Source organism: Pseudomonas sp. ADAK7 (assembly GCF_012935675.1).
Lineage (GTDB): Bacteria > Pseudomonadota > Gammaproteobacteria > Pseudomonadales > Pseudomonadaceae > Aquipseudomonas.
The window spans coordinates 6,637,127-6,694,797 of the sequence record NZ_CP052861.1 but is presented as its reverse complement, the minus strand read 5'-3'; the positions used below and the strand labels follow the sequence as shown (position 1 = coordinate 6,694,797).

30 protein-coding genes (2 of these 30 running past the window's edge) are annotated in these 57,671 nt (G+C 62.0%); 14 read left to right on the top strand and 16 right to left on the bottom strand.

Features of this window, described 5'->3' with window-relative positions; all coding sequences use genetic code 11:
* The 4 genes from pvdN to HKK53_RS30635 form a co-directional block, all read left to right on the top strand.
* A protein-coding gene (pvdN, locus tag HKK53_RS30650) for a pyoverdine-tailoring periplasmic protein PvdN (RefSeq protein ID WP_169373844.1) crosses the window boundary here: on the top strand, positions 1-1,162 show its 3' portion. It extends 119 nt beyond the left edge of the window; only the last 1,162 of its 1,281 coding nucleotides appear in the window; its start codon lies off the left edge, out of view; its stop codon occupies positions 1,160-1,162.
* 32 nt (positions 1,163-1,194) lie between these two features.
* Positions 1,195-2,082: a dihydropyoverdine dehydrogenase gene (gene pvdO / locus HKK53_RS30645; protein WP_169373843.1), complete on the top strand. Its 888-nt coding sequence runs from the start codon at positions 1,195-1,197 to the stop codon at positions 2,080-2,082.
* Between the two features lie 125 nt (positions 2,083-2,207).
* Complete coding sequence (locus HKK53_RS30640) at positions 2,208-3,857, top strand: cyclic peptide export ABC transporter (protein ID WP_169373842.1); 1,650 nt, start codon at positions 2,208-2,210, stop codon at positions 3,855-3,857.
* Between the two features lie 116 nt (positions 3,858-3,973).
* Positions 3,974-6,436, top strand: coding sequence for a TonB-dependent siderophore receptor (locus HKK53_RS30635; RefSeq protein ID WP_169373841.1), 2,463 nt, complete (start codon positions 3,974-3,976; stop codon positions 6,434-6,436).
* A gap of 63 nt (positions 6,437-6,499) precedes the next feature.
* On the opposite strand, the gene HKK53_RS30630 is transcribed toward HKK53_RS30635, so the two are convergent.
* The 5 genes from HKK53_RS30630 to HKK53_RS30610 form a co-directional block, all read right to left on the bottom strand.
* Entirely contained in the window at positions 6,500-7,450 is a 951-nt protein-coding gene (locus HKK53_RS30630) for an alpha/beta hydrolase (RefSeq protein WP_169373840.1), read from the bottom strand.
* Positions 7,451-7,502: 52 nt separating this feature from the next.
* Positions 7,503-22,535, bottom strand: coding sequence for a non-ribosomal peptide synthase/polyketide synthase (locus HKK53_RS30625; protein WP_169373839.1), 15,033 nt, complete (start codon positions 22,533-22,535; stop codon positions 7,503-7,505).
* Positions 22,535-34,903, bottom strand: coding sequence for a non-ribosomal peptide synthetase (locus HKK53_RS30620; RefSeq protein ID WP_169373838.1), 12,369 nt, complete (start codon positions 34,901-34,903; stop codon positions 22,535-22,537). The genes HKK53_RS30625 and HKK53_RS30620 overlap by 1 nt, the downstream gene beginning before the upstream one ends.
* Positions 34,904-35,131: 228 nt before the next feature.
* The gene (locus HKK53_RS30615) at positions 35,132-35,863 is read right to left on the bottom strand and encodes a thioesterase II family protein (protein ID WP_169373837.1); all 732 of its coding nucleotides are present in this window, start codon (positions 35,861-35,863) and stop codon (positions 35,132-35,134) included.
* 78 nt (positions 35,864-35,941) lie between these two features.
* Entirely contained in the window at positions 35,942-37,114 is a 1,173-nt protein-coding gene (locus HKK53_RS30610; protein WP_169373836.1) for an MFS transporter, read from the bottom strand.
* Positions 37,115-37,300: 186 nt separating this feature from the next.
* Between HKK53_RS30610 and HKK53_RS30605 the strand changes: the two genes are divergently transcribed.
* The 4 genes from HKK53_RS30605 (at position 37,301) to HKK53_RS30590 (ending at position 41,604) form a co-directional block, all read left to right on the top strand.
* Entirely contained in the window at positions 37,301-38,101 is an 801-nt protein-coding gene (locus HKK53_RS30605) for a glucose 1-dehydrogenase (protein WP_169373835.1), read from the top strand.
* A complete protein-coding gene (locus HKK53_RS30600; protein WP_169373834.1) occupies positions 38,094-39,920 on the top strand; it encodes a glycoside hydrolase family 15 protein in 1,827 nt (608 codons plus the stop codon). Before HKK53_RS30605 ends, HKK53_RS30600 begins: the two co-directional genes overlap by 8 nt.
* A 297-nt stretch (positions 39,921-40,217) precedes the next feature.
* Positions 40,218-40,607: a hypothetical protein gene (locus HKK53_RS30595; RefSeq protein WP_169373833.1), complete on the top strand. Its 390-nt coding sequence runs from the start codon at positions 40,218-40,220 to the stop codon at positions 40,605-40,607.
* 88 nt (positions 40,608-40,695) lie between these two features.
* Complete coding sequence (locus tag HKK53_RS30590) at positions 40,696-41,604, top strand: alpha/beta fold hydrolase (RefSeq protein ID WP_237150626.1); 909 nt, start codon at positions 40,696-40,698, stop codon at positions 41,602-41,604.
* Here the strand turns inward: HKK53_RS30590 and HKK53_RS30585 are convergent.
* Positions 41,567-42,556: a GlxA family transcriptional regulator gene (locus tag HKK53_RS30585; protein ID WP_169373831.1), complete on the bottom strand. Its 990-nt coding sequence runs from the start codon at positions 42,554-42,556 to the stop codon at positions 41,567-41,569. The two genes, HKK53_RS30590 and HKK53_RS30585, sit on opposite strands and share 38 nt — an antisense overlap.
* A 90-nt stretch (positions 42,557-42,646) precedes the next feature.
* Here HKK53_RS30585 and inhA point away from each other — a divergent pair, with 90 nt between their 5' ends.
* The gene (gene inhA, locus HKK53_RS30580) at positions 42,647-43,330 is read left to right on the top strand and encodes an isonitrile hydratase (protein ID WP_169373830.1); all 684 of its coding nucleotides are present in this window, start codon (positions 42,647-42,649) and stop codon (positions 43,328-43,330) included.
* 284 nt (positions 43,331-43,614) lie between these two features.
* Complete coding sequence (locus HKK53_RS30575; RefSeq protein ID WP_169368746.1) at positions 43,615-43,818, top strand: hypothetical protein; 204 nt, start codon at positions 43,615-43,617, stop codon at positions 43,816-43,818.
* 131 nt (positions 43,819-43,949) lie between these two features.
* On the opposite strand, the gene HKK53_RS30570 is transcribed toward HKK53_RS30575, so the two are convergent.
* Together HKK53_RS30570 and HKK53_RS30565 are read right to left on the bottom strand one after the other, a co-directional pair.
* Positions 43,950-44,750 carry an aminoglycoside phosphotransferase family protein gene (locus HKK53_RS30570; RefSeq protein ID WP_169373829.1) on the bottom strand — a complete coding sequence of 267 codons (801 nt, stop codon included), beginning with the start codon at positions 44,748-44,750 and terminating at the stop codon, positions 43,950-43,952.
* A complete protein-coding gene (locus tag HKK53_RS30565) occupies positions 44,751-45,239 on the bottom strand; it encodes an SRPBCC family protein (protein WP_169373828.1) in 489 nt (162 codons plus the stop codon). It lies immediately after the preceding gene.
* 197 nt (positions 45,240-45,436) lie between these two features.
* On the opposite strand from HKK53_RS30565, the gene HKK53_RS30560 reads away from it, so the two are divergent.
* From HKK53_RS30560 to HKK53_RS30550, 3 genes are all read left to right on the top strand, one after another.
* A complete protein-coding gene (locus HKK53_RS30560) occupies positions 45,437-46,363 on the top strand; it encodes an ADP-ribosylglycohydrolase family protein (RefSeq protein ID WP_169373827.1) in 927 nt (308 codons plus the stop codon).
* On the top strand, positions 46,360-46,758 hold the full coding sequence (locus HKK53_RS30555) for a GFA family protein (RefSeq protein ID WP_169373826.1): 399 nt from the start codon (positions 46,360-46,362) through the stop codon (positions 46,756-46,758). The genes HKK53_RS30560 and HKK53_RS30555 overlap by 4 nt, the downstream gene beginning before the upstream one ends.
* A 61-nt stretch (positions 46,759-46,819) precedes the next feature.
* Complete coding sequence (locus HKK53_RS30550) at positions 46,820-47,221, top strand: lysozyme inhibitor LprI family protein (protein WP_169373825.1); 402 nt, start codon at positions 46,820-46,822, stop codon at positions 47,219-47,221.
* 122 nt (positions 47,222-47,343) lie between these two features.
* On the opposite strand, the gene peaD is transcribed toward HKK53_RS30550, so the two are convergent.
* From peaD to HKK53_RS30525, 5 genes are all read right to left on the bottom strand, one after another.
* Positions 47,344-48,462, bottom strand: coding sequence for a quinohemoprotein amine dehydrogenase subunit beta (peaD, locus tag HKK53_RS30545; RefSeq protein WP_169373824.1), 1,119 nt, complete (start codon positions 48,460-48,462; stop codon positions 47,344-47,346).
* A gap of 24 nt (positions 48,463-48,486) precedes the next feature.
* Positions 48,487-48,810, bottom strand: a complete 324-nt coding sequence (gene qhpC, locus HKK53_RS30540) for a quinohemoprotein amine dehydrogenase subunit gamma (RefSeq protein WP_123409863.1) — start codon at positions 48,808-48,810, stop codon at positions 48,487-48,489.
* A 1-nt stretch (position 48,811) separates the two neighbouring features.
* On the bottom strand, positions 48,812-50,242 hold the full coding sequence (peaB, locus tag HKK53_RS30535) for a quinohemoprotein amine dehydrogenase maturation protein (protein ID WP_008145337.1): 1,431 nt from the start codon (positions 50,240-50,242) through the stop codon (positions 48,812-48,814).
* Positions 50,243-50,324: 82 nt separating this feature from the next.
* Positions 50,325-51,905: a quinohemoprotein amine dehydrogenase subunit alpha gene (gene peaA, locus HKK53_RS30530; RefSeq protein ID WP_169373823.1), complete on the bottom strand. Its 1,581-nt coding sequence runs from the start codon at positions 51,903-51,905 to the stop codon at positions 50,325-50,327.
* A 328-nt stretch (positions 51,906-52,233) separates the two neighbouring features.
* Complete coding sequence (locus HKK53_RS30525) at positions 52,234-52,488, bottom strand: DUF1652 domain-containing protein (RefSeq protein WP_054053445.1); 255 nt, start codon at positions 52,486-52,488, stop codon at positions 52,234-52,236.
* A 274-nt stretch (positions 52,489-52,762) separates the two neighbouring features.
* Between HKK53_RS30525 and HKK53_RS30520 the strand changes: the two genes are divergently transcribed.
* Positions 52,763-54,253 (top strand): aldehyde dehydrogenase family protein, encoded by a 1,491-nt coding sequence (locus HKK53_RS30520; RefSeq protein WP_169373822.1) that lies wholly within the window; start codon positions 52,763-52,765, stop codon positions 54,251-54,253.
* A 37-nt stretch (positions 54,254-54,290) separates the two neighbouring features.
* On the opposite strand, the gene qhpG is transcribed toward HKK53_RS30520, so the two are convergent.
* The 3 genes in view from qhpG to HKK53_RS30505 are tightly spaced (each overlapping or abutting the next) and all read right to left on the bottom strand, a layout consistent with a single transcriptional unit that may run on beyond the window.
* Complete coding sequence (qhpG, locus tag HKK53_RS30515; protein WP_169373821.1) at positions 54,291-55,580, bottom strand: flavin-dependent monooxygenase QhpG; 1,290 nt, start codon at positions 55,578-55,580, stop codon at positions 54,291-54,293.
* Complete coding sequence (gene qhpE, locus HKK53_RS30510; protein ID WP_169373820.1) at positions 55,577-56,254, bottom strand: subtilisin-like serine protease QhpE; 678 nt, start codon at positions 56,252-56,254, stop codon at positions 55,577-55,579. The genes qhpG and qhpE overlap by 4 nt, the downstream gene beginning before the upstream one ends.
* A protein-coding gene (locus tag HKK53_RS30505) for an ABC transporter ATP-binding protein (RefSeq protein WP_169373819.1) crosses the window boundary here: on the bottom strand, positions 56,244-57,671 show its 3' portion. Its footprint extends 291 nt past the window's final position; 1,428 of the gene's 1,719 nt are visible here — the last part of the coding sequence; its start codon lies off the right edge, out of view — the gene reads right to left on this strand; its stop codon occupies positions 56,244-56,246. The genes qhpE and HKK53_RS30505 overlap by 11 nt, the downstream gene beginning before the upstream one ends.

Genomic DNA, 57,671 nt, shown 5'->3' with positions numbered 1-57,671 from the left:
ATGGGCGCAGTTGCAGCAGTTGTTCAACCAGGACCCGGATTACCTGCATTTCTCCAACTTCCTGATCACCTCCCACCCCAAACCCGTGCGTGACGCCATCGAAATGCACCGCGCCGCGCTGGACAAGAACCCGGGGCTGGCGATGGATTGGGACCTGGGCGTGATCGAACAACGCGAAGCAAACGTGCGGGTGTGGGCGGGCAAATACCTGCAAGCCGACCCGAAGCAGATCGCCCTGACCGGTAGCACCACTGAAGGCCTGGCAATGATCTACGGCGGCGTGCACGTGCGCCCGGACCAGGAAATCCTCACCACCGAGCACGAACACTACGCGACCCACACCATCCTCGAATTGCGCACGCAACGGGATGGCACCAAGGTGCGCAAGATCAGGCTGTTCAAGGACCCGCAGACGGTCACCAAAGAAGAAATCCTGGCCGCCATCGACCGCAACATCAAACCCGAAACCCGGGTACTCGGCATGACGTGGGTGCACTCCAGCAGCGGCGTGAAAACCCCGATCAGCGAGATCGGCGCCCTGGTGGACAAGCACAACCGCAATCGCAGCGACGCGGACCGGATCATTTACCTGGTCGATGGCGTGCACGGGTTTGGCGTCGATGACCTGAGCTTCCCGGCCATGAACTGCGACTTCTTTATTGCCGGCACCCACAAATGGATGTTCGGCCCGCGCGGCACCGGCGTCGTCTGCAGCCGCAGCACCGAGGTGAAGTACGTCACGCCGATCATCCCGACCTTCTCCGAGGCCGAGGACTTCTCCACCACCATGACGCCGGGCGGTTATCACTCGTTCGAGCACCGCTGGGCGCTGGACGAAGCCTTCAAGTTGCACCTGCGACTGGGCAAGGCCGAGGTTCAGGCGCGTATCCACGAGCTGAACAGCTACCTGAAAAAACGCCTGCAACAACGCCCACAGGTCGAACTGGTCACGCCCCTGAGCCCTGAGCTGTCGGCCGGCTTCACCTTCTTCCGGGTCAAGGGCAAGGACAGCGACAAGATCGCCGCCTACCTGATGAAAAACCGCGTGGTCGCCGATGCCGTCGAGCGCGACGTCGGGCCGGTGATCCGGACCGCGCCGGGCCTGCTGAACAGCGAAGCGCAGATCGACCAGATGCTGGTGTTGCTCGACAAGGCCCTTTGATGATCCCTCTTACTTTTTTATCGAGATCAATGATGAACAGTGACCTGCGACGCTTTTCCTTCAAGGCGCTCCCGACCCTGGTGCTGGCCGCCCTGGCCGTCAGCCTCGCGCCGGGCATCGCCCAGGCCAGCGAACCGGCGAAACCGGGCAAGGTGTTCAAGGACTGCAAGGACTGCCCGGAAATGGTCGTGCTGCCCACCGGCACCTTCACCATGGGCACCCCGGACGATGAAGTCGGCCGCGAGCCCGATGAAGGCCCGATGCACCCGGTGACTTTCGCCAAGCCACTGGCAATCAGCCGCTTCCAGGTATTGAAAGGCGAATGGGACGCCTACCTCCGCGACACCGGCTACGTCATGCCCGACGGCGACGACCGTCCGGGCCGCGAATGCAAGGCCGGCATCCCGCGCTACGAATACACCAACAAACACCCGGCCGTGTGCATGGACTTCGCCGAGGTCAACGCCTACGTGGCGTGGCTGTCGAAGAAAACCGGCCAGCAGTATCGACTGGTCAGCGAATCCCTGCGCGAATACGCGGCGCGCGGCGGCACCACCGGACCATTCCCCTTCCCGTTCGATGAGGGCAAGGAATACAGCATCGCCAAGCACGCCAACACCTACGGCGCGGCCGACGGCTACAACTTCACCGCCCCGGCCGGCAGCTTCCCGGCCAACGCCTTTGGCGTGTACGACATGCACGGCAACGTCTACGAATGGACCGCCGATTGCTACAACGAAAACTACGTCGGCGCGCCGAGCGATGGCAGTGCCTGGCTAACCGGCAAGTGCGAATTCAAGCGCATTCGCGGCAATGACTGGGGCGAAGCGCCGGTGTTCTCCCGCTCCGGCAACCGTAACGCCCTGGTGCCCGGTGATCGCGGCGACTGGATTGGCTTGCGCGTCGCCCGCGACCTGTAAGCCCCGCTAAATTAGCCATCCCGCCACTCGTTCTATAGGTGTGCGCGTCCGTGCGGCGCGCCACCGCCCTCCATGTCCTTCAGCGATGCCCGGCCGTCGCCACTCTTTTCAAGCAGGGAACCTCCATGAGCAAACCAACACGCGGGGTGATCAATGAATTGTTCACCCTGCTCAAACCCTTTCGGCTGATCGTCGCCGGCTCCATCCTGCTTGGCATGGTCGGTGGTCTGAGCGTCACCGCGTTGCTGGCGACCATCAATAATGTTCTGCACTCCGAGGGCGGCCTGACCAACACCGTGGTCGCCGCTTTTGCCGGGCTTTGCCTGCTGGCGTTGATCAGTTCGATTTTCTCCGACATCGGCACCAACTATGTCGGCCAACACATCATCGCCAAGCTGCGCAAAGAGCTGGGCGAAAAAGTGCTGTCGGCGCCCATCGAGCAGATCGAACGCTACCGCAGCCATCGCCTGATCCCGGTGCTGACCCATGACGTCGACACCATCAGCGACTTCGCCTTCGCCTTCGCGCCGCTGGCGATTTCCCTGACCGTGACCCTCGGTTGCATGGGTTACCTGGCGATGCTGTCGTGGCCGATGTTCCTGATGATGGTGGTCGCTATCGTGATTGGCACGGTCATCCAGTACATCGCCCGCGGGCGCGGCATGATGGGCTTCATGAAGGCCCGGGATTACGAAGACGAGCTGCAAAAGCACTACAACGCCGTGGCCGAAGGCGCCAAGGAGCTGCGCATTCATCGCCCGCGCCGGCACCGCATGTTCGTCTCGGGTATCGAGGCCACAGCGGACAAGATCTGCGACACCCAAGTGCGCTCGGTGAACATTTTCGTGGTGGCCAAGACCCTCGGCTCGATGCTGTTCTTCGTGGTGATCGGCCTCGCCCTGGCCTTGCAATCGCTGTGGCCGAGCGCGGACAAAGCGGTGATGAGCGGCTTCGTCCTGGTGTTGCTGTACATGAAAGGCCCACTGGAACACTTGATCGGCACGTTGCCGATTGTCAGCCGCGCACAGATCGCGTTCCGCCGCATCGCCGATTTGTCCGAACAGTTTTCTTCGCCTGAGCCGCACCTGCTGCTCAGCGATCAGGTCCACAAAAGCACCGTGGTGCACAGCCTGGAACTGAATGAAGTGTCGTATAGCTTCCCGACCACCGAAGGCAGCGCACCGTTCCGCCTGGGGCCGGTGAACCTGAAGATCGATCAGGGCGACATCATTTTCATCGTTGGCGAAAACGGCTGTGGCAAGACCACGCTGATCAAGCTGTTGCTTGGCCTGTACGCGCCGCAGCACGGTGAGATTCGTCTCAACGACCAAGTAGTCAGCGCCGTGACCCGCGACGATTACCGTCAACTGTTCACCACGATCTTCGCCGACTATTACCTGTTCGACGATGTGGTGCAGGGCGACACGCACATCCCCGAAGACGCGAACAAATACCTGCAACGCCTGGAGATCGCGCACAAGGTCAGCGTGCGTGACGGTTCGTTCACCACCACCGACCTGTCCACCGGCCAACGCAAGCGTCTGGCGCTGGTCAATGCGTGGCTGGAGGAGCGTCCGGTGCTGGTGTTCGATGAGTGGGCCGCCGACCAGGACCCGACCTTCCGCCGCATCTTCTACACCGAGTTGCTGCCGGATCTGAAGCGCCTGGGCAAGACCATCATCGTCATTTCCCACGACGATCGTTACTTCGATGTGGCCGATCAACTGGTGCGCATGGACGCCGGCAAAGTGGTCACCGAACTTCAAACTGCCTGATTGTGAAAATTTCGTAAAAAAAGACGTGGGGTCTTTCCGGTTTCCGGAAGGCTCAACGTCTCACTAACAGTTAATAGAAATAGTTCTCAGTCAACACTTTGAAGAGTAGAAGAATAATGCCCGCACCGCACGGACTCAACCCGCTCGCCAAGGCTCTGCTGATTCGCCATTCACTGCGCCCGACGCTGCCGGCCCTTTGCGCCCTGGCACTGACGCTGCCGATGATCGGCCAGGCTCAGGCCCAGACCGCCGCGATCAATATTCCAGCACAATCGCTGGGCAGCGCCCTGCAGGAATTCGGTCGCCAGACCAACCTGCAAGTGCTCTACAGCCCGGATGAAGTCAGCGGCCTGCGCAGCACCGCCGTCAACGGCAACCTGGAGCCGGCCGCCGCCATGGCCCAGATGCTCCAGGGCACCGGCATCGCGTACTCGGTGGACGGCAACAGTGTTGCCCTGCGTGCGCGCAGCAGCGCCGGCAACACCCTGGACCTGGCGCCGACCAGCATTTCCGCGACCCAGGAATCGGCTTATGGTCCGGTAGACGGGATCGTGGCCAAGCGTAGTGGCACCGGCACCAAAACCGATACACCACTCAATGAAATCCCGCAGACCATCAACGTCATCACCGCCGATGAAGTGAAGATGCGCGGCGCGCAATCGGTCACCGAAGCCCTGCGCTACACCGCCGGCATGACCGGTGGCGGCTTCTCCGACCGGGTGAAGATGTTCGACGAACCGACTTCCCGGGGCTTCTCCCCTACCCCGCTGTACCTCGACGGCCTGCACCTGCCTTACGGCGGCGGCAGCACCGGCGGTTCGCTGCAGATCGACCCGTACACCCTGGAGCGCATCGAAGTGCTCAAAGGCCCGGCGTCGGTGCTGTACGGCCAGAACCAGCCTGGCGGTATCGTCAACATGGTCGGCAAGCGTCCGACCGCGACCCCGCTGCACGAAATCGTGTTGGGCGGCGGCAGCTACGATCGCAAGTACGGCGCCTTCGATATCGGCGGCCCGATCGACGATCAGGGTGAGTTCCTCTATCGCCTGACCGGCCTGGTCAACGACAGCAACTCGGAAATCGACTACGCCGACCAGAACCGCATGCTGCTGGCGCCAAGCCTGACCTGGCTGCCGAACGATCGCACCAGCGTCACCGTGTTCGCCCAGTACCAGAAGGATCGCGATACCCCGGAAGCCCAGGGTCTGCCGGCCGAAGGCACCGTGTTCAACAGCCCGAACGGCAAGATCAGTCGCAAGCTGTTCATCGGCGAGCCCGGCCTGAACAAGTACGATCGCGAGCAGTTCGTGACCGGCTATGATGTGTCCTACGAGCTCAATGACGTCTGGACCCTCAAGCAGCGCGGCAGCTACGCCTACATTGATGACCAGTATGTCGCGCCATTGCACGGCTACTCGTTCCCGACCAACCCGGTCACCGGCCGCGATGACAACAGCTACCAGAGCCGCTTCGGGGTGGACTGGTCGCAGACCAACAAGGTCTACGGCATCGATAGCACCGCGCAGGCCAAGTTCAAGACCGGCGAGCTGGACCACACCGTGCTGCTGGGCGTGGACTACTACCACTTCAACACCAAGTTCCTCGGTCTGTATGACCGCCAGGGTCCGGGCATCGACCTGTACCACCCGGTCTACGGCAGTGAGTTCAACTTCACCCAACCGTATCGCTGGGACAACACCATCAAGCAAACCGGCCTGTACGCGCAGGATCAGCTGCGCTGGAACCAATGGTTCCTGACCCTGGGCGGTCGTTATGACTTCGCCGAGACCGATAACAAAGAGCCGCTGGCCGGCACTCACTCCAACATCAAGGATGAGAAATTCACTGGTCGTGCAGGCCTGGGCTATGAGTTCGAAAACGGCCTGACGCCTTACGTCAGCTATTCCGAATCGTTCCTGCCGCAGACCGGCGTCGACATGAACTCCCAGCCGTTCAAGCCAACCACTGGCAAGCAGTACGAAGTGGGCGTCAAGTATGAACCGAAGTTCATCGACGGCTTCATTCAGTTGTCTGCGTACCAGATCGACCAGGACAACATGCTGACCAACGACCTGCAAAACCCGGGTTTCAGCAGCCAGAGCGGTTCGGTGCGTTCGCGCGGTGTGGAACTGGAAGGCAAGGTCAACGTCACGCAGAACCTGCGTGTGCTGGCCGCCGTGTCGCGTAACCAGAACAAATGGCGCAGCGTCAACGATGGTCGCGAGGGTCGCACCCTGGCCATGAGCCCGCCACTGACCGCCTCGACTTGGGTCAACTACGACTTCGACAACACCACCGTGCTCGCCGGTCTGGGCGCCGGTATTGGTTTGCGTTACGTGCGCAGCAGCTACGGTTCGGACTACGAGGAAGACTCCTTCCAGATTCCGTCCTACACCGTGTATGACGCGATGGTCTCCTACGACCTGCAAAAATCGCCGCTGCACATTAAAGGCACGAAGCTGAAGCTGAACCTGGAAAACCTCGACAACAAGAAATACGTCGCCAGCTGCAACAGCACTTTGGACTGCTACTACGGCGAAGGCCGTACCGTGACAGCCGATGTGACCTACAACTGGTAACAGGCTACAACGCTATAAAAAACGCCGGCAATCGCCGGCGTTTTGTTGTGCCTGATGAAGCAATCAAACCACCGCAAACACCCGCACCAATCGCTCGGCAATGTGCTGCTGCGCTTCTTCGGCTTCGTCGATGATCGCGCCCATGCGCATGAAGTCGTGGGTCATGCCCTCAAAGATTTTCAGCTCCACGTCCACCCCCGCCGCCTGCAAATGACGGGCATACGCCACGCCTTCGTCGTGCAGCGGGTCGCATTCGGCGAGGATCAGCAGTACCGGCGCCATGTTCGCCGAGACCTCGGCCAGCAACGGCGAGAAGCGCGGATCGAGACGATCGCTGAGGTCACGCTGATAATGCTCGTAGAACCAGCTCAGGGAATCTTTCTCCAGCAGATGCCCCACGCCATAACGCTCAATGGACGCGGTACTTTGGCTGGCATCGGTGACCGGGTAGATCAGCACTTGCAACAACGGCTGCACCGACGGTTGCGCGGCCAACACCGTGGCCAGACTGCCGCCAACACTGTCGCCGCCCACCGCCAGACGCTGGGCATCGATGCCCAAATCGTCGGCGCTGGCCACCAACCAGTTCCACGCATCCAGCGCATCATCGGCCGCCGTCGGAAAACGAAACTCCGGCGCCAGCCGATAGGCCACCGACAACACCACGCAATCGGCCATGACCGCCAATGCGCGGCACAGCGAATCATGGGAATCGAGGCTGCCGACCACATAACCGCCGCCATGGAAATACAACAGCGCCGGACGCTTGGCGCCCTTTTCCAATGAGTGGTTGCTGTAGATCCGTGCATTCAGGCGCGTGCCGTCACGCACCGGCAGTCGCAGTTCATCGACCACGTCCAGTTCTTCACCGCCGGCGTCCATCAACAGCGACGACTGATCGAACTGTTCGCGAGCCTGCTCGGGGCTCATCTCATGCATGCCCACGCGTTTGCCGCTGGCCCGGCCGTTGCCGACCAGTTCCAAAAATGCGGCGATATCAGGGTTCAACGACATTACCAATTCTCCAAACCGGCCGGGCAGCGCACCCGACCGGTTTTCAGGTTTATTACAGGGCTACTGACTCAACGATTGCGCCGAGCATTTCTTCAGCCTCGGCGAGGAACGTTTCATCGCGCGGAATCTGGAAGTGCCCGCAATCGATCCACTCGCTGGCCAGCGTAGGCTGTGCGAGTTGCCCGGCCAGTTCGACGGCTTCGTCTTCACGCCCCAGGGTCCACCAGCAGGTCGGCTCGACGTTCAGCGCGGTGCAGCGATCCAGCTTCAGGGACAACAGCTTCAGGCGCCGCGCGACGCTGAACACATGGGCCAACTCATCGGTGCCCAGAGCCGCGTAAGTCGAAGCCGCTGCAGCCATCGCCGTAATCAGCACCGCCCGTATGTTTTGCGCCGTCTCTTCACCCTCGATCGCCAAACCTTGCGCAGCATCGCCCAAGGTCACCCGCAGGAAGTCGCGCAGATCGGCTTGCCAGTCATCGACCGCGCCGGCATTGATCGCCGCCGACGGCACGAAGCTGTCCACCAGCCCGACGACTTCCACACGCTGGCCTTCACCCTCCAGTTGCGCCGCCATCAGCAACGCCAATGTGCCACCCAACGACCAGCCCAGCAGGTGATACGGCCCCTGCGGTTGTTTCTCGCGGATCTGCGCCACGTAAGCGCTGGCCATGCTTTGCAACGAAACATCGTTCCAGGCCGGATCGAGCAGCATCCGGCACTGAAGCGCCAACACCTGGCGCTGTCCGCTCAAGCGCCGGGCCAACGGTTCGTAGTCGAACACCGTGCCGAAACCGGCGTGGATGCAGAACAGCGGCGCGACACCTTTGACTTCCGCGTTCATCGCCAACAACCCGGAGGTTTTCTCGGCGCTGCCCTGGGTGCTGGCCACCAGTTCGGCGATGGTCGGTTTCTGCATCAGGTCACGCAGTTTCAAGCTCAGGCCCTGGGCCTTCAGCGGTCGGCTGCGGGCGATCACTTGCAGGCTGAGAATCGAATCGCCGCCCAGTTCGAAGAAATTATCGGTCAGGCCCACGCGCTCGATTTTCAGCACGTCCTGCCAGATCTTCGCCAAGGCTTTTTCCAGCTCGGTGCCCGGCGCCACGTGTTCCTGACGCTGATCCGCCTCAGGACTTGGCAAGGCCTTGCGGTCGAGTTTGCCGTTCGGCGTCAGCGGCATGCGCTCCAACAGCACCAGGTGCGTCGGCACCATGTAGTCCGGCAGGCTCGCCTTGAGCTGTTCGCGCAATCCTTCGCACAAACCACTCGCCGGAGCGTCGGCATTGGCCAGCACATAACCGATCAGTTGCTTGCCGCTGACCCCTTCGCGAGCCACCACGGCGGCGTCGCGCACTCCCGGTTGCTGCTTGAGCCGCGCTTCGATTTCACCCAGCTCGATGCGGAAACCGCGAATCTTCACCTGATGGTCGATGCGCCCCAGGTAGTCGATGGTGCCGTCCTCGCGCTGGCGAACCAGGTCGCCGGTGCGGTACAGACGACTGCCATCGGCGCTGAACGGGTTGGCGACGAAGCGTTCGGCGGTGCCGCCCGAACGGCCCAGATAACCCCGGGCCAACGCGCCGCCCAGGTACAGTTCCCCGGCGATACCGGCCGGCAACGGGTTGAGGTCGCTGTCCAGCACATAACCGCTGCGCTCACCCACCACACTGCCAATCGGTGCGTACGCCGCGCCGCATTCATCCTCGACGCCAGCCTTCCAGATCAGTGGCGTGACCACGGTTTCGGTCGGGCCGTAGCCGTTGATGATGTGTTGTGGTTTGAGCGCACGCTTGGCCAGTTCGAAACTCGCCGCCGGCACCGCGTCGCCGCCGAAGCAGTAGATGCGCACCGCCGGTGGATTGCCCTGCTGCTCGGCGTGTTCGGCCAATTGCTGCAAGTACACCGGCGGGAATGCCGCCACGGTCACGCCATGTTCGTGCAGCGCGGTATAGGTCTGTTCGGCGGTCCATAGGCTGTCGTCACGGATCAGCAAGCGTCCGCCGTGGGTCAGGGTAGTCAACCAACGCTCATGGGCACCGTCGAAGGCGAACGACATAAAGTGCAATTCGCAGTCGGCTTCGCTCATTTCATAACGCTGACCGATGGCCTGGCAATGCATCGCCAGCGGTCCGTGGGCCACGCCGACACCCTTCGGTTGCCCGGTGGAGCCGGAGGTGTAGATCACGTACGCGAGGTTGCCCGGTTGTACGTCGATCTGCGGCGCGTGGCTTGGCTGCACGTCGAGGTCCAGTTGATCCAGGGCCATGACGTGCAGGTTGTCCTGGCTCGGTAGCACATTGCGCAAGCTCGAATCGCTAAGCAGCAAAGCGATCCCGGAGTCGCGCATCAGGTAGCTCAAACGCTCTCGCGGATAGGTCGCGTCCAGCGGCACGTAAGCACCACCAGCCTTGAGCACCGCCAGCAGCGCGACAATCATGTTTTCGCTACGCGGCAACGCCACGCCAACCCGCACTTCCGGGCCGACGCCTTCGGCGATCAGCGCATGGGCCAGGCGATTGGCCCGGGCCTCGATCTGGCCGTAGCTGAACGATTGCTCGTTGAAGATCACGGCAGTTTTGTCGCCCAGCGGCGCTGCCCATTGCGCGATGCGCTGATGAACCGGCGCCGCAACGGTTGGCGTCTCGACTGCTGCCGTCGGCAACGCCTGCCCCGTCACCAGACCGATACGGCCCAGTGGCTGCGCCGCATCCTCAGCCAGCGCCGCAAGCAAGCCTTCCATGTTGCTGCGGATGCCTTCCACGGTCACCAGGTCGAAATGCTCGCGCAGGAACATGTACTCGATCACCAGGCCTTCTTCGAGGGTGACCATCAAGTCCATCGGGAAGTTGGTCAGGCCGGCGCTGTTGGTCTCGCCGAACTTCAGCGAGTCGTCGCGCCACTCGCGCAGGGCCTGGTCGATCGGGTGATTCTCGAACACGATGATGCTGTCGAACAGCGATTGCCCGGTACGTCCGGCCCAACGCTGCACATCACTGAGCGGCGTGTATTCGCGCTCGCGCATTTCCAGGTTGAAGTCCTGCAAGTCACGCAGCCAGTCACCGACCGCTTGCTCGGCGCGCACGTCCTTGATCACCGGCAAGGTGTTGATGAACAGGCCGAGGATCGATTCCGACGCCGGCAGACTCGCCGGACGCCCCGCCACCGTGGCGCCGAACGCCACGCAACGCTGACCGCTGTAACGGCTGAGCAAGACCAGCCAGGCGCCCTGGACCAAGGTATTGAGGGTGATTTGCTGGGATTGCGCGAAGGCCTTGAGTTGCTCGGTGCGGGTTTCACCCAGGCGACTGTAAAGCGCTTCGTGACCGTGGCCCTGCCCCCTACGCGGCACGGCATCGGCCAGATAGGTCGGCTCATCCAGCTGCGCCAATTGTTCGCGCCAGAAACCTTCGCTGGCGTTGGCATCCTGTTGTTGCAGCCAATTGATGTAACGACGGTACGGCACCGCTTCGGGCAAGGCCTGGCCGGAATACTGGCTGAGCACTTCGCCGATCAGTTGCGAGGAACTCCAACCGTCGATGAGGATGTGGTGATAGGTCCAGATCAGCTGATAGCTGTCCTCGCCCACTTGCACCAGGGTCAAGCGTTGCAGCGGCGGACGATCCAGGTCGAAACCCTTGGCCCGTTCGCTGTCGGCCAGTTGCTGCAAGGCTTCGGCCGAATGGTCCTGGTCGCGCCAGTCGAGCAGGCTGATGGGCAACTGCGGATCGGCGAGCACGAATTGCAGCGGCTCGGCCATGTCCTGCCAGAGGAAACCGGTGCGCAGGATGTCATGACGCCGGCTCACCGCTTCCCACGCTGCCTTGAACCGCAGCCGTTCCAGGCCTTGCACCGGAATGCACAACTGGTTGATGTACAGATCGGCGTCCGGCGAGTTCAAACCGAGGAACAGCATGCCCTGCTGCATCGGGGACAAGCGGTACAAGCCGTCGAGCTGACCTTCGGGCCACGGCAACGCGGCCAGTTGCGCGTCATTCAAACCGTGCAGCGGCATGTCGATCAGCGCCGCCGGTGGTTGCAGCGTGTCTTCGGCGGCTTTCGCACGCAGGGCCAGTTGCTGGATGGTCGGCTGCTGGAACAGGTCTTTGGGGTTCAGCTCGATCCCTTGCTGACGCGCGCGGCTGACCACCTGAATCGAGATGATCGAATCGCCGCCCAGGGCAAAGAAGTTGTCCGTGGTACTGATGCGCTCCAAGCCGAGCACCGCTTGCCAGATGTCCACCAGAGTTTGTTCGGTGGCGTTGGCCGGCTCGACGTGTTGTTGCGAAGCGGCGAATTCCAGTGCCGGCAGACGCTTGCGGTCGAGTTTGCCGTTGGGGCTGAGTGGCATCTGCGCCAGCCACACGCGGTGCGCCGGGACCATGTAGTCCGGCAGGCTTTCGCCCAGCCAGCTGGTCAGGTCGTCGTGCAGCGCTTCGGCGGTGTCCAACGTCGCCGGATCCACCGGCACCAGGTACGCCACCAGTTGTTTGCTGCCCAACACATCCTGAGCCACGACCACCGCTTCACGCACGGCGACATGTTCCATCAGCCGCGCTTCGATTTCCCCCAGTTCGATCCGCAGGCCACGCAGCTTGACCTGATGGTCGATGCGCCCGACGTACTCGATCACGCCATCAACGCGGTAACGTGCCAGGTCGCCGGTGCGGTACAGGCGCTGACCGTCACCGAACGGGCTGGCGACGAAACGCTCGGCGCTCAGCCCGGCACGACGATGGTAACCACGGGCCAATCCGACGCCGCCGAGGTACAGCTCGCCAGCGACGCCGATTGGCAGCGGATTGAGGCCGCTATCAAGAATGTAGGTGGTCAGGTTGGCAATCGGTTGCCCGATCGGCACACCGTCGCGGCCTTCGTCACGGCAAGTCCAGTGGGTCACGTCGATGGCCGCTTCGGTCGGGCCGTACAGGTTGTACAACCCGGCACCCGGCAGTTTGCCGAACACCTGGGTTTGCGCGTCCACCGGCAGCGCTTCACCGCTGCACACGATCCGCGTCAGGCTGGTGCAACTGCCGACATTGGCATCTTGCAGGAACGCTTGCAGCATCGACGGCACGAAGTGCAGCGTGCTGACCTGTTGCTGGTTGATCAGGGCGATCAGTTTCGCCGGATCGCGGTGATCGCCCGGGGCGGCCACCACCAGACGCGCGCCGGTCATCAGCGGCCAGAAGAACTCCCAGACCGAGACGTCGAAGCTGAATGGCGTCTTCTGCAACACGGTGTCGCCAGCGCCCAAACCATAAGCCTGCTGCATCCACATCAAACGGTTGGTCAGCGCTTTGTGCGAGTTACCCGCACCCTTCGGCATACCGGTCGAGCCGGAGGTGTAGATCACGTAAGCGAGGTTGCTCGCCTCGTAACTGACCTGCGGATCGCTGCTCGGGAACCCGGCAAAATCGGTTCCTGAGGCTTCCAGGCACAGGCTCTGCACGCCATCGGGAATGGGCAGGCTGGCCAGCAGATGCGGCTGGGTCAGTAACTGGTCGATGCCGCTGTCGGCAATCATGTAGCTCAAACGATCACGCGGGTATTCCGGGTCCAGCGGCACATAGGCGCCGCCAGCCTTGAGGATCGCCAACAGGCCAATGACCATTTCCACGCTGCGTTCAACCGCGATCCCGACCAGTACATCCGGGCCGACCTTGCGTTGGATCAAGGCATGGGCCAACTGGTTGGCCCGGGCGTTTAGCTCAGCGTAGCTCAACGACTCGGCGCCAAACGCCAGCGCCGGAGCGTCCGGCATACGTCGGGCCTGGGCTTCGATCAGGGTATGCACGCCCTGCTCCAGCGGATAAGCCACACCGGTGGCATTCCACCGCTCGACCATCAGTTGCTGCTCGGCACTGCTCAGCAGATTCAGCGAACCGAGGCTCGCTTCGCCGGACTGGACCATTTGCTGCAACAGGGTGTCGAGGTGTTGGCTCAATTGCACGATCACTGAATCGGCGAACTGCCCGCGCTGGTAGCTGTAATGCAGCGACAGTTCGTCGCTGACATTCACCGCCAGGGTCAGCGGGTAGTTGGTCTGTTCGTGATTGTTGACGTTACCAAAACGCAGTTCCGACGGGGCGCCTTGCTCCAGCGCTTCGGACACCGGGTAGTTCTCGAACACCAGGATGTTGTCGAACAGCGCTTCGCCGCTCTTGCCGGCCCAGCGCTGGATGTCGAACAACGGCGTGTGTTCATGTTCGCGCAAGGTGATGTTCTGCGCCTGCACGCTCTGCAACCACTGGCCCACGGTGAGTTCCGAGCGAGGGCTGGCGATCACCGGCAGGGTGTTGATGAACAGGCCGATTTGCTGCTCGACACCTTTGAGCTCGCTCGGGCGACCGGACACCGTCGCGCCGAACGCCACGCTTTCCTGGCCGGTGAGGCGTTGCAACAGCAACAGCCACGCGGCCTGGATCAAGGTGTTGAGCGTGACTTTCTGCTGGCGGGCGAACTCGCCCAGTTCCCGGGTCTGCTCGGCGCTCAGGAAGCAATATCGCTCGCCATGGCCGTCGAGTTGTTCCTCGATGGGCTGGCGCTGAATCGCCTGGGCCAGACGCGTGGGCTCCTGCAGATTGGCCAACTGGCCGTTCCAGTAGTGTTCGCTGACCGCCACGTCCTGGCGTTGCAGCCAGTCGATGTAGTCGCGATAACGCCCGGCAAGGGCCGGCATCGGCTCGCCGCTGTAGCGTTGCAGCACTTCGCCGAGCAACTGCGAGTTACTCCAGCCGTCCATCAGGATGTGGTGGTTGGTGTAGATCAAATGGCAGCGCTGGTCATCGAGACGCACCACGACCATGCGCAGCAGCGGCCCTTGGGCCAGGTCGAAACCTTGCGCCTGTTCAGCGGCGGCCAGTGCATCCAGGGCCGTTTGCACATCGGCGCGGTCACGCCAATCAAGCACGCTGAACGGCATGTCCAGTTGCTTGTGCACCACTTGCACCGGGCGCGCCACCTGGCCTTGCCAGACAAAACTGGTGCGCAGGATGTCGTGGCTGTCCACCGCCGCTTGCCAGGCGTGCTGGAAGCGTTGCGGGTCGAGGCCTTCGACATCGAGGCGGACCTGGTTGATGTAGTCGCCGGTGGCATGCTCGTAGAGGCTGTGGAACAACATGCCTTGCTGCATCGCCGACAGCGGATAGACATCGGCGATCTGCTGCGCGGGTACCGGCAAGCTGTCGAGTTGCGATTGAGTCAGGCCGGCCAGCGGGAAGTCCGAAGGTGTCAGGCCTTGCACACCTGGGGTCACACAGTGGGCGATCAGCGCCGCCAGTTCTGCGGCGTAGTCTTCGGCCAGGCGTTCAATGGTTGCCGTGTCGAAACGTTCGCTGCTGAAGCTCCAGCCCACACTCAGCTCGCCGCCATACACCTGACCATTGAGGGTCAGCCAGTTGCCCATCGGTGCGTCGAGGCTCTGCTCCAGCCCGGCGTTTTCGGGTGCCGGGGTGAACAGTGCGCCGTCATCGCCTTCGAAACTGCCGTCGAACTGGCCGAGGTAGTTGAAGGTGATCCGTGGACTCGGCAAGGCGCGCAAGCTTTGCTGCGCCTGGGCATCACCGAGGTGACGCAAGGCGCCGAAGCCGATGCCCTTGTGCGGGATCGAACGCAGTTGTTCCTTGATCTGTTTGATCGAATCGCCCGCCGTGTCGGACGGGGTCAAGCGCACCGGGAACAGGCTGGTAAACCAACCCACGGTACGGGTCAGGTCAACACCGTCGAACAGCTCTTCGCGGCCATGGCCTTCGAGCTGGATCAACGTCGATGCCTGGCCGGTCCAGCGCCCGATCACCCGCGCCAACGCGGTCAGCAGCAGGTCGTTGACCTGGGTGCGATACGCCGCCGGGGCTTCTTGCAGCAGTTGCCGGGTCAGGTCCTGATTCAGGCGCGTCTGCACGTTCACCACCAGGCGATTCTGCTGGCCGGCGTCGAGGCGCTTGCACGGCAGCTCGGTGCTGACATCGCTCAAGCAGGCTTGCCAGTAGGCCAGTTCCTGCTGCAAAGCCGGGCTGTTGACGTAGCGCTGCAAGTGTTCGCTCCAGTCCTTGAAGGCACTGGTCTTGGCCGGCAGGCTCAGGGCCTGACCGTCGATTACTTGCTGATAAGCGTTTTGCAAATCTTCCAGCAGGATCCGCCACGACACGCCGTCCACCGCCAGGTGATGGATCACCAGTAACAGACGCTGGCTGCCATCGGCCAACGTCGCCAACACGGCGCGCAGCAGTTGGCCCTGTTGCAGATCGAGGCTGCGCTGGGCGCGGTTGCCCAGGGCTTCGAGTGCCGCGGCATCGGCCACCGATTCCTGCCACAGCAATGGCTGCTGCTGTTCAATCGACTGATGCTCCGCCACCCAGCCATCGTTGTGCTGGGTGAAGCTCAGGCGCAAGGCATCGTGATGCGCCACCAGGGCACGCAATACTTGCTCGACTTTTTCCGCATCCAGCGCCACTCGTGGCTTGAGCAGCACTGACTGGTTCCAGTGATGCCGCTCAGGGATTTCATCGTCGAAGAACTGCTGCTGGATCGGCAACAGCAACGCTGCGCCGCTGACGGCTTGTTGATCAATGCCGGTTTCGGTTTCACCGACCTGCGCCACCAGTGCCAGACGTTGCACGGTCTGGTGCTGGAACAGGTCTTTGGGACTCAGGCGAATCCCCAGTTGCCGGGCGCGGCTGACCACCTGAATCGAAATGATCGAGTCGCCGCCGAGTTCGAAGAAGTTGTCGTTGAGGCCCACTTGCGGCAGTTTCAGCACGTCTTGCCAAATGGCGGCGATACGCTGCTCCAGCTCGCTTTGCGGGGCCTGATACGCCTGCTGCGCCTGGCTCGCGTCAGGTGATGGCAAGGCGTTGCGGTTGAGTTTGCCGTTGGCGGTCAGCGGCAGTTGCGCCAGCAATAACAGGTGCGCCGGGATCATGTGATCCGGCAGGTTTTCCTTGAGCACGGCGCGTACGTTGTCGCGCCATTCGCCTTGTCCGGTCGGGTTGGCCTCCAGCAACGCGGCATCGCTTGGCACCAGGTACGCGACCAATTGCTGACCACTGAGGCCCGGCTGCGCCAGAACCACCGCCTGACGGATGACGTCCTGTTCCAGCAATTGCGCTTCGATTTCCCCAAGTTCGATGCGGAAGCCGCGAATCTTCACCTGATGGTCGATGCGCCCGATGTACTCGATCACGCCGTCAGCGCGATACCGCGCCAGGTCGCCAGTGCGGTACAGGCGGCCGCCATCAGCGGCGAACGGGTCCGGGATAAAGCGCAGACACGTCAGGTCGGCGCGGTTCAGATAACCCCGGGCCAGACCGGCGCGACCGACGTACAACTCGCCGATGCAACCTTTGGCCACCGGGTTCAGATCGCCGTCGAGCAAGTACCACGACAAGTCCGGGATCGGCTCGCCAATCGGGCTGCTCGCGTCACGCTGCAAGTCGGCCAGGGTCAATGGCCGGTAAGTCACGTGGACCGTGGTTTCGGTGATGCCATACATGTTGATCAGTTGCGGGGCCTGGTCGCCGAAACGCTCGAACCAGGGCCGCAGGCTCTTGACCTCCAGCGCCTCGCCGCCGAACACCACGTAACGCAGGGACGGTTGCAGCACGGTGTGTTCCGGGGCGCACGCCACTTGCATCAACTGCTTGAAGGCCGACGGCGTCTGGTTGAGCACGCTGACGCCCTCGCGGCAGAGCAAGGCGTAGAAGTCTTCCGGCGAACGGCTGACCTCGTACGGCACCACCACCAGTTTGCCGCCGTACAGCAGCGCGCCGAAAATTTCCCAGACCGAGAAGTCGAACGCGTAGGAGTGGAACAGGCTCCACACATCCTGCGGGCCGAAACTGAACCAGTCGTTGGTTGCTTCGAACAAACGCAGCACGTTGTGATGGGCCAGCAACGTACCTTTCGGCTGACCGGTGGAACCGGAGGTATAGATCACGTAAGCCAGGTTGTCCGGGCTCATGACCACCTGCGGGTTGGCGTCGCTGTAGCCTTCGAGACCATCGCCCTCCTGATCCAGCATCAGGCTGCGCACCGCGTCCGGCACCGGCAGGCGAGCGAGCAGATGGCTTTGGGTCAACAGCAGGCCAATGCCGCTGTCGCCGATCATGTAGGCCAGGCGTTCTTCGGGATAAGTCGGGTCCAGCGGCACGTAGGCGCCGCCGGCCTTGAGGATCGCCACCAGGCCGACCAGCATCTCCAGGCTGCGCTCGACCGCCAGACCCACGCGCACGTCCGGGCCGACGCCGCTGTCGATCAGCTTGTGCGCCAATTGGTTAGCGCGGGCGTTTAGTTCACCGTAGCTCAGGGTTTGTTCGTTGTAGCTGACGGCAATTGCTTGCGGCGCGCGCAACGCTTGAGCTTCGATCAGCGCATGCAGGCAACCCTGGCTCGGGAAATCCACCACCGTCGGGTTCCACTGCAACAGCGTGGCCGCGCGTTCGGCGGTGTCTTGCAGCGGCAACTCGGCGATGCGCTGGCCGCAATCGGCGACGATGGCGTTCAGCAGATGGCTCCAGTGATGGGCCAGGCGTTGCATAGTCGCGGCGTCGAACAAGTCAGTGGCGTAAGTCAGCTCGGCCCAGACGTTGTCGTTGGATTCGAAGGTGTCGAGGGTCAGGTCGAATTGCGCGGTGTGCGAAACCCAGTTCAAACCTTCGATCGCCAACTGCGGCAAACGCGCCGCGCCGCGCCCTTCCCGGGCCTGGCTCTGGTGGTTGTGCATCACCTGGAACAACGGGCTGTGACTGAGGCTGCGTTCCGGTTGCAGCGCATCCACCAGTTGTTCAAACGGCAGGTCCTGATGAGCCTGGGCGCCGAGCACGGTGTTTTTGACTTGGGCCAACAGACTGCGGAAGGTCTGCTGGCTGTCGATCTCGGCCTTCAACACCTGGGTGTTGACGAAGAAGCCGATCAAGCCTTCGGTTTCGAGACGGTTGCGGTTAGCCACCGGCACACCCACGCGAATATCGGCCTGACCGCTGTAGCGATGGAGCAAGGTCTGGAATGAGGCCAGCAACAGCGCGAACAGCGTGACGTTTTCCTGCTGCGCTACGTGCTTGAGGCCAGCGGCCAGTTCCGCGCTCAGCGCAATATCCTGGCGGGCACCGCGATAGCTTTGTTCGGCTGGACGTGGACGGTCGGTTGGCAGCTCCAGCAGCGGTTGATCGTTGCCCAGTTGCGCGGTCCAGTACGCCAGTTGGCGCTCACGCTCACCGGCCTCCATCCACTGCCGTTGCCACACGGCGTAGTCGGCGTATTGCACGGGCAGCGCCGGCAATTGCGGCGCTTGACCCTGACTGAAGCCGGCATACAGCGCGATCAGTTCATCGACCATGATGCCCATCGACCAGCCATCGGACACGATGTGGTGCAGGGTAATGATCAGCGCGTGGTCATCGGCGGCCAGGCGCAACAGCTTGACCCGCAGCAGCGGGCCTTGTTGCAGATTGAACAAATGCAGGGTTTCTTCAGCCACCAACGCCTGAAGTGCGGCGTCGTCGAGGTCGCTGTCGAGCGCCACGACTTGCAAATCCAGCGCAGCGTGGGCCTGGATCAATTGCAAGGTCTGGCCCTGCTCTTCAACGAAGCAAGTGCGCAAGGATTCGTGACGGGCAATCAGGCTGTCGAAGCTGCGTTGCAACGCCGACAAGTCCAGCTCGCCGCGCAGTCGTAGCGCTGCTGGCACGTGATACGCGGTGCTGGTCGGTTCCAGTTGCCAGAGGAACCACTGACGTTCCTGGGCATAGGACAACGCCATCGGTTGCAGGCGCGGCAACGCCACCATCGGCGGCTCTTGCTGCGCCTGCTCAACGCCGAGGGCGGCAACGAAATCCTGCAAGGTGCTGTGTTCGAACAACGTGCGCAGCGGCACTTGCACGTTCAGCGCCTGTCGCACCCGCGACACCACCTGGGTCACCAGCAGCGAGTGACCGCCGAGTTCAAAGAAGTTGTCGCTCAAACCGACCTGTTCCAGCTTGAGCACCGCTTGCCAGATTTCAGCGACGGTGTGCTGGGTGACGGTTTGCGGGGCGATGTAAGTCGATTGCAACTGACTGGCATCAGGCGCCGGCAATGCCTTGCGATCTACCTTGCCATTGGGGGTCAGCGGCAGTTGCGCGAGGAACAACAAGTGCGCCGGCACCATGTATTCCGGCAGCTCGGCCTTGAGGCTGGCCTTGAGTTCGCCGCGCAATACGGCTTCATCTTCAACGGTCGCCGCAGCGACCACGTAAGCCACCAGCTGCGGACCGGTTGGACCGTTCTGGGCCACCACCACGGTTTCGCGCACGCTATCCAGGACCAGCAGTCGCGCTTCGATCTCGCCGAGTTCGATACGGAAACCACGGATTTTCACCTGATGGTCGATCCGCCCGATGTACTCGATCACGCCCTCGGCGCGATAACGGGTCAAGTCGCCAGTGCGGTACAAGCGTCCGCCGCTGAACGAAAACGGGTCTGGCACGAAGCGCTCGGCGGTCAACGATGGACGCTCGAAATAACCACGGGCCAGGCCTTCACCGCCGATCAGCAGTTCGCCCGGTGCGCCGACCGGGTTCAGTTCCAGGTCGCTGCCGAGGATGTACAGCGCGGTGTTGTCGATCGGTTTGCCAAGGAACGGGCGCGGGTTTTCGACGGACAACGGGTGCAGCGCCGACCAGATGGTGGTTTCGGTCGGGCCGTAGAGGTTCCAGACGTTTGCCGACAGCGCGAGCATGCGCTGGGCCAGTTCCTGGGGCAGCGCTTCACCGCCACAGAGGAACATGCGACCGGCCAGAATCGAGGCCTGTTCGTTGTCGAGCAGCATGCGCCAGGTCGAAGGCGTGGCTTGTAACACCGTAACGCCGTGACGCTCGATCAGTTCGAGCACCGCTTGCGGGTCTTGATGCACGTCCTTGCCGGTCAACACCACACTGGCACCGGCCAGCAGCGGGCCATAGATCTCCAGGCCGAAAATATCGAACGAGAAGGTGGTCAGCGACAACATGCGGTCCTGGGCATTCAGCCCCGGTTGCTTGACCATGCTCGCGACGAAATTGCACAGCGCGGCGTGGCGCACCATCACGCCTTTCGGCTTACCGGTGGAGCCCGAGGTGTAGATCACGTAGGCCAGGTGTTCGCCGTTCAGCGCCACCGTTGGGCACGTCTGTGGATAAGCGGCCAGCCAGTCGTGCGGCTGATCGAGCAGTAAAGTGTTGAGCCCCGACGGGATCGGCAGTTGTGCTTGCAGGTGGGATTGGGTCAGCAGCAGTTCGAGGCCGCTGTCTTCGATCATGTAGGCCAGGCGATCCTCGGGATACGCCGGGTCCAGCGGCACATAAGCGCCGCCGGCCTTGAGGATCGCCAGCAGGCCGACGATCATTTCCACGCTGCGTTCGACGGCAATGCCTACCAGGCGATCCGGGCCGACGCCTGCTGCGATCAGTTTGTGCGCGAGCTGGTTGGCGCGGGTGTCGAGCTGAGCGTACGTCAGCGCCTCGTCGCCGACGATCAAGGCCATGGCGTGCGGCGTCTGTCCGGCCTGAACGGCAATGCGCTGTTGCACACACGGTGCCTGCGCACTGTGTTCGACCACACGGTGCCAGTCCTGCAGCAGCGCGGTTTGCTCGGTGCTGTCGAGCAACGGCAGTTCGCCAATGCGTTGGGTCGGCTCGTCGACGATGCCTTGCAGCAGGTTCTGCCAATGCCGCGCCAGGCGTTCGATGGTCGACGGTTCGAACAAATCCGTGGCGTAGGTCAGTTCGGCGGCGACACCTTCGCTGGACTCGTAAGTGCCGAGGGTCAAATCGAATTGCGCGGTGCGCCCTTCCCAGACGATGTCTTCGACGCTCAACTGCGGCAGTTGCACCTGGCTCTGACGCTGGGTCTGGTCGTTGACCGCCTGGTGGTTGTACATCACCTGGAACACCGGGCTGTGGCTCAGGCTGCGCTCCGGTTGCAGGGCTTCGATCAGTTGCTCGAAGGGCAAATCCTGGTGCGCCTGGGCAGCCATGGCCGACTGCTTGACCTGGGCCAGCAACTGCTTGAACGGCAGTTGCCCGTTCACGTCGGCGCTGAGTACTTGAGTGTTGACGAAGAAACCGATCAGCCCTTCCGTCTCGACCCGGTTGCGGTTGGCCACCGGCACGCCAACGCGGATGTTCGCCTGGCCACTGTAACGGTGCAACAACGCCTGGAACGAGGCCAGCAACACCATGAACAGGCTCGCGCCTTCACGTTGGGCCAGTTGCTTGAGGGATTCGCCGAGCGCCGCCGGCAGGTTCAGGTCCAGGCGTGCACCGCGAAAACTTTGCACCGCCGGGCGTGGATGATCAATCGGCAACTCCAGCACCGGTTGCTCGCCGCCCAGTGTTTCCAGCCAATAAGCCAACTGACGCTCGCGCTCGCCGGCTTCCAGCCAGTGCCGCTGCCAGATCGCGTAATCGGCGTATTGCACCTCAAGTTCCGGCAGGGTCAGCGATTGGCCGCTGGTGTCGGCGGCGTAGTGTTTGATCAGCTCGCCGACCAGCACCTGCATCGACCAGCCATCGGAAATGATGTGGTGCTGGATCAGCGCCAGCACATGGTCGTCTTCAGCGATTTTCAGCAGCGAAACCCGCAGCAGCGGCCCCTGTTGCAGATTGAACGGGCGTGCGGTTTCGTGTTCGACGAAGGCCTTGATCTGTGCTTCGACGCCGTCCGCATCCAGCCCTTGCGGCAACGGTTGCAACGCGATGCGGAGCGGCATCTGCGGATGAATCACCTGGCAGGTTTGCTCATCCTGCTCGACGAAGGTGGTGCGCAAACTTTCGTGGCGCGTGACCAGGGCATTGAAGCTGCGCTCCAGCGCCGGCACATCCAACTGGCCCTTGAGGCGCAGGGCGCTGGGAATGTGATACGCGGTGCTGTGCGGGTCCATCTGCCAGAGGAACAACTGACGTTCCTGGGCGTAGGACAGCGGGATCGCCTCGAACCCGGAGCGGGTTTCGGGGATCGGCAGGTTCGCCGGGGACACGCCCTCTTCCAGCATCTTGGCCAGGTACAGCTTACGTTTGTCCAGCGGCAGAGTGATAAAGCGCTTGGCAATCCTCAAAGCAACACTCTTGTCCATTAGACTTCCTCCATTTCGTCAAGCAGGGCTTCCAGCTTGTTCAGTTTCTGTTCATCGATGGCCCCGTCTTCGGTATCGAGGTGAGCCACGAAATCGCTCAGGACGGGGTGCTGGAATAACACTTGCGGCGTCAGCGTCAGCCCCAATTCCAGGGCGATGCGCGACACCACGTTGACCGCCAGCAGCGAATGCCCGCCCAGTTCAAAGAAGTGGTCGTGCAAGCCGATGCGCTCAACGGTAAGGACTTGCTGCCAGATCGCCGCGACCTGTTGTTCAAGTTCGCTGACCGGCTCGACATAACTGGCCTGCATCTGGCTCGCGTCCACCGCTGGCAGGGCCTTGCGGTCGAGTTTGCCGTTGGGGGTCAGGGGCAATTGCCCGAGGAACAGCAGATGCGCTGGAATCATGTAGTCAGGTAACGAAGACTTGAGCGCAGTCTTTAGTCCCTCACGCAGTTGTCGTTGTGCTTCGCTGTCGTCCAGCGCCAGTTGCGGGGCGACCGCATACGCCACCAATTGCGCGCCACCCTCGGCGTCCAGCGCCAGCACCGCCGCTTCGGTGACGGCGGATTGGGCCAGCAGCCGCGCTTCGATTTCCCCCAGCTCGATGCGGAAACCACGGATTTTCACTTGATGGTCGATACGGCCCATGTACTCCAGTTCGCCGTCCTCGCGATAACGGGTCAGGTCGCCGGTGCGGTACAGACGTTCGCCGTTGGTGGAGAACGGATTGGGCACAAACTTCTCGGCGGTCATCCCCGGACGGGCCAGGTAACCGCGCGTGATGCCGGCGCCGGCCAGGTACAACTCAGCCGAAATGCCTTGGGGCACCGGTTGCAAATCGGCGTCCAGCAAATGGCTGCTGGTGTGCTTCAGCGCATGGCCGATGCTCGCGGTGCCGCCGGCCTCGCGGCGGGTCCAGGTGGAATAAGTGGTGTCCTCCGACGGGCCGTAGAGGTCGTAGACGTGCTCGATGTTGGCCTGCTCATACAAGGTGTCCACCAGCACCTGTTTCAGCGGTTCACCGGCCAGGTTGATGATGCGCACGCTGGCAGGAATTTGCCCGGCGCGTTGCAACGCGGCAATCGCCGACGGCACGGTGTTGATCAGGCGCACCTGATCCCGGGCCGGCAGTTGCGGCAGTTCCAGGGCATTGCGCGCGATGATCAGCGAGCCACCGTTGGCCAGGGTGACGAACAGCTCCCACACCGACAGGTCGAAACACACTGAAGTGGAGGCCAGCACACCTTGAATGTCGTCGCGGCTGTACACCGATTGCGACCAGTCGATCAGCGCCATGACGTTGCGATGGGCGATGGCCACGCCTTTCGGTTTGCCGGTGGAACCGGAGGTGTAGATCACGTAGGCGAGGTTGTCCGGGGTGACCGAGGTCTGCGGAGCACTGACCGGATAATGGCCGAGCGGGACCTTATCCATCAGCACCACTTGCGTACCGGCACCGATTTGCAGGGTCGCCGCCACGGCCTGCTCGGTCAGCAGCACCAGGGCGCGGCTGTCTTCGAGCATGTAGGCCACGCGCTCGGCCGGGTAATCCGGGTCAAGAGGTACGTAGGCGCCGCCGGCCTTAAGCACTGCCAGCAATGCGATCAGCAGTTGCTCAGAGCGTTGCATCGCCACGCCGACCCGTACTTCCGGACCGACGCCCAATTCGATCAACTTGCGCGCCAGACGATTGGCCTGGCGGTCGAGTTCGGCGTAGGTCAGTTGCTCGGTGCCGAAGGTGACGGCCAAGGCATCCGGCGTGGTCGCGACCTGGCTGGCGATGCGCTGGTGAATGCACAGCTCAGTGGCGAAGTTCGCTTCGGCGGTCGTGACGATGGAATCCTGCAAGGTCAACTCGCTGAGCGAGCGTTCCCCAGTTTCGGCCATCTGCGCCAACAGGTGCTGCAAATGCGTGCCCAACTGCGCCACGGTGGCCGAGGCAAAACTGTCGTTCTGGTAGCTGAAGTGCACCGACAGCTGATTGCCGAGGCTCACCAGCAGCGTCATCGGGTAATTGGTCTGTTCATGGTTGGTCACCGGTCCGAAGCGCAAACCTTGCGGCGCGCCCTGCTCCAGGGCCTCGGAGATCGGGTAGTTCTCGAACACCATCAAGGTATCGAACAACGCCTCGCCACCCTGTCCGGCCCAGCGCTGGATATCCGCCAGCGGCGTGTGCTCGAACTCGCGCAACGCCAGGTTCTGCGCCTGCACGCTTTGCAGCCAACTGGCCAGGCTCTGCTCGGCACGCGGCACGGCGATCACCGGCAAGGTGTTAATAAACAGACCGATCTGCTGCTCGGCACCCGGCAAGTCCGCCGGACGCCCGGCCACCGTCGCGCCAAACGCCACACTGTCTTTACCGGTGTAACGCTGCAACAGCAGTAACCACGCAGCCTGGACCAAGGTGTTGAGGGTGACTTTCGAAGCACGGGCAAACTCGGCCAGACGTTGGGTCTGGTCAGCGTCCAGCACTTGGTAATGATCGCCATGACCGACGCTGAGGTCTTTAGGTCGGGCGATGGCGTGGGCCAGTCGCGTCGGCTCTTCCAGGGTGCTGAGCGCCGACAGCCAGAACGCTTCGCTGACTGCCGCGTCCTGACGTTGCAGCCAGGCGATGTAGTCGCGATAACGCCCCGGCTGGCGCGCCACGCCCTGACCGCTGTAGTGCTGCAACACCTCGCCGAGCAACTGCGCGCTGCTCCAGCCGTCCATCAGAATGTGGTGGTTGGTGTAGATCAGGTGATGACGGTCGGCGGCGGTTTGCACCAGCACCAGTCGCAACAGCGGCGCCTGGGTCAAATCGAGGCCCTGAGCCCGCTCTTCATCCGCCAAGGCTTTCAACGAAGCGTCGAAGTCGACGTGCTCACGCCAGTCCAGTACACGGAACGGCACGTCAATCTGGCGATGAACAACCTGCACCGGCTGCTCAAGATCACCCTGCCAATGGAACGCGGTGCGCAGGATATCGTGGGCATCGAGCACCGCTTGCCAGGCATCGCGAAAACGTTGCGGATCGACGCCCTCGACGTCCAGGCGCATCTGGTTGATGTAGTCGCCAGTGCCGTGTTCCAGCAAGGTGTGGAACAGCATGCCTTGCTGCATCGGTGACAGCGGATAGATGTCGTCGATGGCTTGGGGTTGCACGACCAACGTATCCAGTTGCGTTTGCGACAGCCGCGCCAGCGGGAAGTCCGACGGCGTTACGCCACGGTTGGCACTGTTGCAGCAATGGGCGATCAGCGCAGTGAGTTCTTCCAGGTAATCGTCGGCCAAACGCTGGATGGTCGCTTCGTTGAACATCTCGGCGCTGAAGGTCCAGCTCAGGTCCAGTTCACCGCCAAACACCTGGCCGTCGAGGGCCAACTGATTGCCGAGCGGGCCTTGCATGTTGACTTCCTGGCCACCGGATTCGCTGGTCGGCACGAACAAGGCATCGTCGGCAGCATCGAAGCTGCCGTCGAACTGGCCGAGGTAGTTGAAGTTCAGGCGCGGTTTGGGCAGCGCTTGCAGAGTGTGCCGCGCATGGTCATCGCCCAGGTGCGCGAGGGCACCGAAGCCGATGCCTTTGTTCGGGATGGCGCGCAGTTGTTCCTTGATCTGTTTCAGCGAGGCACCGAGCTCTGCGACCGGGGTCAATTTCGCCGGGAACAGGCTGGTGAACCAACCGACGGTGCGGGTCAGGTCCACGCTGTCGAACAGGTCTTCACGACCGTGGCCTTCGAGTTGCACCAGCACGCTGTCGTCACCGGTCCAGCGCACCATCACCCGCGCCAGCGCGGTCAGCAGCAGGTCGTTGACCTGGGTGCGATACGCCGCCGGGGCTTCTTGCAACAGCTGCTGGGTCAGGGTTTTGTCGAGGCGGCTGCGGATGGCCAGGGCTTGTTGATGTTGCTGACCGCCCTGCGGGTTGTCGCACGGCAATGCAACCGGCGCGCCTTGCAACGCTTGCTGCCAATAATTGAGCTCAGCCTGCAACGGCGCGCTGGCGGCATAACCTTGCAGCGCTTCGGCCCAGGCTTTGACGGCACTGGTCTTGGCCGGCAATTGGCCTTGGCGATAGGCGGTCTGCAAGTCTTCGAAAAGGATGCGCCACGACACGCCATCCACCACCAGGTGATGGACGATCAACAGCAAGCGTTGCGTGCCGTCGGCGAGGTTGGCCAGCACGGCGCGGATCAGCGAACCGCCGCTCAACTGCAAACTGCGCTGGGCCTCGTTGCCCAAGGTTTCGAGGGCGGCCAGATCGGCCACGTCGGCTTGCCACAGGATTGGCCCGGCCTTGTTATCGCGGTACTGCACGGACCAGCCTTCGCCCTGTTCGAAATTCAAACGCAGGCTGTCGTGATGAACCATCAGTGCGGCCAAGGCTCGCTCCAGCGCTTCAGGATCCAGCGTTTGAGTCGGCTTGAGCATCACCGACTGGTTCCAGTGATGACGATCCGGAATCGCCTGGGCGAAGAACACTTGATGCACCGGCAACAGGGCCATTTCTCCGGTCACGGGCCCTTGATCGATCAGTTGCAACGGTTCACCGGTCTGCACCACCGCCACCAGCGCCTGAATGGTCTGGTGTTGGAACAAGTCTTTCGGGGTGAAGCGCAAACCGGCCTGACGGGCGCGGCTGACCACTTGAATGGAGATGATCGAATCGCCGCCCAGTTCGAAGAAGTTGTCGCTCAAACCGACCCGTTCCAGCTTCAGCACGTCTTGCCAGATTGTGGCCAGTTGCTGCTCCAGCGCGGACTGCGGCGCCACATAGGCTTGCTGCAATTGGCTGACGTCAGGACGTGGCAGGTTCTTGCGGTCGAGCTTGCCGTTGGGAGTCAGCGGCATGCGTTCGAGCAGCAAGACGTAGGCCGGGACCATGTGTGCCGGCAAAGCGGCCTTGAGTTGTTCGCGCAGTGATTCGGCAAAATCCTTGCCTTGAGCATCGCCGACCACATAAGCCACCAGGCGTTTGCTGCCAGCACTTTCCTGAGCCACGACCACCGCTTCACGCACACCGTCGAAGGTCTGCAAGCGCGCTTCGATTTCCCCCAGTTCGATGCGGAAACCACGGATCTTCACCTGGTTGTCGATCCGCTCCAGGTAGTCGAAGGTGCCGTCGGCGCGTAGGCGCACCCGGTCACCGGTGCGGTAGAGCAAACCGCCCGTGGCGCTGAACGGATCCGCCACAAAGCGCTCCGCCGTCAGCCCCGGACGATTGAGGTAACCCCGGGCCAGCCCGGTGCCGCCGAGGTACAGCTCGCCGGCCATGCCTTGGGGCAACAAGTTGAGGTCAGCGTCGAGCACATAAGCACTGCGGTCACCAATGCGACTGCCGATTGGCGCGTAGGCGGCACCGCACTGCACGTCGCGTCCGGCCTTCCAGATCAGCGGCGTGACCACGGTTTCGGTCGGGCCGTAGCCATTGATGATGTATTCCGGGTTCAGCGCACGCTTGACCCGTTCGAAACTGGCGTTAGGCACCGCATCGCCGCCGAAGCAGTAGATCCTCACCTTGGGCGGATTGCCCTCGCGCTCGGCGTGTTCGGCCAGTTGTTGCAGATAGACGGGCGGGAACGCGACCACGGTGACGCCGTGTTCGATCATCGCGTTGTAGGTCTGCTCCGGGGTCCACAGGCTGTCGTCGCGGATCAGCAGCGAAGCGCCATGGGTCAGGCTGGTCAACCAGCGTTCATGGGCGCCGTCGAAGGCGAACGACATGAAGTGGAATTCGCAGTCGCTGTCGCGCATCTCATAACGTTCACCAATGGCCAGGCAATGCATCGCCAGCGGACCGTGGGTCACGCTGACGCCTTTCGGGTTGCCGGTGGAGCCGGAGGTGTAGATCACGTAGGCGAGGTTGTCAGGATCGAGGTTGACCACCGGGGCTGTGACCGGGCGCGCGCTCAGGTCGAGACGATCCAGTTCCAGCACGTTCATGGCGGCTTCAATCGGCAGTTGCGCGGCAATCCGCGAATCCGTCAGCAGCAGCGCCAGCCCCGAATCCTGCATCAGGTAGGCCAGGCGTTCCCGGGGATAACTGGTGTCCAGCGGCACGTAGGCACCACCGGCCTTGAGCACCGCCAGCAACGCCACGATCAGGCCTTCACCGCGCGGCAGGGCCACGCCGACGCGCACTTCCGGGCCGACGCCTTGCGCGACCAGTTCATGGGCGAGACGATTGGCCCGCAGGTCGAGTTCGCCATAGCTGAAACGTTGGCCATCGAAGATCACCGCCGGGCGCTCGGGACGCTCGGCTGCCAACGCCGCGAAACGCTGATGCACCGCGACATTCACCGGGTACGGTTGCGGCTGGTTGTTCGCTTGTTGCAGGGTTTGTTCTTGCACCGTGACCAGGGCGATTTCACCCAGGCGTCGCTCGGCGGATTCGGCAAAGCGGTCGAGCAGGTGCAGCAGCTGCGCACTGAGACGCTCGACCGTCGCGACGCTGAATTTTCCCTGATCAAAACTCAGGTGCAGCGCCAGGGTGTCGCCGAGGGTCACGCCCAGGGTCAGTGGATAGTGGGTCTGATCCTGGTTGGCGACTTCGCCGAACACCACGCCTTGGGCGGTGCCGTGTTGCAGGGCTTCGGAGATCGGGAAGTTTTCGAACACCAGCAAGGTGTCGAACAACGACTCACCGCCCTGCCCGGCCCAGCGCTGGATATTGGCCAGCGGCGTGTGTTCGAACTCGCGCAGGCTGAGGTTCTGCGCCTGCACGGCGGCGAGCCAGGCACCGACGCTCTGGTCCGGACGCGAACCGGCGATCACCGGCAAGGTATTGATGAACAGGCCGACTTGTTGCTCGATACCCACCAGGTCCGCCGGGCGCCCGGCGACGGTGGTGCCGAACGCCACGCACTCGCTGCCGGTGTAGCGCTGCAACAGCAGCAGCCACGCGGCCTGGACCAGGGTGTTGACGGTCACTTTTTGCTGGCGGGCAAAGTCGTTCAGGCGCCGGGTACGCACAGCGTCTGCCTCGAAATGCCGCAGCGTATGACCAGTTTCAGCCAACACCTCGCCACCGCTCGCCGCCGCTTGAGCCAGCACAGTCGGCTCCTGGAAATCCGCCAGTTGCGCCAGCCAGAACGCTTCGCTGACCGCGCCGTCCTGGCGCTGCAACCACTGGATGTAATCGCGATAACGCCCCACGGGACGCGGCGGTTGCTGGCCGCTGTAACGCTGCAACACCTCGCCGAGCATCTGCGCGCTGCTCCAGCCATCCATCAGGATGTGGTGGTTGGTGAAGATCAGGTGATGACGGGTGTCGCCGGTCTGGATCAGGGTCAGGCGCAGCAGCCCGGCCTGGGTCAGATCGAAGCCTTGGGCCAGGTCGGCGGCGGTGAAATCGCTGAGGGCCTGGGCGATGTCCGTGCGTTCGCGCCAGTCGAACAGCACGTAAGGCAGCGGCAAATGACGATGAATGATCTGCAGTTGTTCCTGCAACTCGCCCTGCCAGATGAAGCCACTGCGCAGAATGTCGTGGGCATCCATGGTCGCCTGCCAGGCGTCACGGAAACGCTCGGCGTCGAGGCCATCGACATCGACGCACAACTGGTTGATGTAGGTGCCGGTGCCCTGTTCGTACAGGGTGTGGAACAACATGCCTTGCTGCATCGGTGACAGCGGGTAGATGTCCTCGATGCCGGCGGCGGGCACCGGGATCGCGTCCAGTTGCGCTTGATCGATGCGCGCCAGCGGGAAGTCTGAGGGCGTCACGCCCATCGACTCCGGCAGGCAGCAATGCTTGATCAACGCTTCGAGTTCGCGAGTGTATTCATCGGCCAGACGGGCGATGGTCGCTTCGTTGAACACCTCGCGGCTGAAGGTCCAGCGCAGGTCCAGTTCGCCTTCGAACACTTGGCCTTCAACGCCTAGCCAGTTGTCCAGCGGCGCCTCGACGCTTTGCTCGCCCCCGGCACTTTCACCGGCCGGGCTGAACAACGCACCTTCCTCGGCATCGAAGCTGCCGTCGAACTGGCCGAGGTAGTTGAAGGTGATGCGCGGCGTCGGCAAAGCCTTGAGGCTGGACTTCGTGGCCTCATCGCCGAGGTATTTCAGTACGCCAAAACCCAGGCCTTTGTTCGGGATGGCGCGCAGTTGCTCCTTGATCTGTTTCAGTGCCGCGGCCATGGAGTCGGCTGGCGTCAGGCGCACCGGGAACAGGCTGGTGAACCAGCCCACGGTACGGGACAGGTCGATATCGTCGAACAGGTCTTCGCGACCGTGGCCTTCGAGCTGGATCAGGGTGTCGGCGTGGCCGGTCCAGCGGCAGATCACTCGGGCCAGGGCGGTCAGCAGCAAATCGTTGACCTGGGTGCGATAGGCGGCGGGCGCCTCTTGCAGCAATTGTTGGGTGAAGGTTTTGTCCAGTCGGCTGTGCACCACGTGGGCATAACGGCTTTGCTGGCTGCCTTGGGGGTTGTCGCACGGCAGGTCCACGGCGGCGCCCTGCAATTGCTGATGCCAGAACGGCAACTCCACTTGCACCGCTTCGCTGCTGGCGTAGGCATGCAGATGTTCGCCCCAGACCTTGTAAGAACTGGTTTTCGCCGGGAGCCTGAGGCTCGCCCCGTGCAGCGCTTGTTGATACGCCTGCTGCAAGTCTTCCAGCAGGATGCGCCAGGACACGCCGTCCACCGCCAGGTGATGGATCGCCAGCAATAGGCGCTGGCTGCCATCGGTCAAGGTCGCCAGCACACCGCGCAGCAGCGGGCCGTTTTGCAGGTCGAGACTGCGTTGGGCCTTGACGTAGAGAGCGTCCAGTTCGGTGGCACTGATATTGTCGGCGGTCCACAACAATTCGTCGTCGGCGGCGATGCCCGCCACTTCGGCACGGCCTTCGTTGAAGCGCGAACGCAACACGTCGTGGTGGGCCAGCAGCCCATTCAGCGCTTGCGCCAGTGGAGCCACTTGCAAGTCTTGGTGGGCACGCAGCAAAACAGCCTGATTCCAGTGATGACGCTGTGGAATCTGTTCTTCGAAGAAGGTTTGCTGGATCGGCAGCAACGGCATCTCGCCGGTCACCGGGCCTTGATCGATGGTCAACGCAGCCACACCTTGCTGCGCCACACCCGCCAGACCTTGCACGGTCTGATGCTGGAACAGGTCACGCGGGCTGAAATGAATCCCGGCCTGGCGCGAGCGGCTGACCACTTGAATCGAGATGATCGAGTCGCCACCCAGCTCAAAGAAGTTATCGGTCAGGCCGACCTGCTCCAGCTTGAGCACGTCTTGCCAGATCCCGGCGATTTTCTGTTCCAATTCGCTGCGCGGCGCCACGTAGGTGGGCTGCATCTGGCTGGCGTCCGGGGCCGGCAAGGCCTTGCGGTCAAGCTTGCCGTTCGGGCTCAGGGGCAAGGCCGGGAGGAACAGCAGGTGCGTCGGCACCATGTAATCCGGCAGGTTGTCCTTGAGTTGCGTCTTGATCGCTTCGCGGGTGACGTTTTGCGCTTCGGCGCTGGCCGTGACTAATGAAGTGTCTGAAGGCACGACATAGCCGACCAGTTGCAGGCTGCTACCGCCTTGCACTGCCAGCACCACTGCATCGCCAACCGATTCCAATTCCAATAATCGCGCCTCGACTTCACCCAGCTCGATGCGGAAACCGCGAATCTTCACCTGATGGTCAACCCGGCCGACGTACTCGATGCCCCCCTGGGCGTTGAAACGGGCCAGGTCGCCCGTGCGATACAAGCGTGCACCCGAGCCGGAAAACGGATCGGGGATAAAGCGTTCGGCGCTCAGATCTGGACGCTGGAAGTAACCACGCGCCAACAGGTCGCCGCCAATCACCAGTTCGCCGATCACACCCACCGGGGCAGGTTGACCGTTTTCATCGAGCAAATACGTGTGACGGCCGGGCAATGGCTTGCCGATCGGCAAGGTCAACGGCAACGGTTGGCGACCGAAGATATAGTCGCTGCAATCCAGGGTTGTGGCGGTGACGGTGGCTTCGGTTGGACCGTAGGTGTTGAGCAACTTGACGTGCTCCAGACCGGCCTGACGCCAGGCCAGCACACCTTCCGGCGGCATAGCTTCACCGCCGCTGTGCACCTGGCGCAGCGCCGCATAGTCGCGAGGGCCGATGGCGGCGAACTCCTTGGCGACCATGTTCCAGTAGGCCGTGGTCAGGTCCATCACGGTGATGCCCTGCTCGACGATCTGCCGGTACAGGGTTTCGCTGTCCCAGATGTCGTTGCCGCGCAGCACCACCGAGGCACCGCAGGTCAGCGGGCCGAAGAGTTGCTCGCCAAAGGCATCGAAGTTGAACGTGGCGAATTGCAGCGCGCAATCGGCGGCGCTGAGGTTGTAATAGTGCTGCGAAGCAAAGGCATGTTTGCTCAACGCGCCGTGGCTGATACCGACGCCTTTCGGGCGCCCGGTAGAGCCCGAGGTGAACATCACGTAGGCGAGGTTTTCCGCCCACACCGGGCGTGCCAGATTGCTTTCGTCCGGGAACATCCAGGCATCGGCCTGATCCAGGCACAGGCATGCCACACCGACCGGCACCGGAAGGCGTTCCAGCAAATGGCTTTGGCTAAGGATCAACTGGCTGCCACTGTCTTCGATCATGCACAGCAAGCGGTCGCGGGGGTATTGCGGGTCCAGCGGCAAATAGGCGCCGCCGGCCTTGAGCACCGCGAGAATGGCGACGATCAGGTCCAGACCGCGATCCACCGCGATCCCTACCAGCACGTCCGGCCCCACGCCTTGCGCCACCAGCGTGCGCGCCAGACGGTTGGCCCGGGCGTTGAGCTGGCCATAGACCAGCCGCTGGCCGTCGAAGATCAGCGCGGTGGCGTCAGGGGTATTCTCGGCAGCAGTTTCGAACAGCTCGTGCACCGGGCGTTCGCTCGGCCACACGGTGTCGTTACGGCCCCAGTCACCGACCAGTTGCTGGTATTCGTCAGTCGCCAGCAACGGGATTTCGCCGACCCGTTGTTGCGGGTCATTGACGATGCTGCGCAGCAAATGGGTCCAGTGCCGAGCCAGGCGTTCGATGGTGTCCGCTTCGAACAGGTCGCTGGCGTAGGTGAACGCCGCGTGCAGTTGCCCGGCCTTTTCATAGGTATCCAGGCTCAGGTCGAATTGGGTGCTGCGGCTTTCCCACTCGATGACGCCCAGTTCCAGGCCGGTGCCGACCTTGAGGGTGGTGACATCCGCTACTTCCGGCTGATGGTTGTACATCACCTGGAACAACGGGTTGTAGCTCAGGCTGCGCTCCAGTTTCAGCGCTTCGACCAGGCGTTCGAAAGGTAGATCCTGATGGGCCTGGGCGCCGAGGGCGGTTTCCTTGAGGTCGCGCAGCAGATCGCCGAGACGGGTCTGGCCGTCCAGTTGCACGCGCAGCACCTGGGTGTTGACGAAGAAGCCGATCAACCCTTCGATTTCCCGCCGATTGCGGTTAGCAATTGGCACGCCGATGCGCAGGTCATTCTGGCCGGTGTAACGGTGCAGCAGAATATTGAATGTGCCGAGCAACAGCATAAACAGCGTGACGCCGTGCTGGCGGGCAACCCCGCGCAGTTGTTCGGCCAGGACTGCGTCGACCACATGCTCATGGCGCCGCCCGCGATAGCTCGGCAATACCGGGCGCGGGTGATCCAGCGGCAGCTCCATCACCGGGTGTTCGTCACCCAATTGCGTCAGCCAGTAGTCGAGTTGTTTTTGCTGCTCCCCGGCTTCCAGCCAACGGCGCTGCCACAGAGCGTAGTCGCTGTATTGGATCGGCAGCGGCGCGAAATCCAGGGTCTGGCCTTGATCGTGGGCGTCGTAGAAACGGCAGAATTCGTCGATCAACACGTTCATCGACCAGCCATCGGACACGATGTGGTGCAAAGTCAGCAACAATACGTGTTCCTGCTCGTCGAGCTGCAACAGGCGCACCCGCAGCAGCGGGCCCCGGGCCAGATCGAAAGGAATCAGCGATTGCTGCTCGGCGGCTTCGGCGACCCGGGATTCCCGTTCTGCCGGGGCAAACGCGCTGAGGTCGAGGCGCTCGATGTCCAGCGGTTGCCGCACCGAGACCTGCAACAGGCTGTCATCGGGTTGTTGCTGAAACACCGTGCGCAGGGTTTCGTGACGTTCGATCAGGCTGGCGAACGCTTGCTCCAACGCAGCCTGATTCAAACGCCCGGTCAGGCGCACCGCTGCCGGCAGGTTATAGGCGCCGCTTTGCGGATCCAGGTGCCAAAGAAACCACATGCGTTGCTGGGCATAGGACAGCGCCTGGCGATCCTCGGCCTCAACCCCTGCCGGGATCGGAAACTGGGAAAAATCCACGCCTTCCTTGTTCAAGGCCGCAAGGAACATCTGGCGCTTTTCCAGGGGCAACCCGATAAACCGGCGAGCAAGTTTCAAGGAGTCTTCAGCATTCATTTCTTAGCATCCGGATCGTTGGCAGGAAGCACAAAGGCACGTCGTCCCTATAAAACGAATGCAGACCGGAAAAATTAGCGAATGAGAACAAGTATCAGAAGGGAGTTTGAAGGGCGGGAACGCAATGACTGTAGGAGCTGCCGAAGGCCGCGATCTTTTGCTCTTGATCTTCGAAATTCAAGAGCAAAAGATCGCAGCCTTCGGCAGCTCCTTGGGGAGGGTTCGGGGTCAGGCGATGGCCATCGCGTGCCGCCGATGGTGCACATCCAGTTGATCCTTGATCACGCGCAACACCTTGGCTTCATGCTCATGGATGAAGAAATGCCCGCCCGCCAGCATGTCCACGGAAAAGCTGCCCTGGGTTTCCTTGCTCCAGCCGATCAACTGCTCGGTGGTGGCGCGGTCGGTGGTGCCGCCAAGCACGTGCACGGGACATTTAAGCAACGGACGCGGCAACGGTTCAAAACGTCCGCACAACAGAAAGTCGGCGCGCAGGACCGGCAACGTCAGGCTCATCAGCTCTTCGTTGGCCAGGATCTCTTCACTGGTGCCATTGAGCGTGCGCAACTGTTCGATCAGTTCGGCGTCGCTCCTGGGCTCGCTAAAGCCCCGGTCGTAATCACTGCGCATCGTTGGTGCGGCCGTGCCGGAGGCGAACAGGGCCACCGGTTCCGGACAGCCCAGTGCGCGCAATGCATGCGCCAGTTCACAGGCCAGCAATGCCCCCAGGCTGTGGCCGAACAAGGCATATGGCGCGCGCAAGGATGTTTGCAGCTCCGCTGCCAATTGGCGGGCCAACGCGCGTATATCGGTTTGCAGCGCTTCACCAAATCGTGCGCCGCGCCCCGGCAGTTCAACCGGTTGCAGCTTCAGCCACTCCGGCAGTTTGCGCCGCCAACGGCTATAAACCATGGCACTCGCCCCTGAATAGGGCAGGCACAGCAATGTCAGCTGGGTCACCGGGCGTCCCTCAAAAAAGTTGTCTATTCAAGAGAACGAATGAAGGTACGCGCTAATTAGTGCGCCGGTCGGCGTCGATCATTTCAGATGGCGATAGCTCTGAATCGCAGAACCGAGGACCACGGCGCCAGCGGCGATCGCGACCCAGAAACCACTGCGCGCGCCAAATGCATCCACCAGCCAACCCGAACTCGCCGCACCAATCGCCACGCCGATGCTCAACCCGGTGATCAGCCACGTCAGGCCTTCGGTCAGTTTGGCCGGGGTGACGATACGTTCCACCAACGCCATCGCCACAATCAGCGTCGGCGCAAAAAACAGCCCCGCGACGAACATCGCCAGGGCCAAGCCGAGAATGTTCGTCGCCAGTAACAGCGGCAAGGTGGTCACGGCGGTCATCACACCGCCATACAGGAACAATCGCGGCAACGGCGCTTTCGAGCGCAACGCGCCGAACGCCAACCCGGCCAGGCACGAACCGATGGCGTACACCGACAGCACGATACTCGCCGCCGCCGGCTGGCCCTGCTGTTCGGCGAACGCGACGCTGACCACGTCCACCACACCGACGATCACGCCCATGGCGGTCATCAACAGCATCAGCAGTTGGATTTCCCCGGAACGGATGATCGAGCGCTGATGGTGAACTTCGTGGGGATGCACGGGCGGTTCGGTGGCGCGCTGTAACACGAATGCCGGAACCCCAATGGCCAGCGCCAGCAGCGCCACCAAGGGACCGGCCTCGGGGAACGCCACCACACTCAACCCCACCGACAGCGGCGGTCCGACAATAAAGCAGACCTCGTCCAGCACCGATTCCAGGGCATAGGCGGTTTGCAATTGCGGCTGGCCACGGTAGAGCTCGGTCCAACGGGCCCGGACCATGGCCGACATGCTCGGCATGCACCCGGCCAGCGCGGCGAACACGAACAGCGTCCAGTTCGGCGCCTGCAAGCGGGTGCAAAGCAACAGCAGCAACAGCGAACCACCGCCCAGCAACGCCGACACCGGCAGGATCCGGCCCTGGCCGTAACGATCCACCAGACGCGAGACCTGCGGCGCACAAAACGCCGTGGCCAGGGCGAAGGTCGCCGCCACCGCGCCGGCCAGGCCGTAGCCGCCCTGCAACTGCGAAAGCATGGTGATCAGGCCGATGCCGGTCATGGAAATCGGCATGCGCGCGATCATCCCGGCCAGCACGAAGGCGCCGGCGCCAGGGGCTTTGAACAGTTCGCGGTAGGGATTTGCCATGGATTGCGGGCCTCGATTCGGGCCTGCAAGTTGCCATAAAGGTTGGTCGAGGGGAAAGCGGGGAATTGTTGGGGGAATGTGAAGGCGCCCGCTCATGAAGAGTTCTTCACAGTCATCCCGCAAATGAACTCTCGCCCTCCCAAACCAGTCAGCTACTTAGGCCCTCACCGCAAGGCGCTAACCTGCATGCAGATTTCCCTCGAGCAACAAGTCGCGCTGGTCACCGGCGCCAGTTCCGGCATCGGTGCCGGCGCTGCCAAGGCCCTGGCCGCCGCCGGTGCTGCGGTCGTGATCAACTACAACTCCCAGGCTGAACCCGCCGAAGCACTGGCGCGGCAGATCAATGACGGCGGCGGTCGCGCCATCGCCATTGGCGCCGATGTCTCCAAGGAAGAAGACGTCGAACGCCTGTTCGCACAGACCATTGAGGCCTTCGGCTTCCTCGACATTCTGGTGGCCAATTCCGGGATGCAAAAAGATGCGAAAGCCGTGGACATGAGCCTCGCCGACTGGAACCAGGTGATCGGCGTCAACCTCACCGGCCAGTTCCTCTGCGCCCGCGCCGCCCTGCGGATTTTCAACCAGCAAGGCATCCGCCAAGGCGTGTCCCGGGCCGCCGGCAAGATCATTCACATGAGCTCGGTGCACCAGCGCATTCCCTGGGCCGGGCATGTCAATTACGCCGCGTCCAAGGGCGGCGTCGACATGCTGATGCAGACCCTGGCCCAGGAAGTCAGCCAGCAGAAAATCCGCATCAACGGCATCGCGCCGGGGGCAATTCGCACGGCGATCAACCGCGCCGAAACCGAGGGCGACGCCGCGCAAAAGCTGCTTGAACTCATCCCTTACGGCCGCATCGGTGATGTCGACGATATCGCCAGCGCCGTGGTGTTTCTCGCCTCCGATGCCTCCGACTACATCGTCGGCACCACCCTGTTTATCGACGGCGGCATGAGCCTCTATCCGGAGTTCCGTGGCAATGGCTGATCATCATCCCGAACGACAAAGCGCCATCGACGCCCACGGCATCATTGGCGACATGCGCAGTGCAGCATTGGTCAACGACAAGGGCAGCGTGGATTTCTTCTGCTGGCCGGAGTTCGACAGCCCGTCGATCTTCTGCTCGTTGCTGGACACCCCCGAAGCGGGGATTTTCCAGTTGGCCCCGGACCTGCCCGACGCTCGCCGCGAGCAAATCTACCTGCCGGACACCAACGTACTGCAAAGCCGCTGGCTGAGCGAACGCGCGGTGGTCGAAGTCACCGACCTGCTGCCCATCGGCGACAGCGAAGACGACCTGCCGATGCTGATGCGCCGGGTGCGGGTGGTCAGCGGTACCGCGACGATGCGCATGCGATGCGCGGTACGGCATGACTACGCTCGGGCGAAAACTCGCGGGCACATGGATAAAAAGGATGTGCTGTTTGAAGCGGCAGATCAGCCGTCCCTGCGCCTGACGTCGGATCAGCCGTTGAGCCTCGACGGCAATGCCGCCATCGCCGAATTCACCCTCAAACAAGGTGAAAGCGCGGCGTTTCTGTTGGGCGCCAGCGACGACCCACGCTTCAAGGAAGGCGCCGCCGAACTGTGCATGGAACGCACCCTGAAGTTCTGGCGCGACTGGATCGGCCAGTCCAACTACCGCGGGCGCTGGCGGGAAATGGTCAACCGATCGGCCCTGGCCTTGAAGCTGCTGACTTCGCGCAAACACGGCGCCATTCTCGCCGCCGCGACCTTCGGCCTGCCGGAAACCCCGGGCGGCGAACGCAACTGGGATTACCGCTACACCTGGATCCGCGACGCCTCGTTCACCGTGTATGCCTTTATGCGCCTGGGTTTTGTCGATGAAGCCAACGCCTACATGAAATGGATGCGCCACCGGGTCAGCGACTGCCACGGCCAGTCGATGAAAATCAACATCCTCTACGCCATCGACGGCCGCCAGGAACTGCCGGAAACCGAACTCACGCACCTGAGTGGCCAAGGCGGCGCAACACCGGTGCGCATCGGCAACCAGGCTTACGACCAGATCCAGCTCGACATCTTCGGCGAGCTGATGGACGCGGTGTACCTGGTCAACAAATACGGTGAAGCGATTTCCCACGAAGGCTGGAAGCACGTCGTGGAAGTGGTCGATCAAGTCTGCGAAACCTGGCAGAGCAAAGACGTCGGCATCTGGGAAATGCGCGGCGAGCAGCATCACTTCCTGCACTCGCGCCTGATGTGCTGGGTGGCGCTGGACCGGGCGATCCGCCTGGCCTCCAAACGCTCCCTGCCCGCCCCCTTCGCCCGCTGGGACCAGACCCGACAGGCGATTTACGCCGACATCTGGGAGAACTTCTGGAACGAAGAACGCGGGCACTTCGTGCAGCACATCGGCGGCACCGCACTGGATGGTTCGATGCTGCTGATGCCACTGGTGCGCTTCGTCAGCGCCAAGGACCCGCGCTGGCTTTCGACCCTGGAAGCAATACAGAAAACCCTGGTGCGCGACGGCATGGTCTACCGCTACCGCAACGACGACAGCCAGATCGACGGCCTGCCCGGCACCGAAGGCGCCTTCGCCGCGTGTTCGTTCTGGTACGTCGAATGCCTCGCCCGGGCCGGTCAGGTTGAAAAGGCGCATCTGGAGTTTGAACAGTTGCTGCGTTATGCCAATCCGTTGGGGTTGTACGCTGAGGAATTCGACAGTCATGCGCGACATCTGGGGAATACACCGCAGGCGCTAACGCATCTGGCGTTAATCAGTGCGGCGAGTTTTCTCGATCGGAAATTGAGTGGGGAGAAGAATTACTGGCAGCCGTGAATGTCATCCATATCCGCCAGGTCTTGTCGGAAATATCACTTTTCCGACCCTATCCTGTAGGAGCAAGGCCCGCCCGCGATAAACAAAAAACGCAGTATATGAGGCTTAACACACTCCCCGTGGCGAGGGTATGTCGGTCGCCCCTACAATATTTAAACGACCATCCCAAATCCATAGCCTGCCCAGTCCGTCCTACCCCACAAATACCTTGTTGCCAGCTGTTACATCCACCCCTAACATCCACCGTCAACGGGTACAGCGGAGCTGTCCAACAAAACCCGAATTCAAGGAACCAGAATGACCCAGCGCATCCATCGCACCATCGACACTCCACTGCGTTCCGGGCTGAACCGGGATGAACTGTGGGAGGCCCACGACAAGGGCCTGATCAAATGCTGGGAAATCGGCCGCCAGCGCGCCACCCGATTCCCCGACGTCGCCCAACAGTGCCTCGCCGGCGAACTGCCAGTGCTGGGCTGGAAAGGTGGCGTGAGCCGCAGCCTGAAAAAACTCGAAAAGTACGGATCACTCAAATACCTGGCGCAATGGCAGGGTTTGCGCGGGGAGGATCTGGATATTGATTTAGCTGTGGAACGGGCGCTGACTTGTTCGCGGACGAAGATGGTGGTGACGTTTACGCCGGATCGGTCGAAGTACTTTAATCAGGTGGCGGAGACAGAAACCTGAGACCCCCGCACTTACTGTGGCGAGGGCGCGGCTCAAGCCCGGCTTCATCAGCTAATGTTCTCGGATGCTTACGCTCAGGAGCGCCCTCGTGACCAAGCCCCAAGCCATTCAGTACGTTGAAACCCCAAGCCTGAAAATCGCCTACGAACACCACGGCCCCACCACCGGCGAGCCGATCATCCTGCTCCACGGTTTCCCCTACTCGCCCCGCGGTTACGACGAAATCGCCCCGGCCCTCGCCGCACAAGGCTACCGCGTCATCGTCCCGTACCTGCGCGGCTATGGCCCGACCCGTTTCAACAACGCCGACACCCTGCGCTCCGGCCAGCAAGCCGCGCTTGCCCAGGATTTGCTGGACTTGATGGACGCCCTCGGCATCCCGCAAGCCGCGCTCTGCGGCTACGACTGGGGCGGTCGGGCGGCGTGCATTGTCGCGGCGTTGTGGCCGGAGCGGGTTCGCTGCCTGGTCACCGGCGATGGCTACAACTTGCAGAATATTCCCGGTTCCGTCCAACCTCTGGACCCCGAGACCGAGCATCGCCTGTGGTATCAGTACTACTTCCATACCCCGCGCGGCGTGGAAGGCTTGACCCAAAACCGTCGAGCCTTCTGCGAATGGCTCTGGCGGCTGTGGTCGCCGACCTGGGCCAGAAACGCCGAGCGTTATCCGTTAAGCGCGCCGGCCTTCGACAATCCGGATTTCGTCGAGGTGGTGATTCACTCGTACCGGCATCGCTTCATGTACGCCCCCGGCGATCCGGCGCTGGAGTGGATGGAAGAGGCGCTGGCCCAGCAACCGTCGATCAGCGTACCGACGATTTCCCTGTGCGGCGCCGACGATGGCGTGGGACCTGCGACGGAGGTCGACGAAGACGTCGAGCACTTCACCGGTCGCTACGAGCGCCGCGTGCTGGCGGGCGTCGGGCATAACATTCCCGAGGAAGCGCCCGAAGCGACGCTCAAGGCATTACTGGATCTACTGAAAGGCTGCCGCTGACACTGAAGCGCTCGCGATAGGCCTGGGGCGTCACGCCCATGGCCCGCAGGAAGCTGCGGCGCAACGTCTCTTCGCTGCCGAAGCCGCATTGCACCGCCACCCGTTTGATCGGTACGCCAGTGTCGCTGAGCAGCCGTCGCGCGGTTTCGACCCGAATCAGCTCGATGGCCCGGGCCGGGGTCTGGCCGGTGTCGGCGCGGTAGTGGCGGATAAAGCTGCGTTCGCTCATGCAGGCCTGCACGGCCAGGGTCGGGACGCCGAGTTCTTTGGTCAGATTTTCGCTGATCCAGGCATGAAGTTCGTCGAAGCGGTTACCTTCCTGTTGCAAGGACAGGGTCACGCTGAACTGCGACTGACCGCCCGGGCGCTTGAGAAAGACCACCAGTTGTCGGGCGACGTCCAGGGCCATGGCGCGGCCGAGGTCTTCTTCGACCATGGCCAGCGCCAGGTCGATGCCGGCGGTGACCCCGGCCGAGGTCCAGACCGGGCCGTCGTTGATAAAGATCGGGTTGGGTTCAACGTGCAGGCTCGGGTGCTTTTGCGCCAGCTCTTCGCAACGGGTCCAGTGGGTCACCACTCGCCGGCCGTCGAGCCAGCCACTGGCCGCCAGCAGAAACGCGCCGGTGCACACGGAAGAAATACGCCGACAACCCGTCGCGTGTTCACGGACCCACGTCACCAGCGCGTCATCCTCCGAAGCCGAGTACACGCCCCAGCCGCCCGCGATGATCAAGGTATCACTGTCGCCCGATGGCAGCGGTTCGGCCAACAGCGCCAACCCCGCCGACGACATCACCGCCCCGCCACCACTGGCAATCACCGACGGCGCATAGGGCGGCGGCAAACCCTGTTGACGGGCAATGTCGTTGGCCGAGGCGAACACCTGCAACGGCCCGGTGACGTCCAGCAGTTGCACGTTGGTAAACGCGAGCACATGAATGGCTTTGGGCATGATTGGCGTAATTCGTGGGGTTATTGGCGGATACGCCAGATCCTACGAGCCTACAGTGAAGCCGTCCATCCCAACCCGGAGAAAAACGCCATGACGTTGCAGATCGGTTTTCTGTTGTTTCCACAGGTTCAACAACTGGACCTGACCGGCGCTTATGACGTGCTGGCCTCGCTGCCGGACGTGAAGGTGCATTTGATCTGGAAGGATCTGGTGCCGGTCACCGCCAGTACCGGCCTGGTGCTGAAACCGACCACCACATTCGACGATTGCCCGGCGCTGGATGTGATTTGTATCCCCGGTGGCAGTGGTGTCGGGCCGTTGATGGAAGATGAAGTCACCCTGGCGTTCATCAAGGCTCAAGCGGTCAATGCCCGGTACGTGACCTCGGTGTGCACCGGCTCGCTGGTGCTCGGTGCCGCGGGTTTGCTGCAGGGCAAGCGCGCCACCACTCACTGGGCTTATCACGATTTGCTCGCGACCTTGGGCGCGATCCCGGTGAAGGATCGGGTGGTACGCGACGGCAACCTGCTGACCGGCGGCGGGATCACGGCGGGCATCGACTTTGCCCTGACCCTGGCCGCCGAGCTGTTCGATAAGGACACCGCGCAAGTAATACAGCTGCAACTGGAATACGCGCCAGCGCCACCGTTCCAGTCCGGCAGCCCGGAAACCGCGCCGCAGCGCATTGTCGAAGAGGCGCAACGGCGAGCGGCGCCCTCGTTCGTGCAACGCAAGCTGATCACCGAGCGGGCGGCGTCCAGGCTCGGTCTTTGATCCGTCCTGTACCGTAGGCGCAAAAGCGTGGTGTGACGGATGCTTTTCTACAGACGAAAAAAAACCCGCCGAAGCGGGTTTCTCAAGACCATTGCGACATCCTGTCGGCAGCCATCCTGGCTAATGGTCGATCATCCGTGATCCTGAGCACTTCCTGTGCTTCAGTTGATGGATCAAGAATAGGCGCATCACAGAAGCTTAAACAGACGACATGCCCGCGACAGCGTGTAAGCCATTGACCATTGATGGCCAAAATCCCTGCTCTCCTCCCGTAGGAGCAAGGCTTGCCCGCGATGAACGGTGACGCGGTGTGTCTGGAGCGCGGCGTCAACTTCATCGCGGGCAAGCCTTGCTCCTACAAAAGCAATATCGAGGAACGACGGATGATTTTCGCCAGACGAAAAAAAACCCGCCGAAGCGGGTTTTTCCCAAGACCATTACGACTCCCTGTCGGCAGCGTGTCCTTGCTTATGGTCGATCATCCATGATCCTGAGCACTCCCTGTGCTTCAGTTGATGAGGCTAGATTACGCTTGGGATCCAATGTGCAATAGACGACATAGCTACTACGGCGTGTAAGACATTCGCCATAGCGCCCCTTCCGGAAACCCTTAGATACATCAGGCATCCAGCCTGCAAGCCGCGAGTTCAGCGACCTGCAGCTGACCTTCGGCCGCCAGGGTGTCACCATCTTCAAAAAACCAGGCCGCCGACAAACCGGCAAAGGCCAGCACCCATTGCAGCAAGCGCCGAGGCTCAAGCCCCGCCGCCTCGCTCACCACCTGGATCTGCCGTTCAAAACGCAGAGGATCCGCCGCCGTCGGTAGTTCAGGATTGCAAATCAGGTTGGCGTAGTCGTAGCCACGCTCACCGATCACCCGCTTGGGATCGATGGCCAGCCAGCCGCGCGGGCCGAAATCGAGAATGTTGTCGTGATGGATATCGCCGTGCAGCACGACCACGTCTTGCGGTTCAGCCAGCAAGGCTTCGGCTGTGGTCAGGCTGAGGCCATAGAGGCCACCGTGTTGCCCGGCGGCCAGGCGTAACGATTCAAACCATTGCACCAACGGCACCAGCGGCGGCAAAGGCGACGGACGCGGCGCATGCAACCGCGCCACCGCCGCACAGATGATCTGGCTGGCCTCGTCGTCCTGCCCGTTGAGCGCCATGTGCATCAGCGAGCGCTCGCCCATGGCGCGTTCCATCAAGAACCCGTCACCATGCTGGGCGAACACCTGGGCCGCGCCCTCTCCGTTCCACCAGGTCATCAACAGATTGCCGAATTTTTCCTCGGTATCCACGGCAACCTTCAACATCGCCGGTACATCGCCCATCCGTACCGGCAGCAAGCGACTGCCAGGGGTGATGATCGACTCACCGTCCTGCATCAACGCCCAACGCTTCAACCAGGGTTCAAACATTCACTCTCCCTGATGTTCGCGGGCGTTGGCGCCGGTTTTCAGAAACTCTTCGATATTGCTCATCTGCTCATCCCAGCCTCGACTGTCCATGCGGAAGGCCTTGAGCCTGCGCTCTTGGGGGATGTGATCGAAACCGGATTCGGTCACCTTCAGCAAGGTGCCGTCGTCCATGTCTTCAAGTTCGAACAGCACCAGGGTGGTGGGCTCCTGGGAGTAGTCGATGTGCGGCTCCACGGCATACGGGTGCCAGCGAAACGAAAACACCCGCTCCGGCTCGACCCGCTCCACCAGGACATTCCACAGCAGGTGCTCATAGCCAGGATAGGTAATCTGCCCCTGGGTCCATTCACCGGCGACAAAGCGTTTGCCCTCGAGCGACACGCCAAACCACTGGCCGAACGCCTCGGCATTGGCCACCACGCGCCACACATGCGAACGCGGCGCCTTGAGCAAAATCTTCCTTTCGATGCGATCTGATGCTGGATTCATAAGTCACCTCCTGTACTGAACAGTAGGCCTGTAAGACCACAAGACCAACCCTAAAGTTGTATCAAGCCAGTGCGACTATCAACATAGTCTGAAATATCAGGCCGTATTTCAGACCATCAGTGCTGGATTAAGGAGAAGAGTCAGCCAGCCGAAACTGCTAACGTTTGCAGCGAAATTGAACCAGACAAGGACGAATCATGCAGCCTTCACTCTCGGAACGTTATCGCGGGGCCCTGCTGGGGCTGGCGTGCGGTGATGCCGTTGGCACCAGCGTCGAATTCCAGCCGCGCGGCTCGTTCCCGCCCATGACCGACATGGTTGGCGGCGGCCCCTTCAACTTGAAACCGGGACAATGGACCGACGACACCTCAATGGCGCTTTGCCTGGCGGAAAGCCTGTTGACCAAAAATGGTTTCGACGCCGTCGATCAAATGGGCCGTTACCTCAACTGGTGGCATTGGGGCTACTTGAGCTCAACCGGCGAGTGCTTCGACATCGGCATGACAGTGCGTGAGGCCCTGACCCGTTATCAGGAAACCGGCGAGCCGTTTGCTGGATCTACCGCCCCCTACAGTGCCGGCAACGGATCGCTGATGAGATTGGTGCCGGTCGTGCTGTATTACTTCCCCGACCGGGAGCGGATCGCAACTTTTGCCGCGAACAGCTCCCGGACCACCCATGCGGCGCCGGAAGCGATCGAGTGCTGCCAGTTGTTCGCCGAGTTGATTGGCAAAGCGCTGCACGGCGCGGACAAAGCGGATTTACGCAGCCTGAGCGAAACGACATTCGTGGAACCAAAGGTCGGGGCCATCGCCCGAGGCGACTATCTGGGCAAATCGAAAAACCAGATCCGTGGCAGCGGTTACTGCGTGGCCTCGCTGGAAGCGGCCCTGTGGTGTTTTCACCAGACCGACAGTTTTGAAGGCGCCATCCTCGAAGCCGCGAACCTGGGCGATGACGCCGACACCACGGCTGCCATCGTCGGTCAGTTGGCCGGAGCCTACTACGGTGTCCAGGCCATTCCCCCGAGTTGGCTGGCAAAGTTGCACCAACGCCATGACATCGAAACCACGGCTCAGGCCCTGTTTCAAGCGGCAGCGAACGCCACCGGAGAAGCGTCATGAGTGGACTGCGCGGCAGCTGCCTGTGCAAAACCATCGAATACCAGCTCGACGGCCTCTACATGCCGATCGTTCATTGCCATTGCCAGACTTGCCGCAAGGCTCACGCCGCCGCCTTCGCCTCGACCGCCGGAGTCCTGCGTGAGCACTTTCGCTGGACCAGGGGCCAGGAACGGCTGGGCAGCTACGAATCGTCGCCGGGCAAGTTTCGGCATTTCTGTTCGGTCTGTGGCTCACAGTTGATGGCCGAGCGCTTGGCTCAGCCGCATGTGATCGTACGGGTGGCGACGCTGGATGATGATCCGGGGATGATCCCCCAGGCGCATATCTGGACCTCTCATGACGTGCCGTGGCTTGACTATGAATCGAATGAAAAATGTCCGCAGTGGCAGGCGTAGATTCACCCTGCGCTTCGCTACACTGCACCTCAACTTTCCAACATCACCGCGAGAATCCCCCATGCCTCCACGCTTTCTCCTGGCACTGATGCCGCTGCTGTTCACCACCGTGGCGCAGGCCGTGGACTGTGACAATGCCACTACCCAGGGCGACATGAATCAGTGCGCTGCGCAGCAGTACAAGGCTGCGGACAAAGAGTTGAATACGCTTTACCAGCAGATCACCAAACGGTTGAAGGACAGTCCCGATGCCAAGAAGCTATTGGTCGGCGCGCAACGGAGTTGGGTGGCGTTTCGGGATGCGGAGTGCAAGTTCTCGGCTTCCGGGGTTGATGGGGGCAGTGTGTATCCGTTGATTTACAGCAACTGCACGACCAGCCTGACCAAGGCACGGGTCGAGGCGTTCAAGAATTACTTGAAGTGTGAGGAAGGTGATTTGAGCTGTCCGGTGCCCGGGGCTTGATGCTTCGGCGTCAGTGAGGACCTCTTCGCGGGCAAGCCTCGCTCCTACAAGGTTTTGCGTCGATCACAAATCACCTGTAGGAGCGAGGCTTGCCCGCGAAGGCGTCCGCTCAGGCACCGCCGTTACCGAACAAATATCTGCGCCGTGGTAATCGCCATATCCCCACCCGGCAACTTGATGCTCCCCACCTGCTTCAAACTCTCGGCATCAAAAATCGCCACGTCATTAAACGTCCCGGCCAGGTAAATCTTGCTGCCATCCTTGTTGAAGGAAATGCAGTAGTAGGAATGGTCCAGCGTCGCCGCCTGGAGCATTTTCTTCTGTTTGATGTCGTACTTGGCCAAGCGATTGAGCACGCCGAACATCAGGTTGGGGTCCTTGGGCGAGCGCATGCCGCTGAAGTAGATTTCCGTCAGTGGACCGAAGTCGGTGGTTTCGGTCTTGCCGGTTTTCAGGTCGATGCTGAACAGCCCGTAGAGGTACTCGGCGGTCAATGGGTCCTGCTTCTTGTCCTTGAATTTTGCCGTGGTGTAGAGCAACGAGAAGTCATGGCGATAGGTCTGCTGGTTCCACACGTAGAGCACGTCCGGCGCGCTGTAGTTCTCGCGTTTCCAGTGACGACTGGGGATCAGCACATCGAACTTACCGGTCTTCACATCGACCTTGTAGACATCCGCCCCCGCCACATACAGCGTGCCGTCGTCGCCACTTTGCATGATGGTCAACTGCCGTGGCGCCGGGAAACTGCGCACGGGTTTGGCGTTCATACCGGCGTCCGTGGCGTAGACATCCAGCCGAGGCTGTTGCACTTCGTAGCGGTCGTTGAGCATCAACGTCGGGTTGGCGATGGCGAACAGCTCCTTGCCGTCATGGCTGAGGGTGAAAGCGAACATCGACTTGGCTTTCTCACCCGGTTTCTGGGTGATGTTGGCGTGGAACACCTGTTTGCAGCTGTCGAGTTCGACGCCGTAAATGTCCGCGTAGTGATTGTTCAACACGTAAGCGGTCTTGCGATCCGGCGACAGCTGCACGGTGCCTGGCCCGAAGGCGTCCGGCAGCTTGCAGGTCTTCAACAACGTATCCGTGGCCAAGTCGAGCACGTGCAGGTTGTTCGGGTAATTGGTGGTCACCATGTACTCGTGACCGTCTTGCAGTGCAGTGTTTTCATCGGCCAGAACGTTGAGCGAACAGACGCTCAGGACGGCGAACGCGGCCAGGCCGCAGGCTTTGATGCTAGGCATGCTGGAATCCTTTTATCTGACCGATCACTTGTCTTTTGGAAAGACAGTCCCGAGGTTGCGCCAGTTGTCGTTGGACGCCTGGGCATCCTTGTTCCAGTCCGGGTAGGTGCTCATCATGTCGGGCACCTGGGCCGGCCACCAGCACGGGTCAGAGCAGCCGTAAAGGTCCGCTTCCATTGGCTGGCACAACGACGACACACCACCAAACGCATCGATTTCCCAACCCGGGTCAGTGGTCGAGGCGCAACCGGCGACGGAACTCATCGCCACCACTTCTTCAATGCGGTTCTCCGCCGCGGCCTGATCCAGCTTCAACGCTTTGTTATTGATTGCCTTGAGATGTTTCATATCAGTGAGCCTTGCGCGGAGTGATGTAGCTGCTGATAAACGCAGGGTTGTGGGCCATGATCCGGGTGTAGACCTCGATGCCGAAGTCGACCCAGTCACGCATCAGTTCGCAGTAGTGATAGGTCGGGTGGGTCGGGTCGCCGTAACGGGCATAGCTTTCGTGATAGCAGCCGCCGGAGCACAGGTTGCGGATCTGACAGTCCTCGCAACCGGTGTTGGTGCGGTCCAGGCGTTGGGACAGGAAGTCGTTCAATTCGACTTGTTTGACGCCGCTGTGGACGTTGCCGAAGGTCGGCAACGATGAACCGGTAAAGCGGTGACACAGATTCAGTTCGCCCTTGTGATCCACCGCCAGCATCTTCAAACCGGCGCCGCATGGCAGGGCTTTTTTGTGGCCTTCGTGGATGTCGGTGATCAGCTGGTGCAAATTGGAGAAACCGATATTACGGTGCTCCAGCGCCGCTTCCAGATAGCGCCGACCGAGCTTCTTCATGTTGGCGAAGACTTCGATCAACTCGTCGCTGGACAGGTTGAAGGTGCTGATGTCGCCGGACGTCACCGGGGCGAAACCAACTTCGGCAAACCCCAGCTCGTTGAACAGGTGATCCCAGATGGTTTCGACGTCGGTAACCCCAGTGGTCAACGTCACCCGCGCGCCGACCGGGCGGCTGTTGTAGCGCGACAGCAGCATTTCGGCCTTGCGCCGCACCACGTCGTAGGTGCCCTGCCCGCCCACGGTGATGCGGTTGCGGTCGTGCACGGTTTTCGGTCCGTCGATACTGACTGACAGGCCGAAGCGGTGGGCGTTGAGGTAGTCCACGGTCTCTTCGGTGAGCAGCGTCGCGTTGGTGGTCATGACGAACTCGACGAACTTGCCCGCCTCGCGGAAACGCTTTTCGCAATAGTCGACCATGTATTCGATCAGCTTACGGTTGCTCAGCGGTTCACCGCCGAAAAACACCACGGTGAAACGCTCTTCGTCCGGCGATTCACGCAGCAGCATTTCCACCGAGGCGACCGCTGTTTCGACGTCCATTTTCTTGCCGGCCGACGGCTTGTCCAGGTCTTCCTTGTAGCAGTAGGTGCAGCTCAGATTGCAGCCGGTATTGACGTTGAGCACCACGGTGTTGATCGCCGTACGCTCGACCCGTTTAGTGCCTATGTCGGGGGTCAGCGGCGAGCCGTCGCTGACCAGTTCCAGGGACATCAACTCGCGCAGGGTCTCGGTGATTTCCTCGCCGTTGAAGCGTGACGCCAAACGTTGGATCAAGTCCTCGGATGAACAGCCGGGACCGCGCAAGGTGTCGATGATGGTGCCCGTCAGTTCATCGCTGGCGAACAGCGAACTGCTGGGAATGTGAAACAGCATGCGGTCGGCATCGACGTGCACTTCGTGCAGGTTCCGTTCAACCAGATTCAAAATAGCGCCCATTGCAACCTCCTGTGCAAACCCCGGTTGGCGAGGCCTGCGGTCATTCCAAAAAAGTGTCTGAAGCCGTTGGTTTCAGGCCAACTCATGGAATGGGTGGATTGTTCCAGCGTTGCACCGTGACGATCATGTGGCCTTCGCCGGTCAGGGATTTCCCTGCGTCGTCGACGGCGGCGATCACCTTGAGGTTGCCGGCATTGTTGGTGGACATTTTGCGTTGTGGGTTCGGCCCGGCATCGCCCGGGGTGAACACGCCGCTGTCGGCCTGCATGGTGCCGGCGAACTTGACGTCTTCGTCTTCCTTGGCGCGGTCGTCGAAGGCCTCGACCTTCCACTGCGCCGGGAATACGCCGATGCGATACGGCTTGCCATCGGCGCCCTTGCCCCAGGCTTCGGCGTCAAAACGACCTTGGACTTTCGGCGTCGAACCGCCGCCCTCGCCGATCCGCGCCACGGAGAATTCCGGCACGACTTTGACGGTAGCGATTTTGCTGTAGACCGACAGGGTCGGGCCTTTCAGCTTGCCGACCGTGACGTTGCGCAGTCCCGGTTGGGCATTGGCCGCAGCCTTGAGTTTGACGCGCATCCGCTCAGGACTTTGCTCGATGACAGATACCACTTCCACGCCTTTGCCGAAGTTCGGTTTGCCGCTGAGTCCGCTGCCGACCAAAGTCACTTCAGTTTCAGCGCCAGCCTTCAGATAACCCGGTTGCACCGCCAGCAAACGACTGCTGCCCTGCTTCGCCGCGACAAAATCCAGCCCCCGCTCATCGTGCTCGGCCTCGAACATCCGGCCCTGCATCGCGTTGCCCTGGGCGGCGAATACCTGGCGCATGGTCACGCCATCGACGGTCACGTTGCCGCGCCATTCGTAGCCGCTGTAGAGAATCGCGCTGCCGTCGCCGTTGAACGGGCTGCCATCGGCGTATTGGCCTTTGACGCTGACCTTGAAAGTGTCGCCGGCATCGGCGCTGACGCTCATCACGCCGGCCAATTCACCCTTGCCTGGCAAGTGACCGCTGAAGCTCCAGTCGCCCACCAGCGCATCGCTTTTCGGCGCGGTGCTCAGCCACTTTTTCCAGGCCGGGTTGTCCAGTGGATATCGCTTGGCCAACAGCGGCACCATGTCCTTGCGGGCAATGTCGAACCAGTCGCGATCCCGGGCCAACGCCTGGTACTCCAGGGACGGCCATTGGCCGAGGTGGAAGTTGACCAGGCGTTCCCATTCCTGGGCGGGGCGCCGTTGCAGGGCGACCCGCGCACCGGAGTGGCAGCGGCCGCACATCTGGCTGGTCTGGTCGTCGAATTTTTCGACGGTGTTGAGTCGCCGTTCCAGCGCATAGCGCACGCCGTCGGTTTCGCTCGGCGCCAGGCCCTGGGTGTCGGCCAGGTATTTGACCAGGGTGCGGCGGTCGTCATCGCTGATCTGCAAACCGTGCATGGTCTGCATCCGGGCGATGCTCATCAGCCAGCCTTCGGGGGTTTTGCGCTGGTGGCTGATGCGGCTCAGGGTGTTATCGGCTTCGGGGGTGTGACAGCCCTGGCAGGTTTCCTTGAGGATGGTCTGGGCGTCGCGGGCTGCCAGGCTGTCAGGCGAATGCAGCGCCACACAAGCGGCCACGGCCAGCAGGCCGGCGCTCATGCCTGATCGGAGTCTTCTCTTCATCAACGTCGAACCTCGCACGGTGCTTTCTTATTGTTGTGGCTTATCGTTTTTATGGTTTCTGCCGCCGGCGGCGCACCGCTGACGGAGGCAAGAGAAACGTCTGCGATGAGCAATACACGGAGCGTGCCAGCTTGACGATAGCGTTTTAAATCAATTAGTTACGTGAAAAAAAAGGCTGGCGGCGCGGTCTGGACAAGAGGCTCCGCGTCTAATATCGCGACAGCTGTTGCAGTGTGAGACAAGCGTAGTTGCTGGGGTCGTGCGGAAAACAGCGGCCTGTGCCTTCGGCGCCATGCCGCCCTGTGCGCTAGGGCGGCATGCCGTCGCTTCAGATATAAAAGGTCGGGTGAACGCCTTTGTGAACCTCGATTTCCTGCCGCATATCAGCCACCAGCGAGGCGATCGCATGGGGACTGTCCAGGGTCCAGAGCGGGACATGGGTCGCCACCATGTCGACTTTGCCGGTCATGCAGTCACAGACCCGAATGGTCAGGGACTGATCGGCCTCCATGTTGCACGTGCAAACCGATGGCAGAAAGCTGCGTTCAATGATGTTTTGAATTTCCAGGGTTGAAAGGAACATCGTTACCTCCCTTACGCCAGGTGTGTGGCCGGGCGAAGACTCCCTCAATTCGCCCGTCGAGCCCGAAAATTCTAGTCCTCTACAGTGAGTGCCTCAAGGGCATGACCCGGTTGCTCGTCGTCTCAGCCGCTGTCGCAATTTGCGAAAAAATCGCCTGCATCGCCATCCCCTGCATCCTGCGAAACCCGGCCAATCAGGGGCTATCCAGCGCTTCCCGCCACTTGGCACAGCCATTGCGAAAGCCCTGATCTCACGAATAAAAAGAGATCGCGCCATGTCCCTCCCTTATTTGCTTCCCGCCACGTCGGCATTCATCCAGCGCGCCCCGCGCATGCTGATCGGCGGCGATTGGGTCGAGGCCGCCGACGGCCAGACCATGCCCCTGCACAACCCGGCCACCGGTGAAATTTTATGTGTGGTGCCTCGGGCCACGCCGGAAGATGTGGACCGCGCAGTGCTCGCTGCCCGCCAGGCGTTCGATGATTCAACCTGGACCCGCACCCGTCCCCGGGAACGGCAAAACCTGTTGTGGAAACTCGCCGACCTGATGGAACGCGACGCCGAGCTGCTGGCGCAACTGGAATGCCTGAACAACGGCAAAAGCGCCGCAGTCGCCCAAGTCATGGACGTTCAATTGTCCATCGACTTCCTGCGCTACATGGCCGGTTGGGCGACCAAGATCGAAGGTTCCAGCGTTGAAGTCTCGTTACCACTGATGCCCAACGATCAATTCCACAGCTTCATTCGTCGCGAAGCGGTGGGGGTGGTCGGCGCCATCGTCGCCTGGAACTTCCCATTGCTGCTGGCCTGCTGGAAACTCGGCCCGGCCCTGGCCACCGGTTGCACCGTGGTGCTCAAACCTGCCGATGAAACACCACTGAGCGCGCTGAAACTCGCCGAATTGGTGCTGGAAGCCGGCTACCCCGAGGGGGTGTTCAACGTGGTCACCGGCACCGGCATCACCGCCGGCTCGGCGCTGACTCACAACCCGTTGGTGGACAAGCTGACCTTCACCGGCTCCACCGCCGTCGGTAAGCAGATCGGCAAGATCGCCATGGATTCCATGACCCGGGTAACCCTGGAACTGGGCGGCAAATCGCCGACCATCGTCATGGCCGACGCCGATCTGAAGACTGCCGCTACGGGTGCAGCCAGTGCGATTTTCTTCAACCAGGGCCAGGTCTGCTGCGCCGGTTCCAGGCTGTATGTGCAGCGCAAGCATTTCGACAATGTGGTGGCAGACATCGCCGACATCGCCAACGCCATGAAGCTTGGCAACGGCATGGACCCAACCGTGGACATGGGGCCGTTGATTTCAGCGCGGCAGCAAGAGCGGGTTTACGGCTATATCGAAAAAGGCCGGGAAAGCGGCGCAACCATCGCCTGCGGTGGTGAGCAGTTCGGGCCGGGGTTCTTCGTCAAGCCGACGGTGATTGTCGATGTCGATCAGAAGCACTCGCTGGTGCAGGACGAGATTTTCGGGCCGGTGCTGGTGGCGATTCCGTTTGATGACGAGGCCGATGCGTTGCGCATGGCCAACGACAGCCCTTATGGTTTGGGCGCGAGTATTTGGTCGAATGATCTGGCGGCGGTGCACCGGATGATTCCGCGGATCAAGTCGGGGTCGGTGTGGGTCAATTGCCACAGCGCGCTCGATCCGGCGCTGCCGTTTGGCGGGTACAAGATGTCGGGGGTCGGTCGGGAGATGGGGTATGCGGCGATTGAGCATTACACCGAGTTGAAGTCGGTGTTGATCAAGCTCTGACACTGATCGTTCCCACGCTCCGCGTGGGAACGATCAGTCAGGGTTTGAACCCCTGAGCTAATAACCACCCCCGAACCACCCGCCCCTGCTCCGAGGTCAACCCCGCCAACGCCTGCTCGGCAGATTCAACCCACAACCGCCGCACCAGCGGCGCCAGCTCAACCCCCTGCACATGCCAGATCCCCAGCGGCTGATCCGCCGTGATCACCACCTCGGCCTCATCGACAAACCCGTCGCGCAAAACCGGCGCCCGCTCAATTCGCAACGAGGCAAAATCCGCCTCGGCATGGGCCAACTCAGCATCCGGCCACTGCCGCCGCGCCTGCCAGAATGGCTGATCCGGCCACCGCTGTTCATCCGCATAAAAATCCCGCCCGATCCGGGCAAAGCGCAAAAACAACCGCGCCACCCGCTGCTGATGAAAGCGCTGGGCCAACGCTGCCCGCTCCGGTTTACGCAATAAGGTGTTGATCACCGTCGGCGCCTGCAATGCCGACGACAGCGACTGAAAAATCCCGTTACCCGACAACGGATCCACCGCCATCGCCGCGTCACCTACCCGAATCCAGTTATCGCCACAGACCTGTGGGCACAGAATCGCCGTGCTGCTGCGCGCGTGCAGTTGCAGATCGCTATCCGGCTGATCACCGAAAAACGCCCGAGCCACTGCCGAACCGTGGCGCCGCTGACGGCAGTAATCGAGCAACTGCGCCTTGCCCGGCAACTCAGCGCTGGCCACGTCCACCGTCCATTGCCAGTAACACTGCCCGTCAGCCCGCCGCGCCATCCAGGCCCAGCCGTCCTCAAGGCTTTCCACGGCGCTGGCGGTGTAGCCTGGCGTGGCCTGCCAGCGATTGAGCAGGCTGACCGTCTCCGGCCCGCGCAAGCCTTTGCCGAGGGCTGGTGCTGAACGTCCGCGCGCCTCCACCAGAAAGTCCGCGCTCAACGTTTCACGCCCTTCAACCTCGACTCGATGCCCCGCCGCCGAGGACTGCACCGTCAGTACCCGTCCTTCGATCAGCTCGACACCGGCCACACGCAAATCCTCGCGCAGACCTCGATCAAAGCTCGGGCGATCCAATAAAAATTCGATGTTCTGCGCATGCTGCTGGCCGTTCCACGACACTTGCCGCTGGGAAGGCAGCGCCGCGTCCGCCAACGCGAGGTTCAACCCCGCGCCACGCAACGCCTCCAGCACCCGCACGGAAACGCCCTCAAGCGCAGCAAAGCGCCGCCATTCGCTGACCAGCGTCACCGGGTAACCGAGCCGGCGCAAACCCAGTGCCACCGCTGCGCCCGCCGGCCCGGCGCCAAGAATCAGAATCATGGGCCGAAACGCCGTTCAGGGCCGCGATAACGGGCGTGATCCCGCAGCCATTCGATGACATGTTGATTGCTCGCATCGGGATGGGCGACGAGGAAACCGGCAATGTGCCCGCTCAACGCCGCACAGCCCAGACTGGCCCCCGATTGCCCCGGGTACGTCCCGTGTACACACGCCGCAAAATCCGCCTGGGCACTGTTGAGCCACGACCATTCGTTCTCGGCGCATCGCGCATCGCCGGTGACCCGCAGCACCTGTGGGTAATTCGCCGGAAACACGCCCTCGCCCTGGGCCGGACTCGATGCACACAGCAAAACACCTCGTGCCACCGCCGCCGCACAAGCCTCGCGCAACAGACTGCGATCCTGGCGCAAACCGAGGCTCAAATTGATCAACCGCACGTCCTGCGCCACCAACCAGTCAATCGCCGTGGCAATCTGCAAGGCGCTGGTGACGCCGCGCTGGTCAAACACCTGCCCCACACAGAACACTGCTGCCGGCGCCCGCCGCCCAATGGCCTCGATCACCGCGCTGCCGTGGCCCAGCGGATCGTCACGCAGATCACTTTCCGCCAGCCCATCCTCCAACAACGAAAAGCGCCGTCCCACGACAACCTGCACCCGTTGCGCCGCCGAGTGACCGCTGTCCACCACACCAATCCGCAGTTCAGGCTTCATGCAGCACCGTTTTCGACGTGAGCACGCCATCGAGCAACTCAAAGCGCAGGTCGGCATCGGCCAACGTCGAAGGCCGATGGCTAATGAGGATGCGCGTACGTCCGGCAAACAAGCGGTCGATGGCTTCGATCACTTCGCGCTCGGTGGCTTCATCCACCGCCGAAGTGGCTTCGTCGAGCACCAGAATCAATGGATCCTGCAACAGTGCCCGAGCGATGGCGATCCGCTGTTTCTGCCCGCCGGACAACTGCTGGCCGCGCTCGCCCAATGGGCTGTCGAGACCTTCGGGCAGGGACGCGATCAGGCTGTCGAGTTGCGCCAGCCGCGCGACTTCGGCGATGGCTTCACGACTGGCGTCTGGCATCGCATACGCCAGGTTGTCCGCGAGGCTGCCGCGAAACAGCACGATGTCCTGACTGACGATCGCAATCCGTCGACGCAACTCGAACAGGTCCAGCTCCCGCAGATCGACCTCCCCCAGCAACACCCGGCCAGACTGTGGATCGTGGTGCCGTTGCAACAGGTCGATCAGGGTCGATTTTCCCACCCCGGAACCGCCGCTCAGGGCGACTTTCAAGCCGTAGGGAATGCGCGCGTCGATCCCGCTCAACGTGCTCGGGCGCCCCGGATGGCTGAAATGCACATTGTCGAAACGCAGCTCGCCAGAGCTTGGCATTGGTTGTGGTGTAACGGGTGTGAGCACGGTCGGTTCTTCGCCGCGCAACTCCATCACCCGCCCGAGGCTGACAGTCATCCGCTGGATCGCGACATACAGCCCGAGCAAACTTTGCACCGGGCCCACCGCCATCCCGAGGTACGTGGAAAACGCGATCAACGCGCCGAGTTGCCAAGTGCCCTGCACCACCCAATAACCGCCGATCAAGAACGCACAGGCCCGGGACAACGAGGTCAATGTACCCGGCACCGCCTGGGTGAAAAACTCGGTGACTTGCAGGCGTAGCAACTGGCTCATGTAGCCCTGCCCCAAACTCTCCAGCCGCCGCGCTTCGCGCTGTTGTTGGCCGGCGGACTGGATGAATTTCATCACCGGCAATGTCTCGACCATGAACGAGGACATGTCCGCCGAGCGCTCGCGCAACTGCCGCACATCACGCTCGACCTTGCGCCGCATCCAGCGCAGCCAGAGCACGTCTAGGGGAATCAGCACCAGCGCCAGCAGCGAGAGTTTCCACGACAAGGTCAACAGCATCGCTACGGAGAAGAACAGGCCAATCACGCTGGATACCGCCGAGAACAGCGAGTCCACGGCAAAACGCTGAATCTCCGCAACATCGCCATCCAGGCGCGACATCAAATCGCCGATGCGTCGCTGGCCGTAGAAGCTCGGCGACAACGTCTGCAAGTGCCGATAAAGATCATCGCGCAAGGCAAACAGAATCCGCCCGGACAACCGCGT

What these genes read in the sequence shown, in the direction of transcription:
- peaB (WP_008145337.1), bottom strand. Translation starts at nt 50,242, where the DNA reads ATGGGCGCTATTTTGAATCTGGTTGAACGGAACCTGCACGAAGTGCAC.
- peaD (WP_169373824.1), bottom strand. Translation starts at nt 48,462, where the DNA reads ATGCCTAGCATCAAAGCCTGCGGCCTGGCCGCGTTCGCCGTCCTGAGC.
- HKK53_RS30525 (WP_054053445.1), bottom strand. Translation starts at nt 52,488, where the DNA reads ATGTTCCTTTCAACCCTGGAAATTCAAAACATCATTGAACGCAGCTTT.
- HKK53_RS30550 (WP_169373825.1), top strand. Translation starts at nt 46,820, where the DNA reads ATGCCTCCACGCTTTCTCCTGGCACTGATGCCGCTGCTGTTCACCACC.
- HKK53_RS30620 (WP_169373838.1), bottom strand. Translation starts at nt 34,903, where the DNA reads ATGAATGCTGAAGACTCCTTGAAACTTGCTCGCCGGTTTATCGGGTTG.
- HKK53_RS30520 (WP_169373822.1), top strand. Translation starts at nt 52,763, where the DNA reads ATGTCCCTCCCTTATTTGCTTCCCGCCACGTCGGCATTCATCCAGCGC.
- peaA (WP_169373823.1), bottom strand. Translation starts at nt 51,905, where the DNA reads ATGAAGAGAAGACTCCGATCAGGCATGAGCGCCGGCCTGCTGGCCGTG.
- HKK53_RS30585 (WP_169373831.1), bottom strand. Translation starts at nt 42,556, where the DNA reads ATGCCCAAAGCCATTCATGTGCTCGCGTTTACCAACGTGCAACTGCTG.
- inhA (WP_169373830.1), top strand. Translation starts at nt 42,647, where the DNA reads ATGACGTTGCAGATCGGTTTTCTGTTGTTTCCACAGGTTCAACAACTG.
- HKK53_RS30560 (WP_169373827.1), top strand. Translation starts at nt 45,437, where the DNA reads ATGCAGCCTTCACTCTCGGAACGTTATCGCGGGGCCCTGCTGGGGCTG.
- HKK53_RS30625 (WP_169373839.1), bottom strand. Translation starts at nt 22,535, where the DNA reads ATGGACAAGAGTGTTGCTTTGAGGATTGCCAAGCGCTTTATCACTCTG.
- qhpC (WP_123409863.1), bottom strand. Translation starts at nt 48,810, where the DNA reads ATGAAACATCTCAAGGCAATCAATAACAAAGCGTTGAAGCTGGATCAG.
- HKK53_RS30570 (WP_169373829.1), bottom strand. Translation starts at nt 44,750, where the DNA reads ATGTTTGAACCCTGGTTGAAGCGTTGGGCGTTGATGCAGGACGGTGAG.
- qhpE (WP_169373820.1), bottom strand. Translation starts at nt 56,254, where the DNA reads ATGAAGCCTGAACTGCGGATTGGTGTGGTGGACAGCGGTCACTCGGCG.
- HKK53_RS30555 (WP_169373826.1), top strand. Translation starts at nt 46,360, where the DNA reads ATGAGTGGACTGCGCGGCAGCTGCCTGTGCAAAACCATCGAATACCAG.
- HKK53_RS30630 (WP_169373840.1), bottom strand. Translation starts at nt 7,450, where the DNA reads ATGTCGTTGAACCCTGATATCGCCGCATTTTTGGAACTGGTCGGCAAC.
- HKK53_RS30605 (WP_169373835.1), top strand. Translation starts at nt 37,301, where the DNA reads ATGCAGATTTCCCTCGAGCAACAAGTCGCGCTGGTCACCGGCGCCAGT.
- qhpG (WP_169373821.1), bottom strand. Translation starts at nt 55,580, where the DNA reads ATGATTCTGATTCTTGGCGCCGGGCCGGCGGGCGCAGCGGTGGCACTG.
- pvdO (WP_169373843.1), top strand. Translation starts at nt 1,195, where the DNA reads ATGAACAGTGACCTGCGACGCTTTTCCTTCAAGGCGCTCCCGACCCTG.
- HKK53_RS30600 (WP_169373834.1), top strand. Translation starts at nt 38,094, where the DNA reads ATGGCTGATCATCATCCCGAACGACAAAGCGCCATCGACGCCCACGGC.
- HKK53_RS30565 (WP_169373828.1), bottom strand. Translation starts at nt 45,239, where the DNA reads ATGAATCCAGCATCAGATCGCATCGAAAGGAAGATTTTGCTCAAGGCG.
- HKK53_RS30635 (WP_169373841.1), top strand. Translation starts at nt 3,974, where the DNA reads ATGCCCGCACCGCACGGACTCAACCCGCTCGCCAAGGCTCTGCTGATT.
- HKK53_RS30595 (WP_169373833.1), top strand. Translation starts at nt 40,218, where the DNA reads ATGACCCAGCGCATCCATCGCACCATCGACACTCCACTGCGTTCCGGG.
- HKK53_RS30610 (WP_169373836.1), bottom strand. Translation starts at nt 37,114, where the DNA reads ATGGCAAATCCCTACCGCGAACTGTTCAAAGCCCCTGGCGCCGGCGCC.
- HKK53_RS30640 (WP_169373842.1), top strand. Translation starts at nt 2,208, where the DNA reads ATGAGCAAACCAACACGCGGGGTGATCAATGAATTGTTCACCCTGCTC.